This window comes from Acinetobacter apis (genome assembly GCF_900197575.1).
GTDB classification, from domain to species: domain Bacteria; phylum Pseudomonadota; class Gammaproteobacteria; order Pseudomonadales; family Moraxellaceae; genus Acinetobacter; species Acinetobacter apis.
Genome location: NZ_FZLN01000001.1, coordinates 980,415 through 1,038,085 on the forward strand (window position 1 = coordinate 980,415; position 57,671 = coordinate 1,038,085).

At 37.5% G+C, this 57,671-nt stretch carries 57 protein-coding genes and 1 tRNA gene (2 of these 58 cut by a window edge); 29 read left to right on the top strand and 29 right to left on the bottom strand.

Annotation, left to right across the window (positions count from 1 at the left end; all coding sequences use genetic code 11):
- The 3 genes from CFY84_RS04525 to CFY84_RS04535 all read left to right on the top strand — a co-directional run.
- A protein-coding gene (locus CFY84_RS04525) for an alpha/beta hydrolase (protein WP_088822991.1) crosses the window boundary here: on the top strand, nucleotides 1–549 show its 3' portion. It extends 84 nt beyond the left edge of the window; the window shows 549 of its 633 coding nt (coding positions 85–633); its start codon lies beyond the left edge, outside the window; its stop codon occupies nucleotides 547–549.
- 92 nt (nucleotides 550–641) lie between these two features.
- Entirely contained in the window at nucleotides 642–1,106 is a 465-nt protein-coding gene (locus CFY84_RS04530; RefSeq protein WP_088822992.1) for an Lrp/AsnC family transcriptional regulator, read from the top strand.
- Nucleotides 1,107–1,244: 138 nt separating this feature from the next.
- Complete coding sequence (locus tag CFY84_RS04535) at nucleotides 1,245–1,871, top strand: YitT family protein (RefSeq protein WP_088822993.1); 627 nt, start codon at nucleotides 1,245–1,247, stop codon at nucleotides 1,869–1,871.
- A 35-nt stretch (nucleotides 1,872–1,906) separates the two neighbouring features.
- On the opposite strand, the gene pepD is transcribed toward CFY84_RS04535, so the two are convergent.
- The 3 genes from pepD to pheA all read right to left on the bottom strand — a co-directional run bounded on the left by pepD (nucleotide 1,907) and on the right by pheA (nucleotide 6,895).
- Nucleotides 1,907–3,361: a beta-Ala-His dipeptidase gene (pepD, locus tag CFY84_RS04540; RefSeq protein ID WP_088822994.1), complete on the bottom strand. Its 1,455-nt coding sequence runs from the start codon at nucleotides 3,359–3,361 to the stop codon at nucleotides 1,907–1,909.
- Between the two features lie 135 nt (nucleotides 3,362–3,496).
- Nucleotides 3,497–5,737, bottom strand: coding sequence for a bifunctional prephenate dehydrogenase/3-phosphoshikimate 1-carboxyvinyltransferase (locus tag CFY84_RS04545; protein WP_088822995.1), 2,241 nt, complete (start codon nucleotides 5,735–5,737; stop codon nucleotides 3,497–3,499).
- 54 nt (nucleotides 5,738–5,791) lie between these two features.
- Entirely contained in the window at nucleotides 5,792–6,895 is a 1,104-nt protein-coding gene (gene pheA / locus CFY84_RS04550) for a prephenate dehydratase (protein ID WP_088822996.1), read from the bottom strand.
- 283 nt (nucleotides 6,896–7,178) lie between these two features.
- On the opposite strand from pheA, the gene CFY84_RS04555 reads away from it, so the two are divergent.
- Both CFY84_RS04555 and CFY84_RS04560 read left to right on the top strand, forming a co-directional pair.
- Complete coding sequence (locus CFY84_RS04555; RefSeq protein WP_088822997.1) at nucleotides 7,179–7,634, top strand: NUDIX domain-containing protein; 456 nt, start codon at nucleotides 7,179–7,181, stop codon at nucleotides 7,632–7,634.
- Between the two features lie 155 nt (nucleotides 7,635–7,789).
- On the top strand, nucleotides 7,790–8,797 hold the full coding sequence (locus tag CFY84_RS04560) for a glycosyl transferase family protein (protein ID WP_088822998.1): 1,008 nt from the start codon (nucleotides 7,790–7,792) through the stop codon (nucleotides 8,795–8,797).
- On the opposite strand, the gene CFY84_RS04565 is transcribed toward CFY84_RS04560, so the two are convergent.
- Together CFY84_RS04565 and CFY84_RS04570 are read right to left on the bottom strand one after the other, a co-directional pair.
- The gene (locus CFY84_RS04565; RefSeq protein ID WP_088822999.1) at nucleotides 8,798–9,064 is read right to left on the bottom strand and encodes a YeaC family protein; all 267 of its coding nucleotides are present in this window, start codon (nucleotides 9,062–9,064) and stop codon (nucleotides 8,798–8,800) included.
- The gene (locus CFY84_RS04570; RefSeq protein WP_088823000.1) at nucleotides 9,061–9,975 is read right to left on the bottom strand and encodes an NAD(+) kinase; all 915 of its coding nucleotides are present in this window, start codon (nucleotides 9,973–9,975) and stop codon (nucleotides 9,061–9,063) included. Before CFY84_RS04570 ends, CFY84_RS04565 begins: the two co-directional genes overlap by 4 nt.
- A gap of 188 nt (nucleotides 9,976–10,163) precedes the next feature.
- On the opposite strand from CFY84_RS04570, the gene mrcB reads away from it, so the two are divergent.
- Together mrcB and CFY84_RS04580 are read left to right on the top strand one after the other, a co-directional pair.
- A complete protein-coding gene (gene mrcB / locus CFY84_RS04575) occupies nucleotides 10,164–12,539 on the top strand; it encodes a penicillin-binding protein 1B (RefSeq protein ID WP_088823001.1) in 2,376 nt (791 codons plus the stop codon).
- Nucleotides 12,536–13,153, top strand: coding sequence for a tetratricopeptide repeat protein (locus CFY84_RS04580; RefSeq protein WP_143218758.1), 618 nt, complete (start codon nucleotides 12,536–12,538; stop codon nucleotides 13,151–13,153). The genes mrcB and CFY84_RS04580 overlap by 4 nt, the downstream gene beginning before the upstream one ends.
- Here CFY84_RS04580 and CFY84_RS04585 read toward each other — a convergent pair.
- On the bottom strand, nucleotides 13,150–14,049 hold the full coding sequence (locus CFY84_RS04585; RefSeq protein WP_088823003.1) for an NUDIX domain-containing protein: 900 nt from the start codon (nucleotides 14,047–14,049) through the stop codon (nucleotides 13,150–13,152). The genes CFY84_RS04580 and CFY84_RS04585 overlap by 4 nt on opposite strands.
- 131 nt (nucleotides 14,050–14,180) lie before the next feature.
- Here CFY84_RS04585 and hemP point away from each other — a divergent pair, with 131 nt between their 5' ends.
- Entirely contained in the window at nucleotides 14,181–14,357 is a 177-nt protein-coding gene (hemP, locus tag CFY84_RS04590; protein ID WP_088823004.1) for a hemin uptake protein HemP, read from the top strand.
- A gap of 111 nt (nucleotides 14,358–14,468) precedes the next feature.
- On the opposite strand, the gene CFY84_RS04595 is transcribed toward hemP, so the two are convergent.
- Both CFY84_RS04595 and tsaA read right to left on the bottom strand, forming a co-directional pair.
- Nucleotides 14,469–16,235, bottom strand: coding sequence for a GspE/PulE family protein (locus CFY84_RS04595; protein ID WP_088823005.1), 1,767 nt, complete (start codon nucleotides 16,233–16,235; stop codon nucleotides 14,469–14,471).
- A gap of 105 nt (nucleotides 16,236–16,340) precedes the next feature.
- Entirely contained in the window at nucleotides 16,341–17,051 is a 711-nt protein-coding gene (gene tsaA / locus CFY84_RS04600) for a tRNA (N6-threonylcarbamoyladenosine(37)-N6)-methyltransferase TrmO (protein WP_088823006.1), read from the bottom strand.
- Nucleotides 17,052–17,151: 100 nt separating this feature from the next.
- Between tsaA and CFY84_RS04605 the strand changes: the two genes are divergently transcribed.
- The 3 genes from CFY84_RS04605 (at nucleotide 17,152) to nth (ending at nucleotide 19,542) form a co-directional block, all read left to right on the top strand.
- Nucleotides 17,152–17,931 carry a ferredoxin--NADP reductase gene (locus tag CFY84_RS04605; protein ID WP_088823007.1) on the top strand — a complete coding sequence of 260 codons (780 nt, stop codon included), beginning with the start codon at nucleotides 17,152–17,154 and terminating at the stop codon, nucleotides 17,929–17,931.
- A 142-nt stretch (nucleotides 17,932–18,073) separates the two neighbouring features.
- Nucleotides 18,074–18,871, top strand: a complete 798-nt coding sequence (locus CFY84_RS04610; RefSeq protein WP_088823008.1) for an RnfABCDGE type electron transport complex subunit B — start codon at nucleotides 18,074–18,076, stop codon at nucleotides 18,869–18,871.
- Complete coding sequence (gene nth, locus CFY84_RS04615) at nucleotides 18,868–19,542, top strand: endonuclease III (protein ID WP_088823009.1); 675 nt, start codon at nucleotides 18,868–18,870, stop codon at nucleotides 19,540–19,542. Before CFY84_RS04610 ends, nth begins: the two co-directional genes overlap by 4 nt.
- A gap of 4 nt (nucleotides 19,543–19,546) precedes the next feature.
- On the opposite strand, the gene CFY84_RS04620 is transcribed toward nth, so the two are convergent.
- The 3 genes from CFY84_RS04620 to CFY84_RS04630 all read right to left on the bottom strand — a co-directional run bounded on the left by CFY84_RS04620 (nucleotide 19,547) and on the right by CFY84_RS04630 (nucleotide 21,849).
- On the bottom strand, nucleotides 19,547–19,738 hold the full coding sequence (locus CFY84_RS04620) for a hypothetical protein (RefSeq protein ID WP_143218759.1): 192 nt from the start codon (nucleotides 19,736–19,738) through the stop codon (nucleotides 19,547–19,549).
- 76 nt (nucleotides 19,739–19,814) lie between these two features.
- Nucleotides 19,815–20,462, bottom strand: a complete 648-nt coding sequence (adk, locus tag CFY84_RS04625; RefSeq protein WP_088823011.1) for an adenylate kinase — start codon at nucleotides 20,460–20,462, stop codon at nucleotides 19,815–19,817.
- Between the two features lie 70 nt (nucleotides 20,463–20,532).
- Entirely contained in the window at nucleotides 20,533–21,849 is a 1,317-nt protein-coding gene (locus CFY84_RS04630; protein ID WP_088823389.1) for a hypothetical protein, read from the bottom strand.
- A 295-nt stretch (nucleotides 21,850–22,144) separates the two neighbouring features.
- Here CFY84_RS04630 and mrdA point away from each other — a divergent pair, with 295 nt between their 5' ends.
- Together mrdA and rsmD are read left to right on the top strand one after the other, a co-directional pair.
- The gene (mrdA, locus tag CFY84_RS04635; RefSeq protein ID WP_088823012.1) at nucleotides 22,145–24,184 is read left to right on the top strand and encodes a penicillin-binding protein 2; all 2,040 of its coding nucleotides are present in this window, start codon (nucleotides 22,145–22,147) and stop codon (nucleotides 24,182–24,184) included.
- A 2-nt stretch (nucleotides 24,185–24,186) separates the two neighbouring features.
- Complete coding sequence (gene rsmD / locus CFY84_RS04640; RefSeq protein ID WP_088823013.1) at nucleotides 24,187–24,738, top strand: 16S rRNA (guanine(966)-N(2))-methyltransferase RsmD; 552 nt, start codon at nucleotides 24,187–24,189, stop codon at nucleotides 24,736–24,738.
- 42 nt (nucleotides 24,739–24,780) lie between these two features.
- On the opposite strand, the gene CFY84_RS04645 is transcribed toward rsmD, so the two are convergent.
- A complete protein-coding gene (locus CFY84_RS04645; protein WP_088823014.1) occupies nucleotides 24,781–25,134 on the bottom strand; it encodes a hypothetical protein in 354 nt (117 codons plus the stop codon).
- Between the two features lie 213 nt (nucleotides 25,135–25,347).
- Nucleotides 25,348–25,839, bottom strand: a complete 492-nt coding sequence (gene dps / locus CFY84_RS04650; RefSeq protein ID WP_088823015.1) for a DNA starvation/stationary phase protection protein Dps — start codon at nucleotides 25,837–25,839, stop codon at nucleotides 25,348–25,350.
- A 390-nt stretch (nucleotides 25,840–26,229) separates the two neighbouring features.
- Here dps and CFY84_RS04655 point away from each other — a divergent pair, with 390 nt between their 5' ends.
- A complete protein-coding gene (locus CFY84_RS04655) occupies nucleotides 26,230–26,799 on the top strand; it encodes a GNAT family N-acetyltransferase (RefSeq protein WP_088823016.1) in 570 nt (189 codons plus the stop codon).
- Nucleotides 26,800–26,993: 194 nt separating this feature from the next.
- Here CFY84_RS04655 and CFY84_RS04660 read toward each other — a convergent pair whose 3' ends face one another.
- Together CFY84_RS04660 and sthA are read right to left on the bottom strand one after the other, a co-directional pair.
- Nucleotides 26,994–28,436 carry a glucose/sorbosone family PQQ-dependent dehydrogenase gene (locus tag CFY84_RS04660; RefSeq protein ID WP_088823017.1) on the bottom strand — a complete coding sequence of 481 codons (1,443 nt, stop codon included), beginning with the start codon at nucleotides 28,434–28,436 and terminating at the stop codon, nucleotides 26,994–26,996.
- Nucleotides 28,437–29,165: 729 nt separating this feature from the next.
- Complete coding sequence (sthA, locus tag CFY84_RS04665; RefSeq protein ID WP_088823018.1) at nucleotides 29,166–30,581, bottom strand: Si-specific NAD(P)(+) transhydrogenase; 1,416 nt, start codon at nucleotides 30,579–30,581, stop codon at nucleotides 29,166–29,168.
- A 201-nt stretch (nucleotides 30,582–30,782) separates the two neighbouring features.
- On the opposite strand from sthA, the gene lipA reads away from it, so the two are divergent.
- On the top strand, nucleotides 30,783–31,796 hold the full coding sequence (gene lipA / locus CFY84_RS04670; RefSeq protein WP_088823019.1) for a lipoyl synthase: 1,014 nt from the start codon (nucleotides 30,783–30,785) through the stop codon (nucleotides 31,794–31,796).
- Nucleotides 31,797–31,855: 59 nt separating this feature from the next.
- Here the strand turns inward: lipA and ahr are convergent, their stop codons facing one another.
- Nucleotides 31,856–32,881 (bottom strand): NADPH-dependent aldehyde reductase Ahr, encoded by a 1,026-nt coding sequence (gene ahr / locus CFY84_RS04675; RefSeq protein ID WP_088823020.1) that lies wholly within the window; start codon nucleotides 32,879–32,881, stop codon nucleotides 31,856–31,858.
- A gap of 330 nt (nucleotides 32,882–33,211) precedes the next feature.
- On the bottom strand, nucleotides 33,212–34,462 hold the full coding sequence (gene glyA / locus CFY84_RS04680; protein ID WP_088823021.1) for a serine hydroxymethyltransferase: 1,251 nt from the start codon (nucleotides 34,460–34,462) through the stop codon (nucleotides 33,212–33,214).
- A gap of 321 nt (nucleotides 34,463–34,783) precedes the next feature.
- On the opposite strand from glyA, the gene CFY84_RS04685 reads away from it, so the two are divergent.
- Nucleotides 34,784–35,470, top strand: coding sequence for a 3'-5' exonuclease (locus CFY84_RS04685; RefSeq protein ID WP_088823022.1), 687 nt, complete (start codon nucleotides 34,784–34,786; stop codon nucleotides 35,468–35,470).
- Between the two features lie 68 nt (nucleotides 35,471–35,538).
- Here the strand turns inward: CFY84_RS04685 and CFY84_RS11280 are convergent, their stop codons facing one another.
- From CFY84_RS11280 to CFY84_RS04695, 3 genes are all read right to left on the bottom strand, one after another.
- A complete protein-coding gene (locus CFY84_RS11280; protein WP_171289033.1) occupies nucleotides 35,539–35,676 on the bottom strand; it encodes a hypothetical protein in 138 nt (45 codons plus the stop codon).
- Nucleotides 35,677–36,320: 644 nt separating this feature from the next.
- A complete protein-coding gene (locus tag CFY84_RS04690; RefSeq protein ID WP_088823023.1) occupies nucleotides 36,321–36,920 on the bottom strand; it encodes a DUF6714 family protein in 600 nt (199 codons plus the stop codon).
- A gap of 1 nt (nucleotide 36,921) precedes the next feature.
- Entirely contained in the window at nucleotides 36,922–38,004 is a 1,083-nt protein-coding gene (locus tag CFY84_RS04695) for a hypothetical protein (RefSeq protein WP_088823024.1), read from the bottom strand.
- Between the two features lie 545 nt (nucleotides 38,005–38,549).
- On the opposite strand from CFY84_RS04695, the gene CFY84_RS04705 reads away from it, so the two are divergent.
- The 3 genes from CFY84_RS04705 to CFY84_RS04715 are packed head-to-tail and all read left to right on the top strand — an operon-like array spanning nucleotide 38,550 to nucleotide 42,106.
- Nucleotides 38,550–39,707, top strand: coding sequence for an ABC-three component system protein (locus CFY84_RS04705; protein ID WP_088823026.1), 1,158 nt, complete (start codon nucleotides 38,550–38,552; stop codon nucleotides 39,705–39,707).
- Complete coding sequence (locus CFY84_RS04710; protein ID WP_088823027.1) at nucleotides 39,708–40,190, top strand: three component ABC system middle component; 483 nt, start codon at nucleotides 39,708–39,710, stop codon at nucleotides 40,188–40,190.
- Nucleotides 40,187–42,106 (top strand): DUF3732 domain-containing protein, encoded by a 1,920-nt coding sequence (locus tag CFY84_RS04715; RefSeq protein WP_088823028.1) that lies wholly within the window; start codon nucleotides 40,187–40,189, stop codon nucleotides 42,104–42,106. Before CFY84_RS04710 ends, CFY84_RS04715 begins: the two co-directional genes overlap by 4 nt.
- 76 nt (nucleotides 42,107–42,182) lie before the next feature.
- Here the strand turns inward: CFY84_RS04715 and CFY84_RS11330 are convergent, their stop codons facing one another.
- The 3 genes from CFY84_RS11330 to CFY84_RS04725 all read right to left on the bottom strand — a co-directional run bounded on the left by CFY84_RS11330 (nucleotide 42,183) and on the right by CFY84_RS04725 (nucleotide 43,648).
- Nucleotides 42,183–42,728 (bottom strand): tyrosine-type recombinase/integrase, encoded by a 546-nt coding sequence (locus CFY84_RS11330; protein ID WP_228149597.1) that lies wholly within the window; start codon nucleotides 42,726–42,728, stop codon nucleotides 42,183–42,185.
- Nucleotides 42,721–43,305, bottom strand: a complete 585-nt coding sequence (locus tag CFY84_RS11335; protein ID WP_228149598.1) for a tyrosine-type recombinase/integrase — start codon at nucleotides 43,303–43,305, stop codon at nucleotides 42,721–42,723. Before CFY84_RS11335 ends, CFY84_RS11330 begins: the two co-directional genes overlap by 8 nt.
- 267 nt (nucleotides 43,306–43,572) lie before the next feature.
- A tRNA-Arg gene (locus CFY84_RS04725) sits at nucleotides 43,573–43,648 on the bottom strand.
- 172 nt (nucleotides 43,649–43,820) lie between these two features.
- Here CFY84_RS04725 and CFY84_RS04730 point away from each other — a divergent pair.
- From CFY84_RS04730 to CFY84_RS04760, 7 genes are all read left to right on the top strand, one after another.
- Nucleotides 43,821–44,750: an ABC transporter ATP-binding protein gene (locus tag CFY84_RS04730; RefSeq protein ID WP_088823029.1), complete on the top strand. Its 930-nt coding sequence runs from the start codon at nucleotides 43,821–43,823 to the stop codon at nucleotides 44,748–44,750.
- Nucleotides 44,747–45,520, top strand: a complete 774-nt coding sequence (locus tag CFY84_RS04735) for an ABC transporter permease (RefSeq protein WP_088823030.1) — start codon at nucleotides 44,747–44,749, stop codon at nucleotides 45,518–45,520. The genes CFY84_RS04730 and CFY84_RS04735 overlap by 4 nt, the downstream gene beginning before the upstream one ends.
- Nucleotides 45,517–46,332, top strand: a complete 816-nt coding sequence (gene queF, locus CFY84_RS04740) for an NADPH-dependent 7-cyano-7-deazaguanine reductase QueF (protein ID WP_088823031.1) — start codon at nucleotides 45,517–45,519, stop codon at nucleotides 46,330–46,332. Before CFY84_RS04735 ends, queF begins: the two co-directional genes overlap by 4 nt.
- A gap of 170 nt (nucleotides 46,333–46,502) precedes the next feature.
- The gene (locus tag CFY84_RS04745) at nucleotides 46,503–47,153 is read left to right on the top strand and encodes a hypothetical protein (protein WP_088823032.1); all 651 of its coding nucleotides are present in this window, start codon (nucleotides 46,503–46,505) and stop codon (nucleotides 47,151–47,153) included.
- A gap of 101 nt (nucleotides 47,154–47,254) precedes the next feature.
- Nucleotides 47,255–48,394 carry a rod shape-determining protein RodA gene (gene rodA / locus CFY84_RS04750; protein ID WP_088823033.1) on the top strand — a complete coding sequence of 380 codons (1,140 nt, stop codon included), beginning with the start codon at nucleotides 47,255–47,257 and terminating at the stop codon, nucleotides 48,392–48,394.
- A 15-nt stretch (nucleotides 48,395–48,409) separates the two neighbouring features.
- Nucleotides 48,410–49,414 carry a lytic murein transglycosylase B gene (gene mltB / locus CFY84_RS04755; protein WP_088823034.1) on the top strand — a complete coding sequence of 335 codons (1,005 nt, stop codon included), beginning with the start codon at nucleotides 48,410–48,412 and terminating at the stop codon, nucleotides 49,412–49,414.
- Between the two features lie 284 nt (nucleotides 49,415–49,698).
- On the top strand, nucleotides 49,699–50,313 hold the full coding sequence (locus tag CFY84_RS04760) for a septal ring lytic transglycosylase RlpA family protein (RefSeq protein ID WP_088823035.1): 615 nt from the start codon (nucleotides 49,699–49,701) through the stop codon (nucleotides 50,311–50,313).
- A gap of 176 nt (nucleotides 50,314–50,489) precedes the next feature.
- Here CFY84_RS04760 and tsf read toward each other — a convergent pair whose 3' ends face one another.
- Together tsf and rpsB are read right to left on the bottom strand one after the other, a co-directional pair.
- A complete protein-coding gene (gene tsf, locus CFY84_RS04765) occupies nucleotides 50,490–51,368 on the bottom strand; it encodes a translation elongation factor Ts (protein ID WP_088823036.1) in 879 nt (292 codons plus the stop codon).
- A gap of 146 nt (nucleotides 51,369–51,514) precedes the next feature.
- On the bottom strand, nucleotides 51,515–52,258 hold the full coding sequence (gene rpsB, locus CFY84_RS04770) for a 30S ribosomal protein S2 (protein ID WP_088823037.1): 744 nt from the start codon (nucleotides 52,256–52,258) through the stop codon (nucleotides 51,515–51,517).
- Nucleotides 52,259–52,466: 208 nt separating this feature from the next.
- Here rpsB and map point away from each other — a divergent pair, with 208 nt between their 5' ends.
- Nucleotides 52,467–53,291, top strand: coding sequence for a type I methionyl aminopeptidase (gene map, locus CFY84_RS04775; RefSeq protein WP_088823038.1), 825 nt, complete (start codon nucleotides 52,467–52,469; stop codon nucleotides 53,289–53,291).
- A gap of 62 nt (nucleotides 53,292–53,353) precedes the next feature.
- On the opposite strand, the gene CFY84_RS04780 is transcribed toward map, so the two are convergent.
- The gene (locus CFY84_RS04780) at nucleotides 53,354–53,947 is read right to left on the bottom strand and encodes a nitroreductase family protein (protein ID WP_088823039.1); all 594 of its coding nucleotides are present in this window, start codon (nucleotides 53,945–53,947) and stop codon (nucleotides 53,354–53,356) included.
- Between the two features lie 190 nt (nucleotides 53,948–54,137).
- Nucleotides 54,138–55,247, bottom strand: coding sequence for a signal recognition particle-docking protein FtsY (gene ftsY / locus CFY84_RS04785; protein WP_088823040.1), 1,110 nt, complete (start codon nucleotides 55,245–55,247; stop codon nucleotides 54,138–54,140).
- Between the two features lie 296 nt (nucleotides 55,248–55,543).
- Between ftsY and CFY84_RS04790 the strand changes: the two genes are divergently transcribed.
- Nucleotides 55,544–56,419, top strand: coding sequence for an SDR family oxidoreductase (locus tag CFY84_RS04790; RefSeq protein ID WP_088823041.1), 876 nt, complete (start codon nucleotides 55,544–55,546; stop codon nucleotides 56,417–56,419).
- A gap of 62 nt (nucleotides 56,420–56,481) precedes the next feature.
- Here CFY84_RS04790 and CFY84_RS04795 read toward each other — a convergent pair whose 3' ends face one another.
- Nucleotides 56,482–56,880, bottom strand: a complete 399-nt coding sequence (locus tag CFY84_RS04795) for a hypothetical protein (protein WP_088823042.1) — start codon at nucleotides 56,878–56,880, stop codon at nucleotides 56,482–56,484.
- Nucleotides 56,881–57,190: 310 nt separating this feature from the next.
- Here CFY84_RS04795 and CFY84_RS04800 point away from each other — a divergent pair, with 310 nt between their 5' ends.
- Complete coding sequence (locus CFY84_RS04800; protein WP_088823043.1) at nucleotides 57,191–57,424, top strand: hypothetical protein; 234 nt, start codon at nucleotides 57,191–57,193, stop codon at nucleotides 57,422–57,424.
- Nucleotides 57,425–57,490: 66 nt separating this feature from the next.
- Here the strand turns inward: CFY84_RS04800 and CFY84_RS04805 are convergent, their stop codons facing one another.
- A protein-coding gene (locus CFY84_RS04805) for a hypothetical protein (protein WP_407640186.1) crosses the window boundary here: on the bottom strand, nucleotides 57,491–57,671 show its 3' portion. 233 nt of this gene lie beyond the right edge of the window; only the last 181 of its 414 coding nucleotides appear in the window; its start codon lies off the right edge, out of view — the gene reads right to left on this strand; it ends in the stop codon at nucleotides 57,491–57,493.

Consider the following 57,671-nt stretch of genomic DNA (forward strand, 5'->3'; position numbering starts at 1 on the left):
GCCGTGGTTTGTCATCCTCACCCATTACAAGGTGGGACACCGCATCACAAAGTACCTGCTTTATTGGCAAAAATCTTTACTGAGCATGGCTGCGTGGTCTATCGACCAAGTTTTCGTGGCTCAGGACAAAGTGATGGAACGCACAATGAAGGCTTTGGAGAAACAGATGATATTTTGTCGGTAATTGAATATGCACAGTCATCACATCCTGACTTAGCATTTGTTGCTGGTGGGTTTAGCTTTGGTGCACATGTTATGGCTAAAGCTTATGACCAACTGCCTGCCAATGAACGTCCAATTCAGCTAATTCTGTGCGGACTACCAACAGCAACAGTACAAGGGCTACGTCATTACAAAACACCTGATCTTAAAGGCAATATTTTGTTGATTCATGGCGAAGCAGATGATATTACCTTATTATCAGATGCGATTGTATGGGCAAAACCACAAAAACATGCCATTACTATTTTCCCTGGTGCAAACCACTTTTTCACAGGGTATTTAAAACAATTGCGTGATGCAATTGAACGTTTTGTGAATATTCCTTAACTATGTTTGCGTGACATTGCCATTTGTAATGTCACGCATTTGAATAAGATAATCAAAACGCCCTTCTACTTTACATATGCAAGGTGCCTTTTATGAGCCAAAATTTAGACCATTACGACTATCAAATTATTCATCACTTACAACTCAACGGCCGTTTAAGCAACCAAGAACTGGCAGCACTGATCGGATTATCGACATCGCAATGCTCAAGACGTCGTATTTTATTAGAACAAAATAAAGTCATTGCTGGTTACTATGCACAGATTTCACCTGCTGCAAACCCAGTTCCCATCACAGGCATCATTGCGGTTAAAATTAATTATCATAATCATGACAGCTACACTAAATTCGTAGATCTCATTAGTACAAACCCAAATATCAAAGATATTTATAAAGTCACAGGAGATTATGATTTTTTATTTAATGTGGCTGTAAAAGATTTTAACGAAATGAGCTTACTGATCTCTCGGCTATCATCGAGTGATTTTTGTGTGAAAGACTTATATACATCGATTGTGCTTGAAAAACTAAAAGAAAATAATATTACTTATATTTAAGCCGTGACTTGCAACACATTACTGCCTTATGGCAATGAATAGGATATTTAACTTTATATTTTATAATAATAGCAACTTATCCTATAATGCAGACTTAATTTACATTATTCATGCATTTACTCGGTTAAGGCTTTATCAATGAACCAAAACATCTCGCCATCTGATCCAACCATTATAGATGCACATACACGCTTTGAAGATGTTTTGGCCATGTTGATCAGTACATTCATTTTGTCTTTTGCACTGAATTTATTGCAATTTTCACATATCATGACTGGTGGAACAGCAGGATTATCGTTATTGATTCATTATATGACGGGCTTAAAATTTGGAACTGCTTTTTTTCTGATTAATATTCCGTTTTATTATTTTGCTTATCGAAAAATGGGCATGGCATTGGTGGTGAAAACATTTATTGCTGTCGCCTTATTGTCTGTTTTTTCAGAACTCACGCCTCAGTTTATTCATATTGATGCACTCAATCCAGTTTACTCCACCATTATCGCCAATGTCATTATGGGAATTAGCTTTTTAATTTTATTTCGACATCGTTCAAGCTTAGGTGGAATTAATTTATTGGCTTTATTTATGCAAAGCCGTTACCAGATCCCTGCAGGTAAAATTCAAATGGGTATTGATCTCACGATTTTAGCTGCTTCTGCTTTTTTTATTCCATGGCAGATATTACTCATTTCGATGCTAGGCGCTGTGATTTTAAACTTCATCATTGCCATGAATCATAAAACCAGCCGTTATATTGCATAAATAAAAGCCACTGTATTTACAGTGGCCAAAAGAAATCACTCAACCAATAATAACGCTGCAGTTAAAAGCTGCCAACAATGAGCAACGCTTTCTACACGCACACGTTCACCTGGTGCATGTGCACCTTGAATATCAGGACCAAAAGAAACCATTTCTAAATGTGGGTAATGTTCAGCAATAATGCCACATTCAAGCCCTGCATGAATCACTTTAAGCTGAGGTTCAATATGAAATGCTGTTTGATAGGCACGCTGTAAACATTGCAATGCAGCAGACTGAGGGTTTGGTGTCCAACCAGATACCAAGGGTGTCAACTCCGCATCAATATGATGTTGCTGAAAATGTTGCACAATATGCTGCGCAAGTTTTGCAGCTTCAGCATTGACCATGGATCGTACCATGATTTTTGCTGTAGCAGATGCCTGTGTAAGGGCTATCATTCCAATATTATTTGATGTTTCTACCACATCATCTAATACATCACTCATGCGATCAATACCATATGGACAGGTTGCTAAAGCACTTAACCATGCGTGCTGATCCATCTGACTCATGACATGTTGAGGTGCTGTTGTCACAGGCGTCAACTCAATCTTTAAACCATCATCAATCTGCTGTAAATCATGGTGCCAATGACGCAAATGCTGTTCAATCTGCTGCTCTAATGCATCCACATGTTGTGGATCAATTGCAATAATGGCATGTGCTTCACGTGGAATGGCATTACGCGCTGTGCCCCCAATAAATTCAGCCACATAAATATCATCAGTTAAATAATGAAGTAATTGCGCTAAAATCACATTGGCATTGCCTCGACCTAAATGAATATCAACCCCTGAATGCCCACCTTTTAATCCATGTACTTGAATTTCAAACCATGAAGCATGGCTTGGTGCTGTGATATAAGCCGTCTGTTTAGATAACTCAACATCTTGACTGCCTGCACAACCAAGATACAGCTCACCCCACTCTTCTGTATCCATATTAAAAAGCCATTGACCTTGAAGCATATTGCTTGCAAGCTCTCGTGCCCCACTCATGCCTGCTTCTTCGTCAACGGTCAGCAATACTTCAATCGGGCCATGTTCTAAAGTTTGACTTTCTAATACAGCCAAAGCCAATGCCACACCAATCCCATTGTCTGCACCTAATGTGGTATTTTTAGCAATAAGCCATCCATCTTCTAAAACAGCTTGAATAGGATCTCGATTAAAATCATGGATAGTATTACGGTTGGCTTGGGTCACCATGTCTAAATGACCTTGTAAAATTACACCTGGTCGATCTTCACGGCCTGTTGTGGCAGGTTTACGAATTACCACATTTCCAATAGCATCTACTTGAGTTTCAAGCTCAAGTTGTTGTGCCCATGCCAATATATGATCACGTAATACATGTTCTTGTTTGGATGGCCGAGGAATACGACATAACATTGCAAATTGGTTCCATACAATTGATGGCTGCAAGCTCGATATATCAAATGATGTCATAAGTTCCTCATTTTTAAATTAAATAGTCATTCAACTAGATTAAAACAATTTCGAATACTTCAGGGATTAAGTGAACTATTCACAACAAAAAACCAGAGCGAACTCTGGCTTTTTAATTCAATTTACACAGTACAATTAACCAATGGTTTGAATCGCTAATCCAGCTTCATTGGCAAGCTGAGTAAATGTTGGAAAACTCGTTGCCACTGTTTCAGTACCATGGATGGTTACGACATCAGATGCACGTAATCCTGCAATACTAAAACTCATCGCAATACGATGATCATGATGTGACTCAACATCTGCGCCTGTAAAGATTGGTGACCAATCACCAGATTTTCCTTTACCTTCAATAATAATGCCGTCAGGTGTTGCTGTACAGTCAATTCCCATCGCTTGTAAACCATCTACCATGACTTGAATACGGTCAGATTCTTTTACACGCAACTCAGCAGCACCTGTCAGTACAGTCTTGCCTTCCGCACATGATGCCGCAACAAATAATGCTGGAAATTCATCAATTGCCAAAGGTACTTGGTCTTCAGGAATATGAATACCTCTTAGCGTGCGCGTGCCACGAATACGAATATCTGCAATTGGCTCACCACCTGCAATACGCTCATTTGCCACAGCAATGTCTGCACCCATGTGCTTTAGAATTTCGATCACCCCAGTACGCGTTGGGTTAATACCAACAGCCTCTAAAGTAATATCTGAATCTTCAGTAATGGCTGCACCTACCATAAAGAAAGCAGCCGATGAAATATCAGATGGCACTTGAATATTGGTTCCAACTAAACGTCCACCACCGATCAAACTGATTCTATTGCCTTCAGTTTTCACGTCATAACCAAAGGCACGCAACATGCGTTCTGTGTGATCACGCGTTGGCTCTGGTTCTGTAACAGATGTTTCACCTTCAGCCCATAATCCAGCCAATAAAATACCTGATTTTACTTGTGCAGATGCCATTGGTAAGTCGTAATGAATTCCTTTAAGTGCTTGCGCACCAACCAAACTAATCGGTGGTGTACCACGTTCACCCGTGGTTTGAATTTGGGCACCCATTAAACGTAATGGTTTAGCAATACGCTCCATTGGGCGTTTAGACAATGAAGCGTCTCCGATCATCACTGAATCAAACTGCTGCGCAGAAAGTATGCCTGAAAGTAGACGAATACTGGTCCCTGAGTTGCCCATATCTAGTGGCTTACCTGCAGGTTTTAAACCTGACATGCCAACACCATGAATGGTTACTTCACCTTGGTTTGGACCTTCAATTTTTACACCCATGTCTTTAAATGCTTGCAATGTGGCTAACGCATCTTCACCTTCTAAGAATCCTGTCACATGCGTTGTACCTTCTGCAATTGCACCAAACATAATTGAACGATGCGATACAGATTTATCACCAGGTACAGAGAAAGTCCCCTGAAAGCGATGTTTTTGAGGCAATATGGTAAATTTTTGAGTCACCTGTTCTTTCTCCATCACAGTGTGTTTACTAAGCATATAATTAAAATGTTGACGCGCAGCTTGTGCATTTTTTAATAATCCCATTAACGCTTGCGAGTTATCTGTGTCTATTAAATGTCGTATGGTTTTAAGCTGCGCTTCAAAACCATCTACAGCGCTTAAAATCGCTGTTTTGTTGGCAAAGAAAATGTCATGCCACATCTGAGGATCAGAAGCAGCAATGCGAGAAAAATCGCGAAAGCCGCCTGCTGCATACCTAAAAATGTCTAAATTATCTTGTCTACTGGCCAATTGCTCGACCAAATTAAAAGCCATTAAATGGGGCAAATGACTGGTATGTGCTAATACTTCATCATGCTGATCGACCCCCATACAAATCACTTCAGCATCTGCCGCTTGCCACAATTGTGTTAACTTTTGAACAGCCCATGATGCGCTGCTGTCTAAAGGCGTAAGAATCACTTTATGATGTGCAAATAAATCAACTTTACCTGCATGCACACCCGTATGCTCACTGCCAGCAATCGGATGGCCTGGTACAAAACCTATCGGTAAATCTGAACCAAACACAGCTTGTGCTGCACGTACAACATTGCCTTTGGTACTGCCAACATCTGTCAAAATAACATCTTTAGACAAATAAGGTTTGATCTGCACAAGCACTTTTTCTGTGGCTTGTACAGGCAATGCTAAAACGACCAAATCGGCATCTCGCACAGCATCAATTGGATTGCTATAACCCTCGTGAATCAATCCCAATGCCTTTGCATCATTTAATGTTTGTATTGAACGTGTGGATGCAACCACATGGTCTGCTAAGCTTCGTGCTTGGATGACACGTGCCAAACTTGAACCAATTAACCCCAATCCAATAAACGCGACTTTCTTAAATCGTGGCATACCCTCACCTTACTGTATTCATGTTAAAACTTGTCCTTTTAAGCAGTTCGCCCGTTATAATACGGCAACAGGATAAGATCCTAATACACGAAGCTCTTTTGCAAAGGGACGAATTTCATCAATGGCAGCACGGATATGCTCTTGTTCAATATGGCCTTCTAAGTCGACAAAAAAGACATAAGTCCATTTTTCATTTAATGCAGGTCGGGTTTCAATACTGGTCAAACTAATATTATTTTTTGCAAATGGCGCAAGAATATTCAGTAATGCACCAGCACGATTATGCGCAGAAATTAATAATGATGTTTTATCATTGCCACTGGCTGGAATTTTTTCACGTCCAATCACTAAAAAACGAGTGATGTTTTCTGGATTGTCTTCAATATTATGGTGTAAAACTTCTAAATTATACGTATTCGCAGCAATATCAGATGCGATTGCTGCTGAATGCCATTCTGTACGTATACGGCGTGCTGCCTCTGCATTCGAGCTTAAAGCCACACGTTCGGCGCCAGGATAATGAACATCTAACCATTGACGGCACTGTGCAAGCGCTTGTTGGTGCGCATAAATTTGTTTAATGCTGTCTTTACGAGTGTGTTCTGACACCATGAACTGATGATGAATACGTAATTCAACTTCACCAATCACATTTAAATTGGATGATTTAAAACAATCCAAAGTATGGTTAACCACACCTTCGGATGAATTTTCCACAGGAACAACACCATAATGTGCACTGCCTGCTTCAACATCACGAAAAATTTCATCAATAGTAGTGACAGGACGAACCACAGCATCTTGACCAAAATGCTTTAATGCAGCAGATTGAGTAAATGTGCCCTCTGGTCCTAAAAAAGCTATACTTTGTGGCGCTTCTAACGCCAAACACGCGGACATAATTTCGCGAAACAAACGTGCAACTGTCGTGTCAGACAATGGACCTTCATTCCGCTCCATCACACGGCGTAATACTTGTGCTTCTCGTTCTGGGCGATAAAACAAAGGGTTTTCTTCTTGAGCAAACTTAGCATGTGCTACTGTTTCTGCAAGTCGTGCACGTTTGTTCAGCAATTCATGAATTTGTATATCTACACTATCAATATCTGAACGGATTTGACTTAAATCAAGAGAAGTCCTTTGATTATCATGACTCATATAAGTCGCCCTATTATAGTATCCAAAATATTATGTCTAAGTATAACCATATTCAAATCATAAGTGCTATTTCCATCTCATGAAAATCAATCTTTGTTCATAACACAAATCTATGAATTATTATTAGAAATTGACTTACTTACTCAATCAAAAAGGTCTTATTTTTATCTCATTAAGATATCCATCGCTTAAACAGATCAAGTATTCTCATTTAAGCATCAAATCTATATATTGCAAAAATCACGTTAAATCATGATATTTAAAGCTAAAATGAGATCATTTTATGAAACCATCCAATAAATCAGACATACTTTTTTACGCAGATAATGAATATCGTTTTTCAGTAAGATGCTGTGTCTTTCTTAAAAATGAAAAAGGTGATTTTTTAGTTCAAAAAAAGAAAAGTGATGACTTAGATAGCTGGGCTCTTCTTGGAGGGAAACTCAAAATTGGGGAAAAAACCATCAACTGTGTAATTCGTGAAATCAGAGAAGAATTTGGTGTAAACACTTTTAACCATCATTTTTTGGGTGTGATAGAACAAGACTTATTTATTTCTGATCAACGAATCCATGAGCATAATTATATTTACAGTGCTGCTTTCTTAGGAGATATTATACTTCATGATGAAACACTTGAATGGAAGTGGCTATCTATGTGTGAAATACATACTATTAAGCCAAAGAATTGTTCACTTTTATTGAATAACACTTCATCTATGATCTCAAATGGGTTTTAACATAAAAAGATATTCACAAAACCCACTTATCACACCATAACGATCTATTATAAAATTTAAAACCAATTACCCTACTCAGCGTCTAGAGCATGGTTTGATTGAACTAAAACGTACATGCTATATTGCTTATAGTCGTCATTACACATGAATCATCAATGAACAATAAACGTAATATCTATCAAGATCTTGAGCACCATTTTGCACAATATATTCGTATTATTGGCAAAGGAAAAACAGGTGCCCGTTCATTAACTTATGATGAGGCATACCATGCATTTTCTTTCATCTTAAAAAAAGAAGTGCTTGACGTGCAAATTGGCGCTTTTTTAATGCTACTTCGCGTTAAAGAAGAGTCTATAGATGAATTAGCAGGTTTTGTACAAGCCACCAAAGACCAATTACAGTTTAAATCTCTTACTGTCGATTTAGATTGGCCATCTTATGCAGGAAAGCGAAAGCATTACCCGTGGTTTTTACTTGCAGCACTGACTTTAGCACATCATGGTTATCGCATTGTTATGCATGGTGCTGCAGGCCATACTTTAAATCGGGTCTATACTGAACATGTTTTAGAATACTTAGGCTATCCTATAAGCCAAACAGAGGATGATGTCGCAAAGCAACTCAATGAACGCCATTTTGCTTATTTGCCGCTTTATGCATTATCGCCTGTTTTGGATGAATTAATTGGTTTACGAAATGTGATGGGTTTACGCTCTCCAATCCATACATTGGCACGACTGATTAACCCGTTTGACGCACAAGCCACTTTACAATCGATATTTCATCCAGCCTATCGTACATCGCATCAACATGCTGCATTTAAATTGGGCTATCAAAATAGTGCCGTGATTAAAGGTGAAGGTGGTGAATTTGAGCGTAATCCCGATGCCAAAACCTTAATTTGTGGTATTCGTGATGGCGAGCTCTATGAACATGAATTGCCAAAATTAACAGCAGCGCGCAGCGAAACTGAAGAGTCGCTTGACCTTGAGCAATTTAAAGCGGTATGGGAAGGTCAACAGTCACATGAATATGGTGAAACTGCCGTGGTTGAAACCATGGCAATTGCATTATATAGCATGAAAAAAGCCACATCCTTTGATGAGGCACTTTCAATGGCTGAAGAATTATGGCAAAAGCGTTTAGAGATCAAACATTGATTAAGTAAATCGAATCGGTTGGGTGGTATATGTTAACGCATCGTCGTCACATACATCACCTTCGGTTTTATGTCCTTTATCAATATAACCTGTGCGTTCTTCGGCAGGCAGATGTGTATATTCCCATGCCAATACAGCTTGTAAACACACTTCACGCTGTTGCTCAGTTAATGCCACGCCATTTGGCCATTTACCAATTTCTACGGCTGTTTTTAAGCGTTGCACCACTTCTGGGTCAAGCACCTCAAGAATTTTGTCAATATTCATAGATCGTCCTCTTGATTCATCGCCTCAAAGTCTTGATTCCACCCCAACTTCGTGCGACATGACATATAAAAATCATAACCTGGCGGGTGTAATAAATTCAGTTTATATGGGTATTTACGAATATGCAGTGCTTCATCATCATTTAATGAAATACTTGGTAAACCATCTGCACTGACCATTGGCATCCAACGTGTATCCCGCGTAGTAATTTTAATTTCACTTTGATCCCCAACAATAATTGGGCGAGAAGACAAGGTATGTGGATGCATCGGTACTAGGGCAATTGCGTCCATGCTTGGATGAATAATTGGTCCACCGCCTGAAAGTGCATAAGCTGTCGAACCTGTCGGTGTGGCAATAATTAACCCGTCGCTATGTTGTCGGTAGACAAAATGATGATCAATCTCAAGCTCAAAATCAATCATGTGTACTGACTTGCCTGAGTGTAAAACAATATCGTTTAAGGCAATTGCATGATACAGGCTGTCACCTTTTGGTGTACGAATATCGAGTTCAAGTAAAAAACGGCGATCAAGAATAAAATCCCCTTGTAAAACCTGATCTAGTTTTTGAATCACTTCTGATGGATTAATGTCCGTTAAAAAGCCCAATCGACCACGGTTTACCCCCACCACAGGTGTATTGTGTTTGACTAAAGCGCGGGCAGCATGGAGTAATGAACCATCGCCACCGACCACAATAGCCAAGTCCACCACTTCCCCCATTTTTTGGCGGCTCACGGTTTGACAATCTGTATATGGAACCAACAATGCTGTGTCTTGCTCAAAAATCGGATGCAGCCCTAAGCTGACCAAATGCTCATAAATTAAACACAAAGTGGTGACCACTGAGTTTTTATCTGGACGGCCAATTAAACCAATATTGCGAAACGACTTATGCGATATTTTCACTCAATTAACGCTCCATATGGGGGGTTTACTCTACAATTGCATGTAATCATGCTGGAAAAAACACTGAATTCGTTGATTAAATACGTTTTTAATCGATAGTTTTTTGTATTGGTAGCACAAATACCATTGCAAATTTAAGAAAAGATTCGCATGATTATGAGGTTTCTTTTGATAGCTTATCACCTTTTATGAAGTCGCAACGTGGTCTTGGTTTTTTTCTAGTTATCTTTTTCATACTAGTCATCGTTGGGTTTATTGCCTTTAGTATCTATATTGTTCGCTTGGATAGCGTGATTCGTTCAAAATTTGAAGGACAGCGTTGGGATATCCCAGCCAAGGTCTATGCGCGTCCACTTGAAATTTATAATCAGGCGCCTGTCAGTGAAGCAAATTTTTTGCAAGAACTCAATATGCTCGGCTATAAAAAAGCTGACAGCTATGCACAACCAGGCAACTTTGTTTTAAATGGCAATAAAGTCTTTGTTCATACACGTGGTTTTGATTTTGGTGACAGTACCGAAGCTGAACAAATTTTAAATTTAACCTTTGCACAAGATCAAATTATTGATGTCCAAACCACCAAACCTTCAGAAACAGGACTGACACGTCTTGAACCATTGCTGATTGGTGGAATTTACCCACAACATAATGAAGACCGTGTACTGATTAAACTAGATGCTGTGCCTAAGCCACTGATTGATGCGCTCATTGCGACAGAAGATCGTGACTTTTATACGCATCATGGTATTTCATTCCGTGGCACCGCACGTGCTGTTTTAAGCAATGTGACGGGAGGTCGTCGCCAAGGTGGTTCAACCTTGACACAACAGTTGGTCAAAAATTTCTTTTTATCTCCTGAACAAACTTACAAACGAAAAATTAATGAAGCGTTGATGTCTGTCTTGCTTGAAATGCATTACAGCAAAGATGAAATTTTAGGCACCTATTTAAATGAAGTGCATTTAGGTCAAAATGGTAACTATTCAATTAATGGTTATGGCCTTGCTGCACAGTTTTATTTTGGTTTGCCTTTACGTGAACTCAATATTGCCCAACAAGCCTTTTTAGTTGGTCTTGTTCAAGGTCCATCATTTTATAATCCATGGCGCAATCCTGAACGTGCTAAAGAACGTCGCGATTTAGTGCTAAATAATATGTTGGTTATGGGTAAATTAAGCCAAGATGAATATGACCGTGAAATTGCCCGACCACTTGGCGTGATTGATAAGCCATCGTTGGGACCAACACGTTTCCCTGACTTTATGGACATTGTGCGTCGTCAACTCCGTGCTGAATATCAAGAATCAGACCTAACAAATCAAGGTTTAAAAATATTCACGACCCTTGACCCTGTTGCGCAAACCAATGCACAAAATGCATTTAAACAAAGTGTGAGTGCGCTTTCAGCACGTAATCCAAAATACTTAACCGATTTACAAGGTGCTGTGTTAATTCAGCGCCCTGAAAATGGTGAGTTGGTTGCGGTGGTTGGTTCATCGCAAGAATTCACAGGATTTAACCGTGCACTTGATGCAAAACGTCAGGTCGGTTCTTTGTTAAAGCCTGTGATTTATCTTGATGCAATTCAATCAGGTCAGTTCAATTGGGCAACCTTAATTCCTGATACCAGCATCAGCATTACAGGCAATGGTAAAACATGGACCCCGAAAAACTACAGCGGTGGTGAACATGGCATGGTTCCGATGGTACAAGCCTTAGAACATTCATATAACTTAGCTGCTGTACGAATGGGTCAAACCTTTGGTGTACCTGCATTTGCCAATAATTTGCAAAAGTTTGGTGTAACTAGTCCAATTCCACCTTATCCATCTGCATTCTTAGGTGCAGTAAATATGTCGCCAATGGAAGTGCTTAGCATTTATGGCAACTTTGCAACCGGTGGCTTTAAATACCCAACCAAATCAATCCGCTCTGTGATTGATCAAAATGGACGTATTTTAGATCGTTATAATCTTGAAGTGCAGCAAACGATTGCTCCAGCAGATGCTTATATTTTAAATTATGGCTTACAAGCCGTCATGAATTCAGGTACAGGACAATCTGCTTATCGTAGTTTATCGCCAAGTTTAAACTTAGCAGGTAAGTCAGGTACCACCAATGATACACGTGACTCTTGGTTTGCAGGCTATTCAGGCAATTATGTCGCTGTGGTATGGCTTGGCTTAGACAACAATAAAATCACGGGTTTAACAGGTTCATCAGGTGCATTGCCTGTTTGGACCAATGTAATGAAGCAATTGCAACAAGAGCCTGTCAATATCAAACAGCCTGAAGATGTACAATGGCAATGGATTGATTCTCCAACAGGTGTGCTGTCAGCTCAAGGCTGTCCAAATGCAATGTATGTGCCTTTGCTTGCTAGCCGAGTTCCAGATCAAGCCACTGCATGTGCTTTGCCAAATTATACACCTGCGGCTAATCCAGATGCATCTGCACCTGCAACAACATCAGATGATCCGCTTGAGCGCTTAATTTATGAAACTGAGCCACAAGCTACGCCATCAAATACAAAAATTATTTCATCAGGCAGTTCTAACGAATGAGAAATTATATCAACATTAAATTGACTATGACCGCAGCGATGGCTGTGGCTTTGGTCGGGTGTGGTCAATTTCGGACACCACCCACAGTACCAACGCCACACCGACCACATGAGGTGGTTCAAGAACCAACGGTTCAGCCACCAGAAAAAAATGACAGTGGCGTTCAAGTGACTCCTTATGACATAGGCGAAATCAAAAAAGAGTCATTACCTGCACCAACCACAACAGTCGTTGTACCACGACCTCAGCCCCGCCCTGTCACAGGTAATTCATCCACAGCACAGCAGCCTGCACAGCCACCTGCATTTGTGCGATTAATTAGTCAGGCGCAGCAAGCGGTCAATCAACAAAACTTAGATAAAGCACAGCATCTTGCATCACAAGCACAACGCATTTCTCCGCAAGCGGCAGAAAGTTATTCGGTGCTGTCTCAAGTGGCACTACAAAAGAATAATTTACCGCAAGCGCAATCTTTGGCACAACGTGGAATCAGTTTGGCCAATGATGCAAATACCAAAAAACAGTTGTGGCATGTGGTTTTACAAACAGCTCAGCGACAAAACAATATGAGCATGATTGAAAAAGCTCAAAATGCATTGGCAAGCTTGCCTTAATGTGTAAATCCTGAAATGCCAGCAACGCCATAGGCCTGACACTGTTTAATCTGTGTCAGGTCTTTTGCTTTTAAGCCCCCCAATCCATAGACCAAAAGATGGCTTTTAGCTGTAATTGTTGCTAATCCATCAAACCCAATCGGCTTGGCATCAGGATGGGTGGCTGTAGCTTGAACAGGGCTAATCAATACAGCTTCACAACCTAAATTTTGGGCAAACTGTACAGCCTTTAAGTCATGGCATGCTGCAATATATTTTGCGCCCATTAACAAGTCTTCTCGCTTTAATGTATAGAGCTGATTTTGTCGTATATGAATGGCTGCAAGCTGTTTTTGTGCTTCAGGCAACAGTTGAATGGCATACGCCCAATTGATCATTAATTTTGAATAATGTGTAACGTCAATTGCCTTCATATTGACATCATCTGAGTGATTTGGGCGGTAATAAAATAAGTGGTTCGGTGGTAAATGCGTCATAGCATTGAGGTCTGCGCTGATTTGAATCAGTGGTGGCCATTGTAAACGTTTAATGACAGCTTGGTTGGCTTTGGGAAATTTGAACTCACTCAAACGCTCTCGCTCACACCAAAACCATGGCGATTGGATCTGCGATCGTAAGGTATCGTCAATATAAGCATAAAAAAAATGCAATTGCACAATGACATCATCGTATTCGTGTTGCATGTAATCCCAAGGCAGCCAATCGCTAATGTCAACACCAACTTCTTCTTTTATTTCACGCCGACATGCATCTTCAGGACGCTCATGAAGATCTATTTTGCCGCCCGGAAATTCATATTTGTTACCTTGGTGTTGATGTGCCTGCCGAAAACCCACCAACACACATGCATGTGAAAATAATAAGCCAATAGCGACCCGTACAATCGGTTTTGACATCAAAGATCTCCTTAAAAATCGGTGTACACAATGTCGAACATTTTTGCAAAAAATGCATGAAATTGCATTGACAGCATTACTCGATAATGATTATCATTTAAATCGTTAGATCATCCCACGGAGAACGAAAAATGAACGCACCTTTTAATTTATTTACACGCAGCACAAGCAACGAATCAATTCAAACATTGCCAATGCTTCACTCTAATAATTTATTTGCGCTTGGTCGCGAAATTCGCATTATGCATGCAGGGGAAGAATACCGTTTAAGATTAACGCGTAACAATCGTCTAATTTTAACCAAATAATTTAAGTTTAACCGATCTAGGCTTGCGTCTATTCAATAATAAAACGTGGACATAAGCAGTACACTTTTAAAGTGACTGCTTATATTAAATCTTGATCTTATCAAGATTTTTTCATGAACTTAAAGGCACAACACGAAGCACTTCTTCCATAGAAGTTGCCCCTGCAATGACTTTTCGAATACCTGCAATACGAAGTGGTTCTACCCCATCGGACTTAGCTTGCTGCTTAATTTCAATTAACGATGCATCATCACCAATTAATTGTTTGAGCTTTAAAGACACAGGCATAAACTCATATATCCCAATACGACCTTTGTATCCTGTATAGCGACAGATTTTACAACCTTTAGCTTGATAAATATTGGTTGGACACTCAATATCATAGCCGACTGCCAATTGCTGCCACATCTCTTGATTTACCGTCACTTCTTGCTTACAACGGCATAATGTTCTCACCAATCGTTGTGCTAAAACACCCAATAATGTTGCTGCACTTAAAAATGGTTGAATACCTAAATCATGTAAGCGCATTAAACTTGAGGGTGCATCATTGGTATGTAGCGTAGATAACACCAAATGTCCTGTTAATGCCGCTTGGATCGCCATATCTGCAGTTTCACGGTCACGAATCTCCCCCACCATCATAATATCGGGGTCCTGCCGCATCATGGCACGAATGCCTTCTGCAAAGCCAAGCTCAATGGTAGGATTGACTTGCATTTGATTAAAGCTGCCTTCGAGCATTTCAATCGGATCTTCAATACTGCATACATTCACACTGTCTTGTGCCAACTGCTTAAGCGATGAATATAATGTCGTGGTTTTACCTGAGCCTGTAGGGCCTGTCACCAAAATGATGCCATGGCTATGTTGTGTAAGCGTATTCCATTGCGACAATAAATGCGGATCAAATCCCAATTGCTCAAAATTACGCACCAATACTTCAGGGTCAAAAATACGAAGTACAATCTTTTCACCAAATGCAGTCGGTAATGTGGCCAATCGAAGTTCTGTTTCAATTCCTTTAGGCGTACGTGTTTTAATTCGGCCATCTTGTGGTTTACGCTTTTCAGCCACATTCATCCGACCTAAAATTTTCATACGTGCAATTACAGCACCAAGTGTACTGACAGGCATATGATAAATGGTGTGTAAAATACCATCGATACGAAAGCGAACTTTACTTTTGTCTGGGCGTGGCTCTAAATGAATATCGCTTGCGCCTTGTTCAAACGCAAACTGTAAAATCCAATCTACCAATTTCACAATATGCTGATCATTGGCATCTGGATTTTGAATATCACCAATTTCTAAAACTGATTCTGTACGGACATCATTACTTTGATTCTTTTCCGAAAATGTAACTGCACGACTTACCCGATAATATTCAACCAAATAACGCTTTAAATGTTCTGGGTTCAATAAAACAGGTTTAACACGGCGGGGACGAATACTTTGCTCAAGATTCTCAACCCACTCTGAAAAGAAAGGTTGATCTGTCCCGACCAAAACATAATCATCTTCTGTACCCACAGCCAAAATATTATTACGCAAGGCAAATTCTTCTGACATGGATTGTGTTAAAGCGGCCACATCTGAGTTTAGCGGATCAATCGTAAATAATGGCATTTGGCTGCGCTTAGACAGCCAAGCGGTTAACACATCTAAAGTGAGTACATCCTGCGTTTGGCAATGCTTTAATTTAAACTGTGCTATCCATTGTAAAGGATGCCAAGCCATGCTTTCTTTATTACGATGAGAGGTTTGTACTAAAATTTTATCTTTTTCAGAAATAATATTCGCTTGTAATAACTCACCTAAACACCACTGCAAATCAATAAAAAATGAATACTGTTGTGATGATGATTTTTGATACATAGTGACCCCAAAAAATAAAACCAAAACGGTTTGAATGAAATGTGCTGATTATGTGATACCGCATTTTATAAAGCACAGATGCTGTTCTAAATTACAACGGATTGGCTAGAGTTCCAAAGAAATAATCATAATTTGTGTTACGTTGACTGTAAACTTCACATTGAACGCTGCAAAATGCATTCCATAGACACGTGTCTCATCATGATGATATGCCGGTGTTGGATCTAAAGCTAAAACTTGTTCTAATGTTTTAAAATCAACTGCATTTGGGTGTAACGTTTCGATTTGTTCTCGTTGTTCTAAAGCAGCAGTTGACCAAAATACTTGCTTAGATATGGGCGGCTGATCAGCATATGCAGATGTCGCATGGGGTATTGAGTCTGAATATTTAATATATGGCTTAATATCAATAATCGGGGTGCCATCAACCAAGTCACTGCCTGTCACATACAACCTCACGCTTTTGCCATCGTGCTCTAAACGCTGAAACGTCACCACTGACAAGCCAATGGGTGCAGGTCGATACATGCTGCGTGTGGCAAAAACACCTATTTTATCATTTCCGCCCAAACGCGGTGGACGCACTTGGGTTCTAAATGACTGATCTTTATTCTCTTTATTTTGATGAAAATGCCAAAGCAGCCACAAATGACTAAATGCCTCAATACCATCAAAAGCCTGCATATTATGATAAGGCGGTATAAATTCAATATATGTTTCGACTTCAACCAAATTGGGCTGACGCGGAATACCAAATTTTTCACGGAAAGGTGAATGCATTTTTCCGATAATTGGGAGTTCAATTGAGCTGTTCATCACTTTTTCTTATAAAGACAATTAAATATATTCAGTTTATCGGCATTAAAATTAGATTAATATAGATAACAATTTTTATTATACGTCGTTGGACTTTTGAATGGCAGCTTTTAACGTTGAACGTATTACAGACGTTCACCATTGGAATGAAACTTTATTTAGTTTCAAAACCACACGTGACCAAAGTTTACGATATAAGAATGGTCAATTCGTAATGATTGGCTTACAAGTCAATGGCAAGCCACTGATGCGCGCATATTCAATTGCAAGCGCAAACTATGAAGAAGAGCTTGAGTTTTTTTCGATTAAAGTACAAGACGGCCCATTAACGTCAATCTTACAAAAAGTACAAGTGGGCGATGAGATTTTAATCTCAAAAAAACCAACAGGTACTCTAGTTCATGATGACCTGTTACCAGGTAAAAATTTATACCTTTTATCTTCAGGAACAGGACTTGCACCGTTCTTATCGATTATTCGTGATCCTGAAACCTATGAACGCTTTGAAAAAGTGATTGTGGTACATGGCACGCGTTTTGTCAGTGAACTTGCATACCAAGATTTAATTTTAAATGAATTACCAAATCATGAATTCTTCCAAGAACTTGGTATTCAAGATAAATTAGTCTATTACCCAACCGTAACACGTGAAGACTTTCATACCCAAGGCCGTGTAACAACAGCCATTGAAACAGGTGAGTTATTTGAAAAAATTGGCTTACCACGTTTTAACCGTGAAACTGACCGTGCAATGTTATGTGGTAGCCCATCATTCTTAAAAGATGTGGCACTACTGCTTGACCAACATGGTTTAAAAGAATCACCACGTATGGGTGAAATGGGCGATTATGTGATTGAACGTGCTTTCGTTGAAAAGTAATTCAATTTAATTTAAATAAACCGGTGCAATTGCGCCGGTTTATTTTTATGCCTTTGATAAATTGTTAAAATGACTTGTTGTTAGAGTTATTTTTATGCACAATCCCTTGCTTTGATCATCAGACCATTCATTGACTAGCCACATGAGTTCTAAATTTTCTCTCATCCAGCAAATTGATGCCGAGCTTCCTCAAACCCAATGTGGATTATGCGGACATCGCGATGGTTGCTTACCCTATGCTAAAGCGATTTCTGAAGGTGAACCTGCCAATAAATGTATCCCCGGGGGACAAGCTGTTGCAGATCGTTTAGCCAGCTTACTCAATCGCCCATCGCTCATTGCAGAAGAAAGCGTTTGGCCCGTTCAAAGTAATCTGCGTCCTCAGCGTATGAAAGCGGTGATTCGCGAAGATGAATGTATTGGTTGCACCAAATGTATCAGTGCCTGCCCCGTCGATGCCATTATTGGTAGCGGTAAACTCATGCATTCTATTCTCACTGACCTCTGTACAGGCTGTGAATTATGTATTCCGCCCTGCCCGGTTGATTGTATTGACCTTATTGTTGACCCAAGCCAATTGCCATCTGAAGCCGCACTTTATGAAGAACAAAACGATTTAAGAACTCGTTATTATTCACATATCCAACGTGATATTACGCGTAAAGCATTACGTCGTGGACCCATTGTAAAAGCAGACATCGACATTACTTTATTTGCTGAATTCTCGAAACAAGTCCAGCATATTCCAACCATTCAATTGCCTGCTAAAGTGGTTGATGAGGCACCTATGGATGCGCAAACCACCATACAACTCGCACGTATAAGAACACAAATTAAAAAACTAGAAAAACAGCTGAGCGTACGCCGTGATGCCAAAAAACAACAGCAACTTGATGAATTGCGGCTTCAAATGGATCAGCTACAAGGTATGGGCACATGACCAGTAAAAATATGACCAAAAAACAAATTCAGATTTTTTTTGAGCGATTACGAGACGAACGCCCTGAACCCAAAACTGAGCTGAATTACTCAAATCCTTTTGAACTACTGATCGCGGTTGTACTTTCAGCACAAGCCACTGATATTAGTGTGAATAAAGCCACCGATCGCTTATACCCTGTTGCCAATACTCCTGAAGCAATTTATGCACTCGGTATAGATGGCTTGAAAGAATATATTAAAACCATTGGTTTATATAACTCAAAAGCCACCAATGTCATTAAAACATGTCGAATTTTAATTGACCAACATCAAAGCCAAGTACCCAATACACGTGAAGCGTTAGAAGCACTGCCTGGCGTTGGACGAAAAACCGCCAACGTGGTTTTAAATACAGTCTTTGGACAACCGACTATGGCGGTCGACACGCATATTTTTCGCTTAGGCAATCGAACAGGCTTGGCACGCGGAAAAGATGTTTTAGAAGTCGAACATCGACTGATAAAAGTCATTCCAAAAGAATTTATCATTGATGCGCATCATTGGCTCATTTTACATGGCAGATATTGCTGTATTGCACGTAAACCTAAATGCCATGAATGCCCTGTTTCAGATGTCTGCCAATGGCCTGAGCGTTTTGAATTTGGTGCTGTCAAACGCCCAGTGGTTTAAAATTTTATTTTTTCTGTACTTTCTTTTTGTTTAATTCTTCTTGCAGTTTAGGGTGAAGTACGCGTGGCCCAGGTTGTTTTGGGCGCTTATTATTTTCATCCACTACTTCTTTAAGCATACGCTTACTTTGTAGCATGAGATAAATCAGCCCAATTAAACTAATAATGACAATGACAAAAAGGATAAATTTCATCATGACAATGAACCCACAAAAAAATAGAGCCTTAATATGACTTAAGACTCTATGCTTGTCAAAATGATCTGACTGTCAATTATTCACCTAAAATAGCGAACAATTGTTTTTGTACGTCGTCAATCACTTGCATGCCATCTAATTTGTCATAGCTTGCACGCCCTTCACCTGTACGGCTTTGGTAAAAATCAACCAATTGCGCAGTTTCTGCATGGTATGCAGTTAAACGCTTACGAATTGTTTCTTCTTGATCATCCGGGCGTTGAACCAAATCTTCACCTGTCACATCGTCCTTACCTTCCACTTTCGGTGGATTATAAACGATATGATAAACACGACCTGACGCAGAATGCTGACGACGACCTGATAAACGTTTTACAATTTCTTCATCAGGTACAGCAATTTCAATCACGTGGTCAATTTGAATACCTTGAGTTTCTAAGGCTTCAGCTTGCGGAATTGTACGCGGAAAGCCGTCAAAAATGCAGCCATTTACACAATCAGGCTGTGCAATACGTTCTTTCACTAAGCCTAAGATCAGTTCATCTGAAACTAAACCACCTGCATCCATCACACTTTTTGCTTTTAAACCCAGCTCTGTCCCTTCACGAATTGCAGCACGGAGCATATCACCGGTTGAAATTTGTGGGATATCATAGCGCTTACAGATCAACTGAGCTTGTGTACCTTTGCCTGCCCCTGGTGGTCCGAGTAAAATAATGCGCATCTAATAAATCCTCATATAACAATAAAATTTGATTTAAAAATCAAACATTTCACATGTTTGGTTTTTAAATTTATAAAAAAGCAACAAATAAATGTATAACACCCGCTACAAAGCCGGTCACCCCACCAAGTAAAATTAAAATCCATTCATCTTCTTTAAAAGCAGGACGAAGTAGATTTTGAAATTCATACGGCGTTAAATTTCGAATTCGATCTCTAAACATTGTAAATATTTTTTGAGCACGGCTTGCATTAAACGCAGGGTCTGAAACAGGCACCATCGTAATTTCTATTGAGCGGTCAATCAAGTCCGTTTTTAATCTTGCATATTCAGTTGGCCCTAAAGATAACTGTAATGTGGTTCGAACCAAAGGCGTATCAGTAATTTGGTTAATATGTCGCTTTACCATTTGACGCGTTTTTTCTTTATGATCCCCATACATCATTTCGGTCATAATGGTTTTTAAGGTGATTAATTCTTCTGTCACGACTTTTGCAAATACATCAGAGACTTCTTCTTGTCGCTTAATAAACGCACCTTGAATATTAAACTGTCCAATTTTAGGAACAATTGGTACAAGCCAAGGAAACCCGTGATGTTTGGTCCGTCTAAAGAATTGTGGATACCGCACATAATGTGGATGTAATGGATTAAATACCATCCAAATCGCAATCCAATTGGTTAATAACCCCCAAATGGCAGCCCAAAAAGGCACTGTCCAATGCCAAGGTACCACAAACCAAATGAGCATTTGAATTAGACCAAAGCCACATCCAATTAAGGCACTAATATGCCAAATAAAATCAATTTCTTTTTGACCCACTTTTAAAAACATGCTCACCATTAAACGGCGATCATTTTCCATTTGATGAACAATCATTTTCTTCATGTCCACCAACTCTTCAACATGGTCGGTTAAATCAATCACCAACGCATGTAACACTTCTGGCAATTGCTGATGTGCATGTTCATAAATACGGCGTTTAATAGAATATGGTAAATTTTCCCACAACACCGCATTACGGTCCATCATCACTTCATCAATTAAATATTCTAAATCTGCATTGATTTGAGTTCCAATAATATCCGCCATTTCATTGGGGTCCATGGCTTCTAAAAACTCAGACAATGAACCAATTTTTTTCAAGGTGTTGTCAGTGATAATTCCTGAAATCCGCCCTGCTTTACGCGGCACAATACCTTGCCAACCAAATGGCAATTTACCAATATGAAAGCCAATAAAATGAATTGGATAAAACACCATTCTTAGAGCCATCCACACATGGATCCAGGTTACAAAGGCAGTCACAGGAACAATACTTAGCACAGCCCAATGATCTGGTCTAAGCCAAAAAACATGCCAAAGATGACTGATATAATCCAACATGAAGGTTTTCTCTAATAATAAGTGTAATAAGTCATGCATAATGTCATTTGATCATCATAGCATTGTCTGTCTACATTTCAGTGACGGCCAACTAGATATGTGATCTATTTAACTAAAATATACAGCTTACAATTTATATGGCGTTATTTTGCCTTGAATAATTCATTTTGGCACGCCATAGATCGATATTTCTTATAAATAAGTTACATAATAAAAAGAATACAGCCTTTATTCACCTCAAGGTTAGGTTAAAATAATACGCTTTTCTTCTCCTTAGCTTATTGATGTACCCGATATGAAGCAACATTTTCCGCTCAAAAATGTCCAATTAGAAAAGAAAATTTATCGTAATCGTGTACTGATTGCTGTAGGAATTGTCATTTTCTGTTTTTCAATTTTAATTGCTCGTTATATTTATTTACAAATCATCCGTCATCAAGATTTTGCAACAGCCTCTGATAATAACAGAATTCGCTTGCAACCCACAGCACCCACTCGTGGTTATATTTATGACCGTAATGGCATTTTATTAGCAAACAACTACCCTGTGTTTACTGCAACTTTAAGTAAAGCTGATGTTGATAATATTGATGACACTGTTGCACGTTTAACACCGATTCTCAACCTCTCGCAAGATGACCTTGAAAAGTTTGATATTCGAATTAAAGCCGCCAAAAAAACCGAACGTGTTGCCATCAAATTAAACATTAACGAAGTAGAAATTGCACGCTTTAGTGAAGCGAAATATCAATTTCCGGGTGTGCAAATTGAAACACAGATGACTAGATACTATCCATATGGTGAGTTGTTTGCCCATGTGATTGGTTATGTAGGTCGAATTAATGACAAAGAACTAAAAAGTATTGATAAAGAACTCTATGCAGGTACAAACCTGATTGGTAAAAGCGGCGTAGAGCGTCATTATGAGCAATTGTTACATGGTGTTCCTGGCAATGACTCTGTCGAAGCAGATGCTCATGGCAATGTATTAAGACACTTAGGGCGTAAACCACCACAACAAGGTGATGACCTTTACCTGTCTATTGATTATGGGTTACAAGTGGTGGCATCTGAACAGTTGGCAGGTCGACGCGGTGCAATTGTTGCCATTAATCCACGTACAGGCGAAGTGCTGGCAATGGTATCTAGCCCAAGCTTTAACCCCAATTTATTTGTAACAGGAATCAGTAGTAAAGACTATTCTGCATTACGAGATAACTTAGACCAGCCACTATATAACCGTGCTGTACAAGGAACCTACCCACCTGGCTCAACCATTAAACCCATGGAAGGCTTAGGGGCTCTGCATTATGGCATTGTCGATTGGGGCACAGCCATTCATGATCCAGGTTATTTTCAATTGCCAGGCGATTCACATCGCTTTCGTGATTGGAAAAAAACAGGTCATGGCGTGGTTAACATGAACAAAGCCATTCAAGAATCTTGCGATACCTATTTTTATATTATGTCCAATCAAATGGGCATTGAACGAATGAATGATTGGATGCGTCAATTTGGATTTGGTGCAAAAACAGGATTAGATTTACCAAGTGAAAGCTCAGGTATTTATCCAAATCCTGAGTGGAAAATGAAAGCCTATAAATCTAAATGGTTACGTGGTGAAACCATTTCAGTCAGTATTGGACAAGGTGCATTCACAGCAACGCCTGTTCAATTAGCTATGGCAACAGCGATTGTTTCTAATCAAGGGAAACATATTACCCCGCATGTTCTATACAATGTAAAAGGTGCTAAACCCTATAAGATACGAAATGAACCCGATGGTGAAGTTAAATTTAATGGTGTACCTGAAGATTGGATCAAAATGCGTGATGCCATGGTTGGGGTAATTAACCAAGGTACAGGTCGTGGTATTCGTACCAACGCTTATCAGATTGCTGGTAAAACAGGTACTGCACAGGTTAAAAGTATTGCGCAAGGCAAAAAATATAATGAAGCTTTGTTAACACAGCGCCAATATGACCATGGTTTATTTGTTGGCTTTGCACCCGCAGAAAACCCTGAAATTGCAATTGCTGTGATTTTAGAAAATGGCCGTCATGGCGGTGCTGCAGCACATATTGCCAAACCTGTTTTAGATTATTGGATGATTCAGCGTAAATCCAATCCAATCCAACCGACGACACAACAAATTAGCGGTGGATTAATGACAGCAGGTATGAACCCAAGTCAATTGCCAAGTGGTGGACGTATTCTCGAGGCAGATCCAAATGCAATTAACCCGAATAGTCCGACTGGTCGAAAACGTCAGCAAGCTTCTGCCCCTGTAGTGTCAACACCACCTCCAATTGCAGATACAGATATTAGTGATTAAACATGAAAAATCAATTAAGAATTATTGGCGGTCAGTGGAAACGTCGACAACTTGAATTTGCATCTGTCGAAGGTTTACGCCCTACACCTGATCGTGTACGAGAAACACTGTTTAATTGGCTAATGTGGGATATTACGCAAGCGCATGTATTAGATGTCTGTGCAGGTTCTGGTGCACTCGCATTTGAGGCACTGTCACGAGGTGCAGCTCATGTGACATTAATCGAGCCCAATAAAACACAAGCACATTATCTCAAGCAAAATATTAAGTTATTAAACACGGAACAATGTACTTTACATGTTGCAACAGCACAGCAAATTTTAGCCAAGCTCCATACCCAGTTCGACCTTGTCTTTCTTGATCCGCCTTATTCACTCAACTTATGGTATGAATTGGCCGCAGGTATTGATCCATTACTAAAACCCAAAGGTTTGGTTTATATTGAAGCAGATCAACATTTAACTCAGCTACAACTGCCAGCCTCTTGGCGACAAATTAAAAGCACACAAGCAGGTAGCGTATATGCAGGGCTTTATCAAAAAATAGAATCTTAACCATAAAAAAGCCGCCAATTTGGCGGCTTTTTTATGGTTCAATTATTTAACAACTTCAATCGGACCATGGTTATCACAATGATCACCATGTGGATGGTGCAAATGACCATCTACTAAATAATCGATATGATCGCCATGTGGTACAGCTTCATGTCCGCAGTCAGGTCCGTGGACGTGGTCCTGATCATGTCCTGCACACACATGCTCTGGTGTACATTCAGTTGGATTATGTTCATTAACTGCAATCACATGCTCATCAATATGTGATTCATGCGGATGATGTAAATGACCATCATGCAAATAATCGACATGATCGTCATGTTTAATGGCTGTATGTCCACAATCCTTTCCATGGATATGATCATGTTTTTCATGATGGTTTTGATTACATGTCATGTGTGTCTCCTTTAGTCTAGTCATACAAATTCGTTTAGATGCGATTAGCTTAACTCAATCATATTGCATTTTATTTATACTATAGTCTTAAAATTAAGCCAAATGACATCTTTCATTTTGAATAAGCAATATCAACATCTGTCTTTGAATAAAAGAAAACCAGCAAAGTGTTAAATTTGCTGGCATCTTTTAAAGTTAAACTCAAAGATTAGCTTAGCTTTTTTTGATGTTTGCTTCGATGAACCATAAGCTCTTGTCTAAATCTTCTAAAGCAGCATGAATGATGTCTTCAGAGATTGGATCTTCAATTTCATCAATTGTTGAACGTAAATGGTTAGCAACCACTGCATAACGATCAGCCAATTCAGAAAGGTGATCTTGTACGTCATACACATCTGTTGGGTAGCTTTGTAGTTGTGAATGCTCACCTACTGCTTGTACTGTACCAAATGCTGTACCACCAATTTGTACTGCACGCTCAGCAACATTGTCTAAATGCGTAATGATTGACGTTCTGAATGTATCTAACATTTCATGAACAGCAATAAAGTTGCTACCGCGCATGTTCCAATGTGCTTGTTTTGTGATCAGCGATAAATCAATTAAATTTGATAAAATTTGATTTAAGATTTTTAATGTTGATTCTTTGATGTTTTCATCTAGGTTATTACGTGTATATACGCGACCTGAAGTTCTAGTTGTCATAGCATCCTCTTGTAATAAACAATGGTACTTGGTTTATGTGTCTTTATGTTTATAACATAACGGTATTCTGTTGAAAGATCGAGTTAATTTTCATTTAAAAACATTGTCGTTACAAATGTTAAACTGATCTATTCCACATTTCAGTCAATCGGATAAATCATACCATGATGGGTTAATTTTTCTTGTTATATATTAATTTGATAGTGCATTATTTGGAGTGTAAATTAGACTGAGAGTCACTTGCAATATCAGTCAAAAGGCGATTTTTCTATACAAGTAATTTAAGCGCATTGATGAGCATATAAACCTTGAATCAGATGTCCACTACAATATGATTTAATTCCTTGGATAAAGATTGTTATCCCCTTTAATCAGTACGAGCCACTCGATATGTACTCTCCATTTAGCCATACTGTGATTGCATCTTTTGATCATCTAGTGCTTTGCATTTTACATACGAGCCACGCAAAGCTGTATCATGAATACTTAATACGTAATAAAACCTATTTAGCCCCTTATAGCCCAAAGCGAGAGCAAAGCTATGCTGAAATCTCTGAGATATTGGCACGTATCCCTGAGCATCCGCATGCCATCCAACACAATAAACAAATCTCCTTTGTCTTGATCGACCCACACCTTGAACAAATTATAGGAGATATACATTTTACAGGTTTTATTTTTGGTGTATTCCAAGCCTGTTATTTAGGTTTTGCGCTTGATCAACATGCCCAAGGCAACAATTGGATGTATCAAGCACTGTCTCATGCCATATCTTATGTACGGACTCAATCTCAAATTCATCGAATTATGGCAAACCATTTACCTGATAACCTAAAAAGTGCACGGTTATTACAGCGTTTAGGATTTGAACCTGAAGGTTATGCAAAAGCTTATCTAAAAATTAATGGACAATGGCAAGACCATGTTTTAACTGCATTGGTATTTGATGAAACACCATAGATCAGCCCATACCAATGGCATGGGCATGGGCATGATGCATAACACTAAACTGTTTAACTTACCACTTAACGCTGCTTGATCTACTTTGGTTACAGCATTAATGCAAGTCAAACAAGCAATCTATATGAACGCTCAACATATCATGTGTATCTCGTAAAGCGTTCACATTAAAATATAAATCAAATCAATGATTTTTATTTTGAAGCGGCATATTTAAATTCGATTACTGCACCAGGATGCTTCAAATCTGACGTTCCTTCACCGCTATCGGCTTGAACATTTCCACTGTTATCAGTCAGAACATAAATTGTACTACCATCAACACTTGCAGCTACATCACGATAGCGATCTTGTCCTCTAAATAAAACTTCGCTACTGTCTTTTGAAACAGTATGTGTTTTATCATCTAGCTGAACTTTAAACACAACCCCACGCTTTAAAGAAGGTACTAAAAGTACATTCTTCCATCCAGGAATTGCATTTTTACCACCGCGATAAAAATATGCTGAAGATGCTGCAACCGTTGGCCAGCAAATATATTGCATACTGCCACATGCTGTATCATTGAAGTTATGATCATTTGGTACTGTAAATAAGGTTTTCAAAGGTTTGATGAAGTTATTAATCGTCCAACTTGATTCTTGATACACCGGCACACCAGGTACAACACGTAAACCATTTTGTCCTAAATCTTTTAACGCGGACTGATCGCCTTTATATTTTGAATAGTCAGCAAAGGCATAACCACTGTCATCTTGATAGCCTGCAACATAAGGCCAGCCATAATTTCCACCTTTTACAATGACATTGATTTCGTCATCAGTATTTGGCCCTTGTTCACTTTCTAGTAAAACCCCTTTCGGTGTAAAACTGAGCCCTTGCGGATTACGGTGTCCAACAGTATAAATATGGCTTGTAACCCCATTAAAATGTGGGTTGTCTCTTGGAATTGAACCATCAAGGTTTAAGCGTAAAATTTTACCTGCATATTTTTGATAATTTTTAGCACGAATCTCTAATTTTGATGGTATTTCTTGCGCTAAATTTGGCGTGGTGAGATAAGAGAACTGATTTGATCCTTGATCGCCAATACTTAAATATAGTTTTTGATCGGGGCCAATTACTAAACGCTGTGCTTGATGGTCTTGTGAAGATGGTAACCCTTGAATTAACGTTTTTTCATCGGTTAGGGTGTTGGTTTTTTGATTATAGGTATATCTTCGGATCACTGTTTGGTTTGGAAATTTGGCGTCTGTTGCATTTGGGTTTTTAATAGATAAAGACACATAAATATAGCGATGATTGTATTTATTAAACTTAGGATCAAATGCTAGACCAAGTAAGCCATCTTGTCCTTTTTCAGTAAATGTAACATTGGGAATCTTGAAAGTTGCGATTAGTTTATTTGTTTTTAAATCTAGGCGGGAAATATCACCTGATCGTTCAGAAATCCACAGTTGCTGATCTGCAATGAATATTGCATGCGGATATTTAATATCATTAATTAATACTTTACGGTTAAAATCAGGGCTTGTTGCTTGAACATAATCCTTTAATGGTATGGGTTGATCGGCAATTGCGTTTTGTATAAAAAAACTAGAAATGAAAAAACTCGTTAGCTTTAAATATGTATTCATATATATTCCAAATTGTTTTACAACTAAAATTGTTGTGGCTTAACCCTGCCTCTAGCCTGCGGATTAAAAAATCACTCAGACAAAACTACAATATATGAAAAAATATGAATCATTTTACTTTTTTATAATAAGTAATATCTAAAATCTATTATATGCACACAATCCTATCTAACATAAATATTAAAATAATTAATACCAGCGACAAAATTAATATTCACCAAGATCAACGCCTATATTTATAGTTAAAAACGATAATAATATGCTTAGTATCCCATCATTATATAGACCATGCATTATCATAAATTATAGTATTATTAAACAAATGGTTGAATATCAATATTATTATTTAAAAACAAAACCAAACCGAATAATAAAGTCAATCCATCATGGCATTTTACAAAGGGTCTTTGAAATCATTCAATAAAATAGTCAAATCTACCCATTAAATAAAATTCAAACCAATTGTCATTTTATTCGACATAGATATATTTAATATAAGAACCTGTTTCACTAGTTTACGTAAGTTAACGTTTACTCATAGTTTTTTATTACTTATGTAAATGAATGATCCAAATGCACTATGCAACAAAGCACTTAGATACAGATAACCATGGTTTGAACCATCTAGGCCAAAAATTTCAAGCACAAATGGCTTTTAAATTGACAGCTCACACGCAATAAAAAAAGCACTATAGAAACAAACCTATAGTGCTTGCCTCCACACCTTGACTAAAATAAACGGTTTAAGCCATTTAATGCAGCTACTCGGTATGCTTCGGCCATGGTGGGATAATTAAATGTGGTTTCTACAAAATATTTCACTGAGTTATTGGCATTTTGCATGATTGCTTGACCAATATGAATAATTTCAGACGCATTATTACCAAAACAATGAATTCCTAAAATTTCAAGCGTGTCACGGTGAAAAAGTATTTTTAATTCACCAACCGTGTCCCCAGTAATTTGTGCACGTGCCAAATGCCGAAAAGAAGACTGTCCTACTTCATAAGGAACTTTTTCTTCGGTCAATTGTTGCTCTGTTTTACCAAAGCATGAAATTTCAGGAATCGTATAAATTCCAGTTGGAATATCTGTCACAGGCTTTACATTCTCTTCTCCGCCAATGTTTGAGCCTGCACAACGTCCTTGGTCATATGCAGCAGATGCAAGAGATGGCCAACCAACCACATCGCCTGCAGCATAAATATGCTCAACATTGGTTTGATAGCGCTCATTGACTGTCAACTGACCACGGCTATTTGGCGTCAAACCAACATTTTCTAATCCTAAACCATCGGTATTTCCTGACCGTCCGTTACACCATAAAATGGCATCTGCTTTAATCTTTTTCCCGCTTTGTAAATGTAATACCACATGATCATCAAACGTATCTAAATGATCAATCTGTTCATGATGACGAATTAATACCCCCTGATCACGTAAGTGATAAGACAATGCATCTGAAATTTCATCATCTAAATAGCTTAATAAAACAGACTGTGTGTTAATTAAATCTACTTTATGATTTAAACCAATAAAAATAGATGCATACTCACAGCCAATCACACCTGCACCATAAATAATGATTTTACGAATGGTATAGTCCAAATCTAAAATGGTGTCAGAATCAAATACTCGTGGGTGATTAAAGTCTAAACCTTGTGGATGATAAGGACGACTGCCTGTCGCAATCACAAGCTCTTTAAAGACTAAGGTTTCTTTGCTGCCTTCAGGGGTAAATACCACAACGCTATGCTGATCTTGAATATATGCACGACCATAAAAAATATCAATTCGGTTACGGTCATAAAAACGAGTATGTGTTTCTACTTGCTTTTGAATCACACGGTGTGCATGGGTTAACACTTGTTTCATGGTAAATGCGCGCCACTCGCCTACTTTTTGAAACATCGGATCGCGCTGATAACGCATAATACTCGACACAGTCTGTCTAAGTGCTTTACTTGGAATGGTGCCGACATGTGTACAGTTGCCCCCGAGCTGCTCACGCATATCAACCACAGCCACCTTTTTACCTGACTTGGTGAGTTTCATGGCTGCGCCTTCGCCTGCTGGGCCTGCGCCTAGCACCACAGCATCATATTTTACAAAATTCCCTTTCACCACTTCTTGTTTACGTGACATATTAATCGCTCCTTGTTATCAGCTAATTTTAGCTTAATTTCACAGCAAGAAAATGTCGTTTATTGTAGTTTGACCATCACGCGAATTGTATGTCGACATTTCTTTAACGAATGTGTTTTTCACGCCTAAATGCTTTATTTTAGGTTACAATAAATTTGAAAACATATTGCCTTTTAAATTGTCAAACAGTGGAAAAGTTACATGACCAATAACCGTAAACCAGAACAGGGTGTTAAACTGCGCGGTGCTGAGAAAGTTGCTCGAATTCCTGTAAAAGTCATTCCTACGGTTGAGGTGCCACGTAAACCTGACTGGATTCGGGTTAAAATGACAGCGCCAGATGAAGTCCAACGGATTAAAACGACTTTACGAGCTCAAAAATTACATACTGTTTGTGAAGAAGCTGCTTGTCCAAATCTTCCTGAATGTTTTGGCGGTGGAACAGCAACCTTTATGATTATGGGTGATATTTGTACACGTCGCTGCCCGTTTTGTGATGTTGCACATGGTCGACCAAATGCTTTAGATGCAGATGAGCCACGCCATATGGCAGAAACCATTGCCAATTTGCATTTAAAATATGCTGTGATTACCTCAGTAGACCGTGATGACCTATTAGATGGTGGTGCACAACACTTTGTAGATTGTATTAAAGAAGCACGTGCACTTAGCCCAAATACTTTGCTTGAAATTCTTGTCCCTGATTTTCGTGGCCGTATGGATGTTGCTTTACGCATTATGGCAGAGTGCCCACCTGATGTATTCAACCATAACATTGAAACTGTACCGCGCTTATATAAAGCGATGCGTCCAGGTTCAGATTATCAGCATTCATTAACGCTACTACAAACATTTAAGGAACACTGCCCTGATATTCCTACCAAGTGTGGATTAATGGTGGGCATTGGTGAAACAGAAGAAGAAGTGATTTCATTACTTAATGATTTACGTGCACACGGCGTTGATTATGTCACTATCGGACAGTATTTACAGCCATCGAAAGAGCATGCTGCATTAGATCGCTTTGTTACACCAGAAGAGTTTGAGCGTTATGCTGAGCATGGTCGTCAGCTTGGCTTTAAAAACATTTGGTCTGCACCAATGGTTCGATCAAGCTACTTCGCTGATCGCCAATATCGCGGTGAGCCTGTTCCTCAAGTACGTCGTAAAGCTGACGTTGCTAAAAAAATTGCTGTACAAACCATCGAAGCTTAAAAAAAGCCTGAAAGTGGCTAACCACTTTCAGGCTTTTATCATTCAATTGAATCTATAACTTATTCAAAATCCGCTTTTAGTACCACACGGTAGCGTGCCTTACCTGCTTCTAAATGCTCGATTGCTTCATTGATTTTAGACATTGGATAAAGTTCGATTTGCGGCTTGATGTTTTTACGTGCAGCAAATTTTAATAGCTGGCGTAATACAATCGGTGAACCTGTTTTTGACCCTGTTAATGCTTTACCACCTGAAATAAGCGAAAATGCAGGTACACTTACTGGCTCTAATGGAACGCCCACGTAATGAATAGCACCTTTAGGTGCAACAGTAGTTAATATGTTTGCCCAATCTAATGGTACATTCACTGTACTTAAAATAAGGTCAAACTTACCCGAAAGCGCTTTTAATGCTTCTGGATCTTTACTGTTGATTACATGATCTGCACCCATGCCTTTAAGTTGCTCTGTTTTATCTAAATTTGATGTAAATGCAGTCACTTCACAGCCCCATGCTTTCAGTAATTTCAGTGCAATGTGCCCTAAGCCACCAATACCAATTACACCGACATGATGAAGCGCGGTAATATTGTTCAGTAACAACGGGGTAAATACAGTCACACCACCACATAATAATGGGCCTGCACTTTCAATATCGATGTCATCTGGTAATGGAATAGCCCATTGCCAACCTGCACGTACTTTATTTGCGAAACCGCCTGCGTGGTCTACAATTGTTGCTTTTTGCTCGCCCGTACATAATACTTGCTCGCCGCCAATACATGGATCACAAAAGCCACAGCTTTCTGCATTCCAACCTAAACCAACACGCTGTCCAATTTTTAGGCCTTTTGCCTCAGAACCTAAACGCGAAACCTTACCAATGACCTCATGACCTGCAACTACAGGATATGAAGACACACCCCAATCGTTGTTAAGAATAGAAATGTCTGAATGGCATAAACCACAATATTCAACATCAATTTCAACTTGCGTTGCTGTTAACTCGCCAGCGTCAAACTCATACGGAACTAAAGGTGAATGTGGCTCTTTCGCTGCATATGCACGAATGGTATTGCTTGACATGGTATGTTCCTTGAAGTTGTTTGTTTTTGATATAAATTCAGTCTAGTATTAATACTGTTATTCTAAAAAGAATTTGTTTATCGTTATGTTTCACTTACAAAAAATCAATATAAAAACAAGATTTTTAAATGTCATCACACTTAAAAACTGACTCTCGAATAGGCTTTTATATTTACATCTTGTCCTTACCTTTTTAACATTATTTTTCATATTTGACCATGTTTTTTTAACTTTCGATTTTTTGTCTTTTGTAAGCTATTTTATCGCTTTTGTAGCCACCTATTTAAATAAAAAAAGCCCCAAATTATTGGGGCTTTCGCTCATTACAACTTATGCATAAACAGGGTGTTTTGCACACAACGCTTCAACGTTTTGTTGTACGTCAGCAATGACTGCTGCATCACCTTTGCTGTCTAAAATATCTGAAATCCAACCAGCTAAATTACGCACATCACTTTCACCAAAACCGCGTGTAGTCACAGCAGGTGTACCAATACGAATACCTGATGTCACAAATGGTGAACGTGGGTCATTCGGTACAGAATTTTTATTCACCGTAATGTGTGCTTGACCTAACCAAGCATCTGCTTCTTTACCTGTAATATCTTGCTTAATTAATGACAATAAGAACAAGTGGTTTTCAGTACCACCTGACACGACGTCATAACCGCGTGCAATAAATACTTCTGCCATAGCTTGTGCATTTTTAATCACTTGCTTTTGGTAGTCTTTATACTCAGGCGACATCGCTTCTTTAAAACAAATTGCTTTTGCAGCAATTGCATGGACCAAAGGACCACCTTGGTTGCCTGGGAACACCGCAGATTGAAGCTTTTTCTCAATTTCTTCGTTTGCACGCGCTAGAATTAAACCTGAACGTGGTCCACGCAATGTTTTATGGGTCGTGGTTGTTGTCACATCTGCAATTTGTACAGGGTTTGGATAAACCCCTGCTGCCACTAAACCTGCAACATGCGCCATATCAACAAACAAATACGCACCAACTTGATCTGCAATATCACGGAAACGCTGCCAATCAACTACACGGCTATAAGCAGAGAAGCCAGCTACAATCATGCGTGGCTTATGTTCTAAAGCCAAACGCTCAACTTCGTCATAATCGATTTCACCCGTTTCTGGGTTTAAGCCATATTGTACAGCATTATATGTTTTACCTGAGAAACTCACTTTCGCACCATGTGTCAAATGACCACCATGTGCCAAGCTCATCCCTAATACGGTGTCACCTGGATTTAATAGTGCCAAATACACTGCAGAGTTTGCTTGTGAACCTGCATGTGGTTGTACATTGGCATAATCTGCACCAAATAATTCTTTTGCACGATCAATCGCTAACTGTTCAATCACATCTACATATTCACAGCCGCCATAATAGCGCTTTCCAGGATAGCCTTCTGCATATTTATTGGTCAGCTTACTTCCTTGTGCTTCCATGATAGCAGGAGAGCAATAGTTTTCAGATGCAATTAATTCAATATGTGCTTCTTGACGTGCATCTTCAAGAGCCATTTGTTTTGCTAGCTCTGGATCGAATTCAGAAATAGAGGTATTTGCAAACATTAGCGAGGGTCCTATTTATTAGGGCTTTTAAGCCGTGCTAAAACAGCCATTATTCTAGCACGAAGTTCTCTGAGTTGAGGCATGAACTTTATTGAAGATGAAATAAATTTATGACAAAAAAAGATGTAAGCACCACCTACTCCTCTTTGGTTTAAACATTCTTCAATGTATTGGTCTTGAACATGCAAAATATATAGCGATAAAACGACTTTATAATCATGCGCTGCAATCCGTGTATTAGTGTTCTAATTTTCTATATTTGTTGAATAGATATGAAAATGTTACATTGATTTCAATACCTGTTGATTCACTATAAATATTATGCAAAGCATTATTCTTGACACTGAAACACATAATCTCAATGGCTTACCCATCGAAATAGCATATGCACCTATTGATTTAAATAAAGGCAAACTCACTTTAGATAAAACACAAATTTTTGATCAACTTTATCAAGTGAATGAGCCAATTTCTTATGCCTCGATGGCCGTTCATCATATTTTAGAATCTGATTTAATTGGACAGCCTGTTTATACTGACTTCACACTACCTGAAAATACGGTATATATTGTCGGTCATAACATTGACTATGATATTAAAGCCATCGCAAAATGTGGGGTAAATGTTGATCAGATTAAACCGATTTGCACCTTGGCATTGGCACGAAGTGTTTGGCCTGATGCAGAAGCACACAATATTTCAGCTCTCATTTATCAAATTAGCCAAGGCAGTTTAAAAGCACGAGAATTATTAAAAGGTGCCCATCGAGCAGACGCAGATATTATTTTAACCGCTAATATTTTAATGCACATCATTGCTCATATCCAAGTACAAGATATGGAGTCATTGTATTTAGCATCTGAAGCTGCAAGAATTCCTCAAAAGCTTAGTTTTGGTAAACATAAAGGTGTTGCGATTACTGAGTTGCCAACAGATTATGTGCAATGGCTATTAAAGCAAAGCGAGCTAGACCCATATCTCAGACAAGCGTTAGAAAAAACTTTATAAATACTTTGAACATTTGATATTAAAAAAGCACCCTTATGGATGCTTTTTTAAATTGGTATGGCCCCAAATTATTTTCCACCGCCTGCGCCGCCAGCATGGTCAATAAAACCACCTTTGCCTTTTGAAGGATCAGCTACGTTTTTCTTTGGCATATGTGTACATGCTGTCATCATGACGACAGCTAAAGCAGCTACGATATATTTCATGGCTTAATCTCTCTTTTTCTATCATGTTGGTTTTATTAAATTATTCATAAGCATAAAAACTCATGTTTCTGATCCATACATTATCGATATGTAGAATCTAGATTTATTATGCACATAATTTTTTGCTATACAATCATACTACCTATTTTTTGATCAATAACAAATATTCTTTTGAAATTTGAGTCATTTGATACGCAATTCAACGTATAGATTACACAAACACATCAAACCTGACAGATTAAGACAATCAATGATTTACTCAAAGATGTTGAACTGATTTTATACCATTTATCGTCACTGCTCTTTTGGAAGACCTTTTTATATTTGATATGAATTGGTTTGCTTTTTAAACTACTGTTTAAATAAAGAAGTCTTTCATTGCTAATAATTCATATTTTGAAGCAATTTGCTGATAGCTCTACGTTTTTTTATTATTAATGCGTATTACTCTGATCATCCCTATCCCCAAATATTAAATACCACATTAAAATTTTGGATATTTAACTACAATTTTGGTTAAGTATGAATTGTTTGTTAATCGCTAAAGACCACCCTATAGTGGTCTCAATTTATAAGCTAAAAAGAACAACCTTACTCAGCTAAATTAACAAGTAAAAGTGTAATTAGATGGTTCTTAAAAAATATTATTCTGATTTGAATGACTGGATTTTCTTTAAAACTGCTCGAATATCTTCACCTTTATCAAATTTATTAATAGTATTTAAGCCTATTAAATACTTTAAAAATTCTGTTAAAATATTCAATTGATTTTTAGTCAAACACTTAAAAACCCTATTACTATCATTTCTGTTTAACCTGAACAACCACCATGTAAATCCATTCCACCTAAGTGCTTCTTCAGAGTTTTCTAAAACATAAAGCATCATAGATGGAGTATAAAATATATACCCTTCAGGCTTTAGATAACTAAAACCTGTAAAGTATTTATCGAGATAGGTAGGCGGAATCTCTAATGGATTAAGAAATCTATTCGACATTTTTCTTTTTTCTAGGATTGATCTGATAGCCTCTTCAATATCTTCTTGAAATAAATTACTGGTTTTTAGAAAATTGATTTCTTTTGCATTCCACTCTTCAGAAGTTAAATTCGAATCGATATGCTCTTTATCAAAATGCCAATAAGCTGTATCAGCATAATCTTCTTCAACAAGGGTATAAGAATCACCTAAAATTACATCCTTAAACTCTTGCCTTATATGGTTTAATAAATCTTTTTTATTCACATTATTTACCTAATATTCCTAAAAACCGATTACATTCATTAGCAACAGCTTTGGCATTGTTTGACTCTACAATATGATTTTCATCTGTTGGGCTCCAGCATTTATTTTCAACATCACGTGCAGCTGACAATTCAGAGTAAGCTTTGTATCTAGTTAATAACTGGCTAGAATTCATTGAATTATAACATTGTCCTAAGCCTCCAGTAACAGATTTAGCATAATTGACACGCCCTCTAATAGGAGAAAAGGATTCTAAAGAACATACCCAACAATCACCTTGCTCATTTCGTTTACCACTCGTGCAGTTATTAGGTTTCTTTGTCTGTGATGCTTTTAATTTAGCATTTAACTCTTTAGCAATAGACTTTCTTTTCTTTTCATCATTATCAACTAAATCTTGATTTGATACAGCAATATATTCTTTAGCAGCAATGTTTTCTTGATTTGCTAGATTAATCATTTTATTGGCTAGAGTTTTTAAAGATAAAGTTTTAGATTTCACCTTCGAATTGTATTCGTCATTCGATGTGCGAGAAAAATACACAGACCTTAGAGGGTCGCTTTCCTCTCCTTTACTTCCCCAATAACATTCATATTTTTCTTTAAGATCTACACAGACAGTTATAAAGTAATTTCCTTCACCAGGGTATTCATTAAGACTGCGTTTTAAGTGATTACGAGCCTGAGTCAATGTATAAACATCGCCATAATCAAAAGGCGAACTGTATTTATACTTAGGCGTATTCTGATTGTTTTCTTTTAAATTATAATTAAGCTTCTGAGTAGAAATATTAAAATCTTTGCCATTTGGCACAGCTTGCATAATAGTAGCCATGGCTAATTCTGATGAGCCATTTTTTACAAGATATTTCACAATCTGAGTTGTACTCGGAGATATGGATATTGTGCTTTCAAAAACCTTACCTGTAACTTCTTTTGTCACATCATAAGTTGTTGTTGCTCCATTTTGTACAGGGTTCCCTAAATCCCAACCATCGATAACTGTAGCGGCATAGATAGGTCTAAATTGCATCACAAACATCAATGTAATGACTAAAAAATTTTTAAGATAACTCACTTTCATTTCTTAAAGAACCATATAATAATTAAAATTATATATTATACTTTTATAATAGATAAATTAACATAATTATCAATTTAATATACTTTAGATAATTAAGTCACACTTTAAGGGCAATCTCTTTAAAAAATAGCTTAAGTATTTTATTTCGTATTTAAACTTTATAAAATGAAATATAAAAATACATTTGATGAAGAAGATAGACTTCTTAAAACTAGCGATATTACTCAAATTATTGGCTTAACTCAAAAAACTGTTCATACAATGATAGTTGCTAATAACTTTCCACCACCTGATTGGGTTAATCCTGATAACAGTTATAAATATTGGTGGAAAAGTACAATTTATAAATATTTCAATAAAAAAGAGACCTTAATTAGTTAAGGTCTTTACAATTCATAAACTTTCAAATCAATGTAATCACTTAAAAGCCTTTAAATTCTGAACTATATAACAAAATAATAGACTTAAAAGGTGGTTATCATATAATAGTAAATGTTGTTGGGTGATATAGAGATGTCTAATAATAATTTTACAAGGTAATCATTGTGGGTCTTAATAGTTATTCAGCAGCTGCATCAAGTATTGGTTATGATTATCAAATTAGACTAGCTCTTTTGAAGTCATTCGAAATTAATGAAGCTAGCGAAGTTAGCATTGAAGCTTTAGATGACATTGAATTACGTACGGAAGATAGTACAACACTACTCTCTTTAAAGCATAAAAAGATTAATGATACTCTTTCAAATCTTTCTATTGATTTTTGGAAATCAATCAACATTTGGATTGATAGAATAAATAATATTAATACACCACTAAATTTTTTATTATGTACTACAGCTAAAGTTTCAGAAAAGTCTTTGCTAATAAAGATTACTCAAGGTTTTAAAGAAACTATTGATCTAGAATATATAAATAAAATTGAAGTAGCCTTAGATGATTCTTCTGATTTAAAATTGGCTCCAATCAAAAAAAAATTTAAGGCATTAGAAGACTCTAAAAAAATTGATTTATTTAATAGAATTATTATTTTAGCTGATAATATACGAATCAATGATATTCCTAGTCAAATTATTAACGATAGATTCAGACATATAAAAAGTGAGTTTAGGCAAAACGCATATGAATCACTAGAAGGTTGGTGGTTTTCTAAAGTAATTGATCAAATGACAGGACGCCTTCCTTTACCCTTAACTGCAGGCGATATAAGTGCAAAATTACAACAGATCAGTGAACTTTATTACGCTGATAATTTACCGCTAAACCACTGTCAAATTTCGGAAAGTGAAATAGATTTCAGTGATTACTTAAGTGATACCTTTTTATTTGTAAAAAAGTTACAAGATATACAAATTAAAAATAGTCAACTACAACGTTGTATTTTTGATTATTATAGGGCTTCTAATGAAAGACTAGATTGGGTTAAATCTCGCTTGGTAAGTAGTGAAGAAATAACTAGATATGAAAGAAGACTTACTGATGAATGGCTAAGATTTAAAGATGACCTAGAGTATGAAGATTCTGAAATATCTGAAGAGTACTTGCGTAAAATCGGTCGAGAAATATTTAAATGGTCTCAAAACACGAATTTTTATATTAGACCTAAAGTTACAGAATCCTATGTTACGAGGGGAAGCTTTCACATCATAGCTAATAATGTTCAAGATTTAATCTATTGGTTGCCAAAACCTTTAGAGGATTATTAAATGAGTACCTTCAGACAGCAACCAATAGAGTTCAGATCGCTATTTTCTCCGCCTTATTGCGCACTTATCATTGCTTTTTTTATCGACAATTATCAGAAAAAAAGTAACAGAAAATTCCCACCAGCGTTGATTCATATCATTTTGCCATTAGTACTTAATGAAGAATATGCCTTGTGCTTTATAAATAACCCAAAAAAAAACTTTTATCATATAGTAGAAGCTAATAAAGTTATCTACTCTACATTCTTAATCAAATATTTAGATTTAATAGATATTACAAATAATGCTTTAATTATTCTTGCGGAAACTGGAACTTTAATTAAACGAAATGAAATACTTGAATTAAATAGTAAGCTTATAAATAAAACTACTTTTTCAACTAACTTTAAAAATGAATTAGATACTATTAAGATTATTTCAAACATTATTGCAAAAATACATGATACAGCTGGAATATTTATTACTTTGGATATCCGTTTATGAAAATAAAATCTATACATTTATACAGTCATACAGGCAAAGTAAGAAATATATCCTTCAAAAAAAAGGGATTAAATATAATAACTGGAAGAAGTTCTACTGGTAAATCTTCAATAATAAACATTATCGAATATTGTTTAGGAAAATCTGACTGTTTGATAGCTGAGGGAGTTATTACTTCCAAAGTGTTATGGGTAAGCGCTATCTATACCATTAATCAAGAAGATGTATTAGTTGCAAAAAAATTACCGCAAGATGGGAAATCCAGTTGTTCCTCTTTGATGCTTAAAAGAGGCATGAATCTTAAAGCATGTGACTTTGATGAGTTAAAAAATAATTCTACAGATGATTCTTTAACCATATTATTTAATAATTTACTTAAAATACCAGAAGAAATAACCCATGTTAAAGATATTGAAACTCGCTCTAAATTTAGTGTGAACTTATCGCATACAAAGTACTATTTATTTCAACCACAATCTTTGATAGCCAATAAAGACATACTATTTTATAGGCAATCAGAAAGCTATATCCCTCAAACTATAAAAGATACTTTTCCTATTCTAGTTAAAGCACAATCATTACAATATAGAGTTGCTCTAGAAAAATATAAAGAATTAATAAAAGAGATACAGGGGCTTGAAAAAAAAATTAATAATACTGAAAAAGATAGTAGTCACATCTCATTTGAAAAGTTAAAAGATGAAGCATCTAATCTGAATATTGATACATCAAGTATAGTATTTCCTCGAGACCTTTTAGATTTAATTGAGCATGAAATTCAAGAAACCAACAAGCTAAAAGGATTTGATGAGCGTATTACCAATATTCAAGAACAAATAATTGATCTAAAAAGAATTAAAAGTAAATTAATTAATGAAGAAGTACTTTTAAAAAAATCATTTAAAGCAGAAAGCACTTATTTTACAAACCAAAGCTCATTAAAAGATAGATTGTCTGCGATATACGCTTTTAAAAATATAACGCAAACAGATAGTAAAAAATTTAATGAAATAAATGAGTTAGTTTTATTAGATTTAAAAAAAATTAAACGTGAATTAGAGTCTTATAACTCTGTTGATCAAGAATACAAAAATAAAGCTTTATTAGAAATTAATAAAAAAATTGATGATATAGATATTAGTATATCTAAACTAAACTCAAAGTTAGGAGACCTAAATCAGGCTAATGATATCTATCTGAATAGTTCATTGAATATTGCCAATCACTATATTTTAATGGGAAAAACACAAAATTTTATTGAAAATATAGGTATTAAATCTACTCAAGAGTATCGAGAAGAACTATGGGTTAAAAACCAAGAGCTTTTACAACAAAAATCTTACGTAAAAGAATATAATAGTGTTCAAGAAAAGTTAGATTCAATAATTTTTCAAATATCTTTAAAAATTACCGAATATCTGAAACTTTTAAAATATGAACATGGCACATCTACAACTCGCTTTGATTTACAAAAATTGACATTAATTACTAATGATTCAAATGGAAAGTTTATTCCTATGAATAGAATTGGTAGCGGTGCTAACCATTTAGCTTTACACATTTCAACTCTTCTTGCTTTCCATTATTACTTTCAAAAGTTCAATTGTCCAATTCCATCATTTATAATTTTCGATCAACCAAGCCAAGTATACTTTCCTAAACTAGGTTTGGAATCAGAAAAAAATTTAAATAATAGTGATTATTATAATTTAGATGATATTGAAGCTGTAAAGAATTTATTTAAGTTTTTAATAGAATTTACTAAAACTGAAGTTATTGACTTTCAAATTATAGTTACAGAGCATGCTATTTTTGATGAGAATTGGTTTCAAGATTGCATGATTGAACCATTTTGGTATCCTTATGATGCCCTTGTACCTGATGATTGGCCCTCAAAAAGTGATTTATATTCTTAATAAATTGTAGCTATATAAAATAATAAAAGAGACCTTAGCGAATTAAGGTCTCTTTCAACTCATCACAATAATCAGCCTATCTTTGCATCATCACACGGCGTTTATCTAAATGCTTTGTTCGGTTATATGCCCTACCGTAAGAGTCTCGTACAGCATGAGCCAGTTGTTGTTCAATAATATTTACTGGAAACTCTAACACTTCATCGAGTAAAGTACGTATAATGGCTCTAAAACCATGCCCTACCATGTCATCTTTTGAATATTCCATACAGCGTAAAGCCATATTAATTGTCATTTCTGAAATAGGACGTTTAAGCGAAGACTGACTAGGAAACACAAATTCAGAATGGCTAGAAAACTTATAAGTCTCTTTAAATATGACCAATACTTGTGTAGATAACGGAACAATATGTTCTAGCCCTGTTCTGCTTGCTGTTTTAGGCGGTGTATAGCTCCATGTAGCATCATTTAAGTCTATGTCTGCCCATTTAGCGTTACGAAGCTCTCCAATACGTACAAACACCAATAGCGCTAATTGTAATGCAAGCTTAACTAGCTCAGACTGGCTTTTATATGCATCAATATTTACCAATAATTGCGCAAAGTCGTTAGGTTCAGTCAAAGCTGCATAATGTTTGGTTTCTTTCTTTATAATGGTACCAGCCAGATCTAATGGTACCAGCCAGATCTGCAGCAATATCACGTTCACATAAACCACGCTTCACTGCAAACCTAAACACTTGAGACGCTTTAGAACGTAACCTTAAAGCATTCTCAACATATCCTTTGGCTTCTTCTTTCTCAATCGCTTTAATTAAGTGTTTGGCCTTAATGTCTGTAATGGCCATTTTGCCAATTTCACGGTAAAGCTTTTGGTAAATACGTTCATTCCGAACCATTGTACCTGGTGCTAACTTCTCTTTACTTTTATAAAGTTCAGCAATCGCTTCAAACGTATTTTCTCTTTTTTCACGCTCAGCATTTACAATATTTTCTTTTTGTTCTTGCGGGTCAATATTCTGAGCAATCATTGCACGATACTGTTCACGCAATTCACGTGCTTTCGCTAAAGAAAGTTCAGGATAATAACCAAGAGACAATGTATTTCTTTTTTTACTAATTGAGCGTGTATAGCCAAATCTCCACATCATTGTATTATTTTTTCGAATTATAAAATTCAATCCATGACCATCAGACACACGAATATCTTTATCTAACCCATTATTTGAATTAGATTTTAGTTATCGAATTTTGGCTTTAATTTTTGCTATCAGAAAACGGAATAACTTGTTTTGGCATGTTTTTGCGTTACACATATGAGTACACAAAGTACTGTAACGCAACCTGTACTCTTAAAATGCGTTACAACTCTATTCAAGTTTATACAACTTTACACAGGTTACAAGCTCTAAGATTATTATTATTCAACACTTTACGCAATTTTATACAACTTTGTACAATGTAATTGGTGCGCCCAGCGGGACTCGAACCCACTCCACAGGCTTCGGAAACCTGTACTCTATCCAGTTAAGCTATAGGCGCATTACGCGCACATCATACCAAAAAAAATACGTAGGTAAAGCAATCATTCTAAAGTAAATTTTTAATGTACAGGTTTTAACCACTTCGTTATTAGGTGATTTTGGTAAGAAGGCTTGGCTTATTTTGCAATATGTTTCACAATATAGCGAAATAGATTGGTATGAGAAGTTGCATGACAAATGCTTTAATGCTGCATGAGCTGTCCAAAACCTATAAAAACGGTTTTCAGGCTTTAAAAGGTGTAAGTTTAACAGTACCTCAAGGAGAGTTTTATGCTCTGCTTGGTCCAAATGGTGCTGGGAAATCGACGACTATTGGCATTATCAGTTCATTATCAAAACAAACGTCAGGGCAAGTCAATATCTTTGGTTATGATTTGGCAACGCACCCGTCCGAGGCAAAGCAACACTTAGGTGTTGTACCACAAGAGTTTAACTTTGGTCACTTTGAAAAACCGCTTGATATTCTCATCACGCAAGCAGGTTTTTACGGCATTCCTAAAAAAGTAGCAGCAGCACGGGCAGAAGAATATTTGGAAAAGCTAGGATTATGGTCGAAGCGAAATATTCAATCGAGAATGTTGTCTGGTGGTATGAAGCGCCGCTTAATGATTGCTCGTGCACTCATGCACAAACCACAACTTTTAATTCTAGATGAGCCCACCGCAGGGGTCGACATTGAACTACGACGCTCTATGTGGAGTTTTCTACAAGAAATTAATGATCAAGGCACTGCGATTATTCTAACCACACATTACTTAGAAGAAGCTGAAATGCTTTGCCGTCGTATTGCAATCATTGATCAAGGGGTGATTAAAGAAGATACCTCAATGAAATCGTTTTTGAATCAGCTGACAGAAGAGTCTTTTATCTTTGATTTGCAAACAGCAATTGAACCGATTGAACTTGAGCTGATTGGTATTCAATTTAATTTAATTGACCCTGTCACGCTAGAAGTGACTATTCATAAAAACCACACATTGAATGAATTATTTCAACTTTTCGAAGCGCTTGGCATTCAAATTCGCGGCATGCGTAATAAAGCAAACCGTTTAGAAGAGTTGTTTGTTAAAATGGTTGAGAACAAAGAGGCAGTTTCATGAATATTACACAACTGCGTATTGCCCTATGGACTCTTGTCTCTAAAGAAGTCCGCCGCTTCATGCGAATTTGGCCACAAACATTACTGCCTCCTGCCATTACCATGAGTTTGTATTTTGTGATTTTTGGCAATTTAGTTGGCTCACGCATTGGTGACATGGGTGGATTCACCTATATGCAATTCATTGTACCTGGCTTAATTATGATGGCAGTGATTACCAACAGCTATTCAAATGTCTGTTCAAGCTTTTTTAGTGCAAAGTTTCAGCATAGCATTGAAGAGCTAATTGTGAGTCCAATTCCATTATCATTGGTTTTGTGGGGATATGTCATTGGTGGAATTTGCCGTGGTGCTTTGGTCGGGTTAATTGTGACCACAGTCAGTTTATTCTTCACACATTTGGCAATTCATAATATTTTAATTACGCTGTATACCGTGATTGTCACTAGTATTTTATTTTCATTGGCAGGCTTTATTAATGCCATTTATGCAAAGTCGTTTGATGATATTTCAATTATCCCAACCTTTGTTTTAACACCCCTCACCTATTTAGGTGGTGTATTTTATGCCATCAGTGAACTCAGCCCACTTTGGCAGAAACTGTCATTGGTAAATCCTATTGTGTATATGGTCAATGCATTTCGTTACGGTATTTTAGGGCACAGTGATGTGAACGTCACCACATCGCTTATTGTCATGACAGTATTTTGTGCTGCTTTTTATATTATTGCTTATTATTTATTATCTCGTGGTTCAGGAATACGTGAATGAGTGTAGAACAATCTTTATTAGGTAAAGATACCAACTATCCAACCGAATATCAGCCATCCATTCTTTTTCCGATTGCACGTGCGCCATCGCGTGAGTTGTATCAAGAGATTGAAGGTATCCAACTAGGTACTGATTGGTGGCATGTATTTGAACTGTCATGGTTAAATGAACATGCTGTTCCACAAGTTGCTATTGGACGGTTGAGTATTCCTGCAACCTCACCTTATTTGATTGAATCAAAATCACTAAAATTGTATTTCAACAGTTTAAACTTCACTCAATTTGAATCTAAAACCAAGCTGATTGCAACCGTAGAGCACGATTTGTCACATGCAGCGCAAGCAACTGTGCAACTTGAGTTGATTGATGCCAATGGACTACAAGTCGACCAGCCACTTGGTTTATGCATTGATGACCTAAAACCAACAGCTCAGTCACATATACCTGATGCGAAGCTGCTTGCAAACGCTGCATCTAATGAACAAATTGAAGAGTATTTGCACTGTAACCTACTGAGAAGTAACTGCCCTGTGACTGGTCAGCCAGATTGGGGAACGTTGTTTATTCGTTATGAAGGCAAAAAAATATGCCACAACAGTTTACTTGCTTATATTTTGTCGTATAGACAACACAATGGTTTTCACGAACAGTGTGTTGAGCATATTTTTGCAGATCTATGGACAAAACTACAGCCTAAAAAATTAATGGTTTATGCAGCTTATACACGTCGTGGTGGCTTGGATATTAACCCCTGCCGTGTTTCTCAGCAAGATTGGCTACCAAAGCAACCTCTTCGCTTGGCTCGACAGTAAATCTAACTTGCGGTGTGAAATGCGGTATATATTAATATGCCCATTCACACTGTTAAAATTTATCGATAAAGCAACTATAAAGTCGAGAGATTCAAGGTTATAATTGCAGTCATTAAATCAATAATGAATAACGCATTAATAATCTTCGCTGACGGATGAGTGAGAAATTTATGGCATATTTTGGATTTACTCCATCACCTGAGTTGCTTTCAAAAGTTCAAACTCTCATTGCAAAAAAAAATAGTTCAGAAAAACTCTATGAGTATCGAGATGAAATTGCATTAATGATCAATCAAGAAATTATTGATGCGTTACTTGGCAATGTCGTTAAAAATTTCCCTCCAAGCGATAAAAAAGAAACTGCTGAAAAATTAGCACGATTCATTCAATCTAGCGTTGCTGTATTGTTGAAACAACTCTTGGGTAAAGCCTCTAATGCAACTGTGCAGCAATCTATTACTTTTTCTAAGAAAAGTTTATTTCAAAACCATGCCAAAGCATACTTTATTGGTGAAACCCTTGATCGCCCTATTGTAATTAACCTCAAACAAAGTTTTGCTGCATTAAAAGCAGGTGAAAAAGTAGATTTAACACTTTTGGCAGAAGACTATAAATTGTTTGCTGATGAAACCATCCGTCATTTTATGCATGATTTTTATCAAACGCTTGATCTTGGCATGATCAAAAGAAAAACAGCAGATATTGGCTGTACAGCCACCACCAAAGCTGTGCGCATTGCCATTGATAAAATTATTCCACATCTTAATAAAGATGAACTGAAAGTGCTTGCAACACATCACGACCAATTGTTTTTTGAATAGTCCATATTTGGTTCAACTCATCGACACAAGATCAAACTTAAGCTTTGTCTTTGGTTATGCTAGCATTTCAACTGCTGTCCACTCATTATTAAGACCACATCATGCCACCTATTCAATCTAAATTTTTACGCCAAGCGCCTCGTGATGGGCTTAGTACTGCGATGAAACCATCACGCTGGCAAAAAATTCATCTTGATCCTTGGCTGTCTCTATTTTTATTCCTGAATGCATGTTTAGGCTTATTTGTTTTATATAGCGCTTCAGCACAAAATATTGCATTGGTAACCAAGCAAGCTATGAGCTTTGGAATTGGCTTTACCGTCATGATTATCATTGCGCAAATTCCACCCAAAGTATTTCAAACCTTTTCACCCTACTTTTATTTATTTGCGGTGGTGTGTTTGGTTGCAGTGAAGTTATTTGGTGAAATTCGGATGGGTGCTCAACGATGGTTAGATGTACCTGGGATAGGCAGTGTTCAACCCAGTGAGTTCATGAAAATCGGTATGCCCATGATGGCCGCTTGGTTTTTAACACGCTATCCCTTACCACCAAGTTTTAAAAATGTTGTTATCACCTTAGTATTGGTATTCATCCCATTTATTTTGATTGCAGAGCAACCTGACTTAGGTACCTCATTGCTTGTGATGGGTGGTGGCATTTTTGTGTTATTTCTAAGTGGTTTATCGTGGAAACTGATTGGTTTTTCGTTGGCTGCTGCAGGTATTGTTATTCCTGTAGCTTGGGAATTTTTATTGCATGATTACCAACGTCAGCGTGTCCTGACCTTACTTGACCCTGAAGCAGATGCACTAGGGACAGGTTGGAATATTATCCAATCTAAAACTGCTATTGGTTCTGGCGGTTTTTCAGGAAAAGGATTTTTAAATGGGACACAATCACACTTACACTTCTTGCCCGAAGGACATACTGATTTTGTCATTGCTGCATATTCTGAAGAATTTGGCTTGATTGGCGTATGCATATTAATCCTTTTATATTTTGCAATTATTTGTCGTACCTTTCAAATTGGTATGCAATCGTTTCATAACTATGGCCGATTGCTAGCAAGTGCATACAGTTTGTCATTTTTTGTATATGTCTTTGTAAATGCAGGCATGGTGAGTGGCATTTTACCTGTAGTCGGTGTACCTTTACCTTTCATGAGTTATGGCGGAACTGCTATTATTACGCTAATGACATCTTTTGGCATTGTGATGTCGATACATACACATCGCTAATTTTTGGACTTTATTATGTGGCTTAAATCATTTGCAAAAACCAGTCAGTCAACATTACTGTCAAGTGCGCTATTTATTTTAAGTGGCGCAGTTGCTGAGGCGAATGATTTTTTGCTGTTGCCTAAATATAATGAATTTCGAGAAAAAACCAGCCAAAAATATCAGCTCAGTCCTGCACAAATTGACCAAGCCATGCTTGGTGCAAAAAATCGACCGAATATTTTACAAATTATGGAACGCCCAGGCGAAAGTAAACCTTGGTATGATTATCAAAGTATGTTTCTTACTGAAGGCACCATTGCACGTGGTGTGCGTTTTAAAAACCAATACTTAAATGAGTTGTATCGTGCTGAACACCAATACGGTGTACCTTATTCGGTCATTTTAGGTATTTTAGGTGTAGAAACAGGCTATGGAAACAACAAAGGCAGTATTGTGACCCGTGATGCACTGGCTACACTTGCCTTTGGTTATGAACGTCGTAGTGACTACTTCACTGATGAACTCGGTGCCCTGATCGCATGGACCTATAAAGAAGGCTACCCAACATCAAGTATTGTTGGCTCCTATGCAGGTGCGATTGGTTACCCACAATTTATGCCAAGCAATATTAGTAAATATGGGGTCGATTTTGATGGCAATGGTCATGTTGACCTGCGAAACTCTGCATCTGATGCCATTGCATCTATTGCCAATTATCTCATGCAACATGGCTGGAGACGTGGACAACCGATTGGGGTCTTAGCGCGTTATACAGGTACGACGCCTGATCAAGTTATTGCTAAAGACTTAACACAGCCTGTTCCTTATGGCGTATTAAAGCAACAAGGCGTGCAATCTTTAGATCCATTGGTACAAATTGATGATTTGGAGCTTGTAAATTTAATTCAGTTACAAGGTGAATTAGGTCCAATTTACTACTTAACATTCCCGAATTTCCAAGTCATTACCACCTATAATCGCAGCCGCATGTATGCAACAGCTGTGTGGCAGCTCGGCCATGAAGTTTCGCTCCGATAAAGTGAGATACATAAAAGAAAAATATAGTCAAACACTTTATTAAAAAGTAGGCTAAAAATCAATGAATGTTACAATATTGTATATTTTTTAACCTAAAAACCACCTGTTTTTACTGTTTTTGTAACTATTTCCGAACTTAACCTAGACAGATCATAGATAAGCCGAATATTATCCCTGCTACACCAAATTACTGCTGTATCAGTCTGATTGGGCATATACTTACACTTTTCAATGATTTAGTTTTATTTATTATTGAAAAAGAGGATCCTTCTAGGAGATTATTCATGCATTCACCCGCGAAATTATTTGCGATTGCGGCCTTGGGGCTGGTGATATCGCAAACACACGCTGATTTAGTGCAATCCCCCTCTATGAGTGTGGACAACGATGCATCAAGTCTGGCAGCAAAAGTACTTAAAAACGATCAACGCGCTTCAAGCTACAACAACCTCTCCTCTCTAAATACACTTTCAATCACTGAACGTTCTAACGATAAAATCCGTCGTCAAACTTTAGCTTCTAAAGTTGAAGTACCAGAAGATGAACCTTCAGTCATTGATCGCCTAAATACTGTAGCATCAAATACAGTTCGTAAGTTTAGTCAAACAGGTGTTGCATCTTGGTATGGTCGTCAGTTCCATGGCCGCAAAACAGCCAATGGCGATACTTTTGATATGAATGCGCTGACTGCAGCACATCGCAGCTTACCACTCAACTGCTTTATTCGTGTAACGAACAAAGACAATGGTAAAAGCGTTGTGGTCAAAGTGAATGATCGTGGTCCATTCCATGGCAACCGTGTTTTAGATTTATCATATGGTGCTGCTAAAAAACTTGGCATTACTAATTCAGGTACTGCAAAAGTTAGCATTGAACGTGTAGACAGTCCAGCATCTTAATTCTATATTCCCTCTCTTATTAATATCTTCCATTTTATGAATTGAGACTAAAACGACGGATCGTTTTTTTCTTCATTTCTGTCATGTCTTTTGTTATTGTGGCTTAAACTTTGACACCGAACATTTTAGACATAAAAAAAAGCCCCTGATCAGGGACTTTTATTTTTAACTTCGAATTACTTGTTGCCAGCAGCTTGTGCAGCAGCAACTTCTTCTGCAAAGCTTAATTCAGCTTTTTTCTCAATACCTTCGCCAACTTCAAAGCGGGCAAATTCAACAACTGTAGTCGCTGTAGATTTTAGAACATCAGCAACTTTTTTGTCGTTGTCAATCACGTACATTTGACGCTCAAGAACAACTTCGTTTAAGTATTTCTCAACTGAACCTGTCACCATTTTCTCAACGATGTTTGCAGGCTTACCAGATTCGATTGCTTTTGCTTCTGCAATTTCTTTTTCTTTTGCAACAAGCTCAGCAGGAACGTCTTCTGCACGTGCCGCAACTGGGTTAAATGCTGCAATATGCATTGCTAAGCCTTTACCAGTGTCTGCTTGACCTGTGTAAGATACGATAACACCGATTTTCAAGCCATGCTTGTACACAGCAAGGTTTTCACCTTCGATGATTTTTGCACGACGAAGTTGGATGTTTTCACCAATTTTTTGAACAAGTGCAATACGCGCTTCTTCAATAGTTTGTGTTTCGTCGTATTTCAACTCAGCCAATTGAGCAACGTCAACTGTACCAGTTTCTAAAATAACTTGTGCAACGCGATTAGAGAAGTTAGAGAAGTTCTCATCTTTTGCAACGAAGTCAGTTTGACAGTTCACTTCAAGTACAACTGCTTTATTACCTTCTTGTACAATGGTGATTGCACCGTCAGCTGCAATATTACCTGCTTTTTTAGCAGCTTTTGCTTGACCTGACTTACGAAGGTTATCAATTGCAACTTCAACATCGCCATTTGCTTCTGTTAAAGCTTTTTTGCATTCCATCATTGCAAGACCAGTACGGTCACGTAATTCTTTTACCATGCTTGCAGTAATTGCAGTCATGTTATTCTCCTAGATTAAGGTAGAAAATAAATCTTTTAAGAAAAACGGCCCAAAAAGTTATGGGCCGTGTGCATGTACTTTTATTGACGCTCAATGTGTCATTTTTACATGTCATAAAAATGACAATCATGCGTCATAAAAACGCATTAAGCCTCTGGAGCTGTCTCTTCAGTTTTAGCTTGTGCATTTGCTTGAGTCTGAGCATATTCTTTACCAGCAAGAATCGCATCAGCCATCGCAGAAGCATAAAGCGTTACTGCACGGATCGCATCATCATTACCAGGAATAATGTAATCTACATTATCAGGGTTTGAATTTGTATCTACAATACCGATAACAGGAATACCAAGATTTTTTGCTTCTTTAATTGCAATTGCTTCGTGGTCAACATCAATGATGAATAAAGCATCAGGCAAACCGCCCATGTTTTTAACACCACCTAGTGAACGCTCAAGCTTATCCATTTCACGCGTACGCTCTAATGCTTCACGTTTAGTCAGTTTAGCAAAAGTACCGTCTTGTGATTGAGTTTGAAGATCTTTCAAACGGCTGATTGATTGGCGAAGTGTTTTCCAGTTCGTCAACATCCCACCTAACCAACGGTGATCAACATATGGTTGACCTGCACGTTGCGCTTGCTCACGAATAATATTTGAAGCTGCGCGCTTTGTACCTACAAACAATACTTTATTTTTTTTGCTTGCCAATTGGTTTACAAAATTTAAAGCATCGTTTAACGCAGGAACAGTGTGCTCAAGGTTAATGATGTGAATTTTGTTGCGAGCGCCGAAAATATATTCGCGCATTTTTGGGTTCCAAAAACGTGTTTGGTGACCAAAGTGTGCGCCTGCTTGAAGAAGGTCGCGCATGCTTACGTTGTAATCTGCCATTTCTTTTACCTTAAAGTTTGGGTTAGGCCTCCATATGTCCTCATTCTCCACCAAATAGGCACCCAGAGTAATGTGTCGACATATGTGCGGATTTTGTTCCCCATAAGATCAGCCTTTGTGTAATAAATTTATTCACAAAAGCATTTGATAAAATGGGTGCGTATTTATACCATAGTCACACACAAATTACCAAAAGTTTTTAGTTATCATGAATAGTACATACCAAGCACCTAGTCGACTGATTAAAACACCAGATGAAATTGAAAAGATGCGTGTTGCAGGGCGTTTAGCGGCAGAGGTTCTTGAGATGATTAAACCTCATATCAAGCCCGGTGTGAGCACGCTTGAGATTGATAAAATTTGCCATGACCATATTGTAAATGTACAAGATGCTATTCCTGCTTGTTTAGGTTATGGTGCAGCGCCAGGTCGTGCTGCATTCCAACATGCAACCTGTACTTCAGTGAATCATGTGGTTTGTCATGGCATTCCATCTGAAAATAAAATCTTAAAAAAGGGTGATATTTTAAATATTGATGTCACCGTCATTAAAGATGGTTACCACGGCGATACCAACATGATGTATGTGGTGGGCGGTGAGACCAGTATTTTGGCCAATCGCTTATGCCAAGTGGCACAAGAAGCACTTTATGTTGGGATTGAAAGTGTAAAACCTGGTGCCTATGTTGGCGATATTGGCGCTGTGATTCAGAAGTATGTTGAATCTGAACGCTTTAGCGTGGTACGTGAATACTGTGGTCACGGCATTGGCTCAGTATTTCATGATGAACCACAAATCTTACATTATGGACAAAAAAATACAGGCATGCGTTTAGAAGCAGGCATGACTTTCACCATTGAACCGATGGTCAATGCAGGTGTTTGGCAAACCAAAACATTAGGTGATAAATGGACAGTGGTTACGAAAGACCATAAATTATCAGCTCAATATGAACATACATTATTGGTTACACCAACAGGGGTCGAAATTTTAACGCCGCGCCCAGATGAAGATTTAAGCCGTTTTGCTTAATGATAACCTGACCGTTCATGCATAAAAAAAGCCATCAATTGATGGCTTTTTTGTTTGAACTCTTACTTAAATGTTTTGAATCGTGTTGCATCTTCAATAAAATCTTTTTCGCCTGCTGGCGCTTCAATTGAACCAAACACCAATTGAGCATTAAGTTTCCAATTTGCAGGTACATCAAACGCTTTTGCAACCTCTTCGTCTGCTACAGGACTATAATGCTGTAATGATGCGCCAATTTTTTGCTCTGACAATGCTGTCCATACTGCAAATTGTGCAATTGCGCTTGAATGCTGTGACCAAATCGGGAAGTTTTCTGCATAGATTGCAAATTGCTCTTGCAAGCCTTTGACAACATCTTGATCTTCGTAAAATAATACCGTGCCTTTACCCGCAGCAAAGCTATTTAATTTATTGTCTGTCGACTCGAATTTATCTGCAGGTACAATTTGACGTAATGCCTCTTTCACAATGCCCCAAAACTTTTCATGTGCTGCATCAAATAAAATGACTGCACGTGAAGATTGTGAATTAAAAGCAGATGGGCTTAAACGAATTGATTTTTTTATTAGATCTTCAATGGCTTCATTTGATAATTCAACTTGATTGCCAATTGCATAAATGGTACGGCGATTTTCTATTTCTGTAATAAATGACATCGTATTTCGCTCCTCAATGAGACTTCATTTTTTGAACTAAAATGAATTATTTATGCTTCTGTTCTTTGATTATATAAATATTTTACAGAACAAATATAGGTTGATCTTTACAACACAGTGTCCTATTTTTGTAATGATAAAAAAAGGGCATCGTGTGATTACCATGCCCTTTTTAATTGATTAAAAATAACTATTTGTCTGTTTCAAACAAAGCAGCAACAAACGATTTGGCAGAAAAAGGTCTTAAATCGTCAATTTTTTCACCTACCCCAATAAAGCGAATTGGAACATGTGTTTGGTTGGCAATATTAAATAACACACCGCCTTTGGCTGTACCATCTAACTTGGTAATAGTAATACCTGTTAACCCCACCACCTGATCAAACTCTTTGACTTGATTGATTGCATTTTGTCCAGTACCTGCATCAACCACAAGCATAATTTCATGTGGCGCAGTCGCATCTGATTTCTGCATGACACGTTTTACTTTACGCAGCTCTTCCATCAAATTGCTTTTATTATGTAAACGCCCTGCTGTATCTGCAATTAACACATCAATGCCTCTTGCTTTTGCACTTTCAAATGCATCATAAATCACGGATGCACTGTCAGAACCATGCCCTTGTGCAACCACAGGAATATTATTACGCTCACCCCAAATCTGTAATTGTTCTGTTGCAGCCGCACGGAAAGTATCACCTGCAGCTAGCATGACTTTTTTGCCTTCACCCTGTAGCTTTTTGGCCAATTTACCAATGGTCGTGGTTTTACCTACACCATTAACACCCACCACTAAAATAACATACGGGGTTTTACTACTGTCTATTTCAAGTGGCTTAACACAAGGCGCAAGTACACTGACAAGTTCTTCTTGCAAAGCTTTATATAAAGCATTTGAATAAATTAAATCACCACGCGCTGTACGCTCAGTTAAATTTGTAATAATTCTTTTAGTTGCATCTACACCAATATCTGCAACCAATAATTGCTCTTCAACTTCTTCTAGTAATTCATCATCAATTTCTTTACCACCGATTAAGATATTTACAATACCATCAGTGAAGTTTTTACGTGTTTTGGTTAGCCCTTCTTTCATCCGCCCAAAAAAGCCACCTTTTGCTTTTTCAGTCTCATGAGCGTCTTCTTGCTTAGATGGCTCAACTGTAGGTACGTTTTGAGCAGCGGCTGGTGTTTCGACAATAGGAACATCCACCGCAGGTAAGCTTGGCAACGTTACATCATCATCACCAATGTCTGCATCAATCAAAAACGTATTCGACCCATTGTTTTGTTTTTGCATGCTGATCCCTTGAAAAACACGGCGTAAATAAAAAGAAATTCTAACATAAATCAAAACAAGAAGGAGGCTGACAACACATCAAATCATTGCATAGGCGCACAAACTTCATTAAAGGAATAAAGACGATCAACCATCACAAGAATAAAAAGGTCAGCTTAAATACATTTGCCGTCATATAAACTACATGAAATTGGCCACTTACAGAATGTTAACATCTGCAACATATTTACCGCACTATTTTTCTTCATATCCCCTTATTGTATAAGCTTGTATATCAAAAAGAAAAAGGTCCACTCATGGTAAATAAATTTAATATTCCAGCACAACAACAAGAACATCCAGGCAGCGATGCACAGTTAAAACCACAAGCTGAATTTATTGCAAAAGATTATCTAGGCAGTAAAAAGCTTGTAGGTAAAGTTGCTTTAATTACAGGTGGTGATAGCGGCATTGGTCGTGCTGCAGCATTACATTTCGCTAAAGAAGGTGCTGAAGTAGCAATCACCTATTTAAAAGACAGTGATGTAGAAAAAGTAGATGCAGAATGGGTGAAAGATTGGGTTGAAAATGAAGGCGGTGTATGCCGTATTTACCCAGTAGATTTACGTCACAGCCAAGAAGGAATTGACCTTGTTAAGCATGTTGTTGCAGACTTTGGTAAATTAAACATTGTTGTGAATAATGCAGGCACACAATATCCAAATGATGATTTAGCAACTTTAGAAGATGAACAGTGGTTAGATACATTTGCTACCAATGTACACTCTATGTTCTATGTTACCAAAGCAGCTTTACCTCATTTAAGCGAAGGCGATGTGATTATTAACACATCATCTGTAAACGGTTATTTAGGACCAGGTAACATGGTGGATTATTCAACCACCAAAGGCGCGCAAATTTCATTTACCCGTGCGTTATCAAACCAATTGTTAAAGCGCGGTATTCGTGTAAATGCAATTGCACCAGGCCCTGTATGGACACCGTTACAACCTGCATCACTTGGACGTTTCAACCCTCAATTTGTTGAAAACTATGGTGGAAATTCACCAATGGAACGTTGTGGACAGCCAAGTGAATTAGGACCAAGCTTTGTATTTTTGGCAAGCAGTGATTCATCATTTATCACAGGTCAAACGCTACATCCAAATGGCGGTATGATGGTTGGTGGTTAATCTATAAATTTTAAAACCATTTGTTGATGCGGTATCATTTATCGACATGAACAAATGGTTTTTTATTTGGGTTTGGTAGGATCAAGAGCCGGATAAGTTTGAATGCTTTTGCGCTCGCGTTCATAAGCACGAACCAACTGAAAATAAGTGCCTTGATCTATTTTTGGCTGCCGAAGTGCCTGTTTGGCAAGACGCTGGGTTAAAGGATATTGACTTTGATGAGCGACAGTTACCACATATTGATATTGCTGATCTGATACAGAAACCTTTAATAATGCATATGCATAAATAAATACACAGCAAATCACCACTGCTACAGTAATATATGGCATGCGCTGCCATGAAATAGTTTCATCAATCTTTTGATAAAGCCGTGTTGACTTAAACATGATTCCCCTTAACTGCCCATTTGCTGACCAAGTACTACGGTCTAAATCCACATCATTACATAAAATAGTCATCTACATGTGCAAGGTGTATTTTATATTTACAATTTAAAATAATGAATATGTCACGAGACAAAGATTGTGAACTGATCACCCTTTAAAAATATTCTTTGAAACATTTGTTAAATCTTTATCACATTATTCTATATAAGAGCTCTTTTTCTTTACCAAATGCTCATGTAGAATGAATCTATACCAAGCTGGAATCAGGATGAACTGGCCTTAGGTATAGATGTAATATTTGTTTAACACAATCACGTTAAATTGAATATTAGGACTTGTGAGAAGTCCTTAAAATCATAACTAGAAAATTAAGGAGCTTAATATGATTCAACAACTCTCTCAGCATGACTTAGAGCATGTATATACTACAGCAGTGAATACAATTCAATCGCAAATGAACTTTTCAGATGCTGTAACTGATCTAGAAAACGTAGCGCGTGCAGGACATGGTAAAGCGGCACTTTTTCTAGCAGAGCTTTATTTACAAGGCTTCCGTGTAGAACGTGATAGCTATAAAGCTGAATACTGGCAAAAGATGGCAACCATGGTTGCTTAGTAAAACGTCACCTCGGTGGCGTTTTGTTTTATGGGCATATTGTATTGCCCCACACCCTTCTCACTGCTATTTTGATGATGTATTGTGTTTTTGCTCTAAAAACTTAAGCCAAAAATAACCCGCCAACAACCCCAAGCCAATCACATATAGAATCGCTGCCGCATTTAGAAAAATAAGATTATGATCTTGGGTTAAAATCCCAAATAACAGCCCGCAAATTGCAGGCGATAATAAAGCATTTGATCCT

What these genes read in the sequence shown, in the direction of transcription:
- ahr (WP_088823020.1), bottom strand. Translation starts at nt 32,881, where the DNA reads ATGTCAAGCAATACCATTCGTGCATATGCAGCGAAAGAGCCACATTCA.
- CFY84_RS04560 (WP_088822998.1), top strand. Translation starts at nt 7,790, where the DNA reads ATGAACAATAAACGTAATATCTATCAAGATCTTGAGCACCATTTTGCA.
- CFY84_RS04780 (WP_088823039.1), bottom strand. Translation starts at nt 53,947, where the DNA reads ATGTCATTTATTACAGAAATAGAAAATCGCCGTACCATTTATGCAATT.
- mltB (WP_088823034.1), top strand. Translation starts at nt 48,410, where the DNA reads ATGTGGCTTAAATCATTTGCAAAAACCAGTCAGTCAACATTACTGTCA.
- CFY84_RS04790 (WP_088823041.1), top strand. Translation starts at nt 55,544, where the DNA reads ATGGTAAATAAATTTAATATTCCAGCACAACAACAAGAACATCCAGGC.
- tsf (WP_088823036.1), bottom strand. Translation starts at nt 51,368, where the DNA reads ATGACTGCAATTACTGCAAGCATGGTAAAAGAATTACGTGACCGTACT.
- CFY84_RS04555 (WP_088822997.1), top strand. Translation starts at nt 7,179, where the DNA reads ATGAAACCATCCAATAAATCAGACATACTTTTTTACGCAGATAATGAA.
- tsaA (WP_088823006.1), bottom strand. Translation starts at nt 17,051, where the DNA reads ATGAACAGCTCAATTGAACTCCCAATTATCGGAAAAATGCATTCACCT.
- CFY84_RS04605 (WP_088823007.1), top strand. Translation starts at nt 17,152, where the DNA reads ATGGCAGCTTTTAACGTTGAACGTATTACAGACGTTCACCATTGGAAT.
- CFY84_RS04715 (WP_088823028.1), top strand. Translation starts at nt 40,187, where the DNA reads ATGAAAATAAAATCTATACATTTATACAGTCATACAGGCAAAGTAAGA.
- nth (WP_088823009.1), top strand. Translation starts at nt 18,868, where the DNA reads ATGACCAGTAAAAATATGACCAAAAAACAAATTCAGATTTTTTTTGAG.
- rsmD (WP_088823013.1), top strand. Translation starts at nt 24,187, where the DNA reads ATGAAAAATCAATTAAGAATTATTGGCGGTCAGTGGAAACGTCGACAA.
- rpsB (WP_088823037.1), bottom strand. Translation starts at nt 52,258, where the DNA reads ATGGCAGATTACAACGTAAGCATGCGCGACCTTCTTCAAGCAGGCGCA.
- CFY84_RS04800 (WP_088823043.1), top strand. Translation starts at nt 57,191, where the DNA reads ATGATTCAACAACTCTCTCAGCATGACTTAGAGCATGTATATACTACA.
- sthA (WP_088823018.1), bottom strand. Translation starts at nt 30,581, where the DNA reads ATGTCACGTAAACAAGAAGTGGTGAAAGGGAATTTTGTAAAATATGAT.
- map (WP_088823038.1), top strand. Translation starts at nt 52,467, where the DNA reads ATGAATAGTACATACCAAGCACCTAGTCGACTGATTAAAACACCAGAT.
- queF (WP_088823031.1), top strand. Translation starts at nt 45,517, where the DNA reads ATGAGTGTAGAACAATCTTTATTAGGTAAAGATACCAACTATCCAACC.
- CFY84_RS04710 (WP_088823027.1), top strand. Translation starts at nt 39,708, where the DNA reads ATGAGTACCTTCAGACAGCAACCAATAGAGTTCAGATCGCTATTTTCT.
- CFY84_RS04760 (WP_088823035.1), top strand. Translation starts at nt 49,699, where the DNA reads ATGCATTCACCCGCGAAATTATTTGCGATTGCGGCCTTGGGGCTGGTG.
- pheA (WP_088822996.1), bottom strand. Translation starts at nt 6,895, where the DNA reads ATGAGTCATGATAATCAAAGGACTTCTCTTGATTTAAGTCAAATCCGT.
- CFY84_RS04645 (WP_088823014.1), bottom strand. Translation starts at nt 25,134, where the DNA reads ATGACATGTAATCAAAACCATCATGAAAAACATGATCATATCCATGGA.
- CFY84_RS04585 (WP_088823003.1), bottom strand. Translation starts at nt 14,049, where the DNA reads ATGTCAAAACCGATTGTACGGGTCGCTATTGGCTTATTATTTTCACAT.
- glyA (WP_088823021.1), bottom strand. Translation starts at nt 34,462, where the DNA reads ATGTTTGCAAATACCTCTATTTCTGAATTCGATCCAGAGCTAGCAAAA.
- CFY84_RS04655 (WP_088823016.1), top strand. Translation starts at nt 26,230, where the DNA reads ATGTACTCTCCATTTAGCCATACTGTGATTGCATCTTTTGATCATCTA.
- CFY84_RS04745 (WP_088823032.1), top strand. Translation starts at nt 46,503, where the DNA reads ATGGCATATTTTGGATTTACTCCATCACCTGAGTTGCTTTCAAAAGTT.
- CFY84_RS04610 (WP_088823008.1), top strand. Translation starts at nt 18,074, where the DNA reads ATGAGTTCTAAATTTTCTCTCATCCAGCAAATTGATGCCGAGCTTCCT.
- adk (WP_088823011.1), bottom strand. Translation starts at nt 20,462, where the DNA reads ATGCGCATTATTTTACTCGGACCACCAGGGGCAGGCAAAGGTACACAA.
- CFY84_RS04685 (WP_088823022.1), top strand. Translation starts at nt 34,784, where the DNA reads ATGCAAAGCATTATTCTTGACACTGAAACACATAATCTCAATGGCTTA.
- CFY84_RS04620 (WP_143218759.1), bottom strand. Translation starts at nt 19,738, where the DNA reads ATGATGAAATTTATCCTTTTTGTCATTGTCATTATTAGTTTAATTGGG.
- pepD (WP_088822994.1), bottom strand. Translation starts at nt 3,361, where the DNA reads ATGACATCATTTGATATATCGAGCTTGCAGCCATCAATTGTATGGAAC.
- CFY84_RS04595 (WP_088823005.1), bottom strand. Translation starts at nt 16,235, where the DNA reads ATGTATCAAAAATCATCATCACAACAGTATTCATTTTTTATTGATTTG.
- CFY84_RS04580 (WP_143218758.1), top strand. Translation starts at nt 12,536, where the DNA reads ATGAGAAATTATATCAACATTAAATTGACTATGACCGCAGCGATGGCT.
- CFY84_RS04735 (WP_088823030.1), top strand. Translation starts at nt 44,747, where the DNA reads ATGAATATTACACAACTGCGTATTGCCCTATGGACTCTTGTCTCTAAA.
- dps (WP_088823015.1), bottom strand. Translation starts at nt 25,839, where the DNA reads ATGACAACTAGAACTTCAGGTCGCGTATATACACGTAATAACCTAGAT.
- CFY84_RS04545 (WP_088822995.1), bottom strand. Translation starts at nt 5,737, where the DNA reads ATGCCACGATTTAAGAAAGTCGCGTTTATTGGATTGGGGTTAATTGGT.
- lipA (WP_088823019.1), top strand. Translation starts at nt 30,783, where the DNA reads ATGACCAATAACCGTAAACCAGAACAGGGTGTTAAACTGCGCGGTGCT.
- CFY84_RS04630 (WP_088823389.1), bottom strand. Translation starts at nt 21,849, where the DNA reads ATGTTGGATTATATCAGTCATCTTTGGCATGTTTTTTGGCTTAGACCA.
- CFY84_RS04730 (WP_088823029.1), top strand. Translation starts at nt 43,821, where the DNA reads ATGACAAATGCTTTAATGCTGCATGAGCTGTCCAAAACCTATAAAAAC.
- CFY84_RS04530 (WP_088822992.1), top strand. Translation starts at nt 642, where the DNA reads ATGAGCCAAAATTTAGACCATTACGACTATCAAATTATTCATCACTTA.
- CFY84_RS04535 (WP_088822993.1), top strand. Translation starts at nt 1,245, where the DNA reads ATGAACCAAAACATCTCGCCATCTGATCCAACCATTATAGATGCACAT.
- CFY84_RS04695 (WP_088823024.1), bottom strand. Translation starts at nt 38,004, where the DNA reads ATGAAAGTGAGTTATCTTAAAAATTTTTTAGTCATTACATTGATGTTT.
- rodA (WP_088823033.1), top strand. Translation starts at nt 47,255, where the DNA reads ATGCCACCTATTCAATCTAAATTTTTACGCCAAGCGCCTCGTGATGGG.
- CFY84_RS11280 (WP_171289033.1), bottom strand. Translation starts at nt 35,676, where the DNA reads ATGAAATATATCGTAGCTGCTTTAGCTGTCGTCATGATGACAGCATGT.
- ftsY (WP_088823040.1), bottom strand. Translation starts at nt 55,247, where the DNA reads ATGCAAAAACAAAACAATGGGTCGAATACGTTTTTGATTGATGCAGAC.
- mrdA (WP_088823012.1), top strand. Translation starts at nt 22,145, where the DNA reads ATGAAGCAACATTTTCCGCTCAAAAATGTCCAATTAGAAAAGAAAATT.
- mrcB (WP_088823001.1), top strand. Translation starts at nt 10,164, where the DNA reads ATGAAGTCGCAACGTGGTCTTGGTTTTTTTCTAGTTATCTTTTTCATA.
- hemP (WP_088823004.1), top strand. Translation starts at nt 14,181, where the DNA reads ATGAACGCACCTTTTAATTTATTTACACGCAGCACAAGCAACGAATCA.
- CFY84_RS04795 (WP_088823042.1), bottom strand. Translation starts at nt 56,880, where the DNA reads ATGACTATTTTATGTAATGATGTGGATTTAGACCGTAGTACTTGGTCA.
- CFY84_RS04565 (WP_088822999.1), bottom strand. Translation starts at nt 9,064, where the DNA reads ATGAATATTGACAAAATTCTTGAGGTGCTTGACCCAGAAGTGGTGCAA.
- CFY84_RS04660 (WP_088823017.1), bottom strand. Translation starts at nt 28,436, where the DNA reads ATGAATACATATTTAAAGCTAACGAGTTTTTTCATTTCTAGTTTTTTT.